The 55205-nt window shown below is 70.3% G+C and carries 59 protein-coding genes and 1 riboswitch (1 of these 60 running past the window's edge); of the genes, 29 read left to right on the top strand and 30 right to left on the bottom strand.

Annotated elements, in window-relative coordinates; translation table 11 throughout:
* Window positions 1-129, top strand: the end of a protein-coding gene (locus AB0I51_RS04305; protein ID WP_362971271.1) for an RICIN domain-containing protein. 384 nt of this gene lie to the left of the window's left edge; only the last 129 of its 513 coding nucleotides appear in the window; the start codon falls outside the window, past its left edge; it ends in the stop codon at window positions 127-129.
* Window positions 130-145: 16 nt separating this feature from the next.
* On the opposite strand, the gene AB0I51_RS04300 is transcribed toward AB0I51_RS04305, so the two are convergent.
* The gene (locus tag AB0I51_RS04300; RefSeq protein WP_362971269.1) at window positions 146-916 is read right to left on the bottom strand and encodes a class I SAM-dependent methyltransferase; all 771 of its coding nucleotides are present in this window, start codon (window positions 914-916) and stop codon (window positions 146-148) included.
* 45 nt (window positions 917-961) lie between these two features.
* On the opposite strand from AB0I51_RS04300, the gene AB0I51_RS04295 reads away from it, so the two are divergent.
* The 4 genes from AB0I51_RS04295 to AB0I51_RS04280 all read left to right on the top strand — a co-directional run bounded on the left by AB0I51_RS04295 (window position 962) and on the right by AB0I51_RS04280 (window position 3698).
* Window positions 962-1867, top strand: a complete 906-nt coding sequence (locus AB0I51_RS04295) for a hypothetical protein (RefSeq protein WP_362971267.1) — start codon at window positions 962-964, stop codon at window positions 1865-1867.
* A gap of 109 nt (window positions 1868-1976) precedes the next feature.
* Window positions 1977-2651, top strand: coding sequence for a hypothetical protein (locus tag AB0I51_RS04290; protein ID WP_362971265.1), 675 nt, complete (start codon window positions 1977-1979; stop codon window positions 2649-2651).
* A 65-nt stretch (window positions 2652-2716) separates the two neighbouring features.
* Window positions 2717-3283 carry a hypothetical protein gene (locus AB0I51_RS04285; protein ID WP_362971263.1) on the top strand — a complete coding sequence of 189 codons (567 nt, stop codon included), beginning with the start codon at window positions 2717-2719 and terminating at the stop codon, window positions 3281-3283.
* Window positions 3284-3311: 28 nt separating this feature from the next.
* On the top strand, window positions 3312-3698 hold the full coding sequence (locus tag AB0I51_RS04280; protein ID WP_362971261.1) for a hypothetical protein: 387 nt from the start codon (window positions 3312-3314) through the stop codon (window positions 3696-3698).
* On the opposite strand, the gene AB0I51_RS04275 is transcribed toward AB0I51_RS04280, so the two are convergent.
* The gene (locus tag AB0I51_RS04275; protein ID WP_362971259.1) at window positions 3685-4602 is read right to left on the bottom strand and encodes a metallophosphoesterase; all 918 of its coding nucleotides are present in this window, start codon (window positions 4600-4602) and stop codon (window positions 3685-3687) included. The two genes, AB0I51_RS04280 and AB0I51_RS04275, sit on opposite strands and share 14 nt — an antisense overlap.
* A gap of 47 nt (window positions 4603-4649) precedes the next feature.
* Window positions 4650-5246 carry a GNAT family N-acetyltransferase gene (locus tag AB0I51_RS04270; protein ID WP_362971257.1) on the bottom strand — a complete coding sequence of 199 codons (597 nt, stop codon included), beginning with the start codon at window positions 5244-5246 and terminating at the stop codon, window positions 4650-4652.
* A gap of 40 nt (window positions 5247-5286) precedes the next feature.
* Here AB0I51_RS04270 and AB0I51_RS04265 point away from each other — a divergent pair, with 40 nt between their 5' ends.
* Entirely contained in the window at window positions 5287-5679 is a 393-nt protein-coding gene (locus tag AB0I51_RS04265; RefSeq protein ID WP_362971255.1) for a hypothetical protein, read from the top strand.
* Between the two features lie 171 nt (window positions 5680-5850).
* Here AB0I51_RS04265 and AB0I51_RS04260 read toward each other — a convergent pair whose 3' ends face one another.
* From AB0I51_RS04260 to thrC, 5 genes are all read right to left on the bottom strand, one after another.
* Entirely contained in the window at window positions 5851-6981 is a 1131-nt protein-coding gene (locus AB0I51_RS04260) for an NADH:flavin oxidoreductase (RefSeq protein ID WP_362971253.1), read from the bottom strand.
* Between the two features lie 214 nt (window positions 6982-7195).
* The gene (groL, locus tag AB0I51_RS04255) at window positions 7196-8818 is read right to left on the bottom strand and encodes a chaperonin GroEL (RefSeq protein WP_019072480.1); all 1623 of its coding nucleotides are present in this window, start codon (window positions 8816-8818) and stop codon (window positions 7196-7198) included.
* A gap of 340 nt (window positions 8819-9158) precedes the next feature.
* Window positions 9159-9365 (bottom strand): cold-shock protein, encoded by a 207-nt coding sequence (locus AB0I51_RS04250; RefSeq protein WP_007493268.1) that lies wholly within the window; start codon window positions 9363-9365, stop codon window positions 9159-9161.
* Between the two features lie 431 nt (window positions 9366-9796).
* Window positions 9797-10072, bottom strand: coding sequence for a MoaD/ThiS family protein (locus AB0I51_RS04245; protein ID WP_019072479.1), 276 nt, complete (start codon window positions 10070-10072; stop codon window positions 9797-9799).
* A gap of 92 nt (window positions 10073-10164) precedes the next feature.
* Window positions 10165-11496, bottom strand: a complete 1332-nt coding sequence (gene thrC, locus AB0I51_RS04240) for a threonine synthase (RefSeq protein WP_362971250.1) — start codon at window positions 11494-11496, stop codon at window positions 10165-10167.
* 17 nt (window positions 11497-11513) lie between these two features.
* Window positions 11514-11670: riboswitch (SAM riboswitch) on the bottom strand.
* 182 nt (window positions 11671-11852) lie between these two features.
* Here thrC and AB0I51_RS04235 point away from each other — a divergent pair.
* Together AB0I51_RS04235 and AB0I51_RS04230 are read left to right on the top strand one after the other, a co-directional pair.
* Window positions 11853-12797 carry a glucosyl-3-phosphoglycerate synthase gene (locus tag AB0I51_RS04235; protein WP_362971248.1) on the top strand — a complete coding sequence of 315 codons (945 nt, stop codon included), beginning with the start codon at window positions 11853-11855 and terminating at the stop codon, window positions 12795-12797.
* A 97-nt stretch (window positions 12798-12894) separates the two neighbouring features.
* On the top strand, window positions 12895-14394 hold the full coding sequence (locus AB0I51_RS04230) for a trehalose-6-phosphate synthase (protein WP_362971246.1): 1500 nt from the start codon (window positions 12895-12897) through the stop codon (window positions 14392-14394).
* Window positions 14395-14626: 232 nt separating this feature from the next.
* Here the strand turns inward: AB0I51_RS04230 and otsB are convergent, their stop codons facing one another.
* The 3 genes from otsB to AB0I51_RS04215 all read right to left on the bottom strand — a co-directional run bounded on the left by otsB (window position 14627) and on the right by AB0I51_RS04215 (window position 17083).
* The gene (otsB, locus tag AB0I51_RS04225; RefSeq protein WP_362971244.1) at window positions 14627-15481 is read right to left on the bottom strand and encodes a trehalose-phosphatase; all 855 of its coding nucleotides are present in this window, start codon (window positions 15479-15481) and stop codon (window positions 14627-14629) included.
* A gap of 73 nt (window positions 15482-15554) precedes the next feature.
* On the bottom strand, window positions 15555-15806 hold the full coding sequence (locus AB0I51_RS04220) for a DUF3263 domain-containing protein (RefSeq protein WP_362971242.1): 252 nt from the start codon (window positions 15804-15806) through the stop codon (window positions 15555-15557).
* A gap of 53 nt (window positions 15807-15859) precedes the next feature.
* A complete protein-coding gene (locus AB0I51_RS04215) occupies window positions 15860-17083 on the bottom strand; it encodes an extracellular solute-binding protein (protein WP_362971240.1) in 1224 nt (407 codons plus the stop codon).
* A gap of 144 nt (window positions 17084-17227) precedes the next feature.
* Between AB0I51_RS04215 and AB0I51_RS04210 the strand changes: the two genes are divergently transcribed.
* From AB0I51_RS04210 to AB0I51_RS04200, 3 genes are all read left to right on the top strand, one after another.
* Window positions 17228-18172: an ROK family protein gene (locus tag AB0I51_RS04210; protein WP_362971238.1), complete on the top strand. Its 945-nt coding sequence runs from the start codon at window positions 17228-17230 to the stop codon at window positions 18170-18172.
* Window positions 18172-19383 carry an N-acetylglucosamine-6-phosphate deacetylase gene (nagA, locus tag AB0I51_RS04205; protein ID WP_362971236.1) on the top strand — a complete coding sequence of 404 codons (1212 nt, stop codon included), beginning with the start codon at window positions 18172-18174 and terminating at the stop codon, window positions 19381-19383. Before AB0I51_RS04210 ends, nagA begins: the two co-directional genes overlap by 1 nt.
* A gap of 125 nt (window positions 19384-19508) precedes the next feature.
* A complete protein-coding gene (locus AB0I51_RS04200) occupies window positions 19509-20438 on the top strand; it encodes a 1-phosphofructokinase family hexose kinase (protein ID WP_362971234.1) in 930 nt (309 codons plus the stop codon).
* 1 nt (window position 20439) lies between these two features.
* Here the strand turns inward: AB0I51_RS04200 and AB0I51_RS04195 are convergent, their stop codons facing one another.
* Window positions 20440-21396, bottom strand: a complete 957-nt coding sequence (locus tag AB0I51_RS04195; protein WP_362971232.1) for a carbohydrate-binding protein — start codon at window positions 21394-21396, stop codon at window positions 20440-20442.
* Between the two features lie 141 nt (window positions 21397-21537).
* A complete protein-coding gene (gene cdgB, locus AB0I51_RS04190) occupies window positions 21538-23196 on the bottom strand; it encodes a diguanylate cyclase CdgB (RefSeq protein ID WP_362971230.1) in 1659 nt (552 codons plus the stop codon).
* Between the two features lie 305 nt (window positions 23197-23501).
* On the opposite strand from cdgB, the gene AB0I51_RS04185 reads away from it, so the two are divergent.
* Entirely contained in the window at window positions 23502-24074 is a 573-nt protein-coding gene (locus AB0I51_RS04185; RefSeq protein WP_362971228.1) for a flavin reductase family protein, read from the top strand.
* A 48-nt stretch (window positions 24075-24122) separates the two neighbouring features.
* Window positions 24123-24602 carry a GNAT family N-acetyltransferase gene (locus AB0I51_RS04180; RefSeq protein ID WP_362971226.1) on the top strand — a complete coding sequence of 160 codons (480 nt, stop codon included), beginning with the start codon at window positions 24123-24125 and terminating at the stop codon, window positions 24600-24602.
* Window positions 24603-24609: 7 nt separating this feature from the next.
* Here AB0I51_RS04180 and AB0I51_RS04175 read toward each other — a convergent pair whose 3' ends face one another.
* Both AB0I51_RS04175 and arfB read right to left on the bottom strand, forming a co-directional pair.
* Window positions 24610-25485, bottom strand: coding sequence for a sigma-70 family RNA polymerase sigma factor (locus AB0I51_RS04175; RefSeq protein ID WP_362971224.1), 876 nt, complete (start codon window positions 25483-25485; stop codon window positions 24610-24612).
* 78 nt (window positions 25486-25563) lie between these two features.
* Entirely contained in the window at window positions 25564-26001 is a 438-nt protein-coding gene (gene arfB / locus AB0I51_RS04170; RefSeq protein ID WP_200717072.1) for an alternative ribosome rescue aminoacyl-tRNA hydrolase ArfB, read from the bottom strand.
* A 200-nt stretch (window positions 26002-26201) separates the two neighbouring features.
* Between arfB and AB0I51_RS04165 the strand changes: the two genes are divergently transcribed.
* Both AB0I51_RS04165 and AB0I51_RS04160 read left to right on the top strand, forming a co-directional pair.
* Window positions 26202-26777, top strand: coding sequence for a TerD family protein (locus tag AB0I51_RS04165; protein WP_019072463.1), 576 nt, complete (start codon window positions 26202-26204; stop codon window positions 26775-26777).
* Window positions 26778-26945: 168 nt separating this feature from the next.
* Complete coding sequence (locus tag AB0I51_RS04160; RefSeq protein WP_362971221.1) at window positions 26946-28208, top strand: DUF1266 domain-containing protein; 1263 nt, start codon at window positions 26946-26948, stop codon at window positions 28206-28208.
* A 736-nt stretch (window positions 28209-28944) separates the two neighbouring features.
* Here AB0I51_RS04160 and AB0I51_RS04155 read toward each other — a convergent pair.
* Window positions 28945-29313, bottom strand: a complete 369-nt coding sequence (locus AB0I51_RS04155) for a hypothetical protein (protein WP_362971219.1) — start codon at window positions 29311-29313, stop codon at window positions 28945-28947.
* Between the two features lie 83 nt (window positions 29314-29396).
* Here AB0I51_RS04155 and AB0I51_RS04150 point away from each other — a divergent pair, with 83 nt between their 5' ends.
* Complete coding sequence (locus AB0I51_RS04150; RefSeq protein WP_362971217.1) at window positions 29397-30344, top strand: bifunctional GNAT family N-acetyltransferase/NUDIX hydrolase; 948 nt, start codon at window positions 29397-29399, stop codon at window positions 30342-30344.
* Window positions 30345-30381: 37 nt separating this feature from the next.
* Here AB0I51_RS04150 and AB0I51_RS04145 read toward each other — a convergent pair whose 3' ends face one another.
* Both AB0I51_RS04145 and AB0I51_RS04140 read right to left on the bottom strand, forming a co-directional pair.
* Window positions 30382-30510: a hypothetical protein gene (locus AB0I51_RS04145; RefSeq protein ID WP_362971215.1), complete on the bottom strand. Its 129-nt coding sequence runs from the start codon at window positions 30508-30510 to the stop codon at window positions 30382-30384.
* A gap of 97 nt (window positions 30511-30607) precedes the next feature.
* Window positions 30608-31126, bottom strand: a complete 519-nt coding sequence (locus AB0I51_RS04140; protein ID WP_362971213.1) for a nitroreductase family protein — start codon at window positions 31124-31126, stop codon at window positions 30608-30610.
* Window positions 31127-31135: 9 nt separating this feature from the next.
* On the opposite strand from AB0I51_RS04140, the gene AB0I51_RS04135 reads away from it, so the two are divergent.
* On the top strand, window positions 31136-31600 hold the full coding sequence (locus tag AB0I51_RS04135) for a MarR family transcriptional regulator (protein WP_362971211.1): 465 nt from the start codon (window positions 31136-31138) through the stop codon (window positions 31598-31600).
* Between the two features lie 18 nt (window positions 31601-31618).
* Here the strand turns inward: AB0I51_RS04135 and AB0I51_RS04130 are convergent, their stop codons facing one another.
* Window positions 31619-33040, bottom strand: a complete 1422-nt coding sequence (locus AB0I51_RS04130; protein WP_362971209.1) for a M1 family metallopeptidase — start codon at window positions 33038-33040, stop codon at window positions 31619-31621.
* Between the two features lie 94 nt (window positions 33041-33134).
* On the opposite strand from AB0I51_RS04130, the gene AB0I51_RS04125 reads away from it, so the two are divergent.
* Window positions 33135-33539, top strand: a complete 405-nt coding sequence (locus AB0I51_RS04125; RefSeq protein WP_362971207.1) for a hypothetical protein — start codon at window positions 33135-33137, stop codon at window positions 33537-33539.
* 136 nt (window positions 33540-33675) lie between these two features.
* Window positions 33676-34176 carry a hypothetical protein gene (locus tag AB0I51_RS04120; protein ID WP_362971205.1) on the top strand — a complete coding sequence of 167 codons (501 nt, stop codon included), beginning with the start codon at window positions 33676-33678 and terminating at the stop codon, window positions 34174-34176.
* A 55-nt stretch (window positions 34177-34231) separates the two neighbouring features.
* On the opposite strand, the gene AB0I51_RS04115 is transcribed toward AB0I51_RS04120, so the two are convergent.
* The gene (locus tag AB0I51_RS04115) at window positions 34232-34912 is read right to left on the bottom strand and encodes a pentapeptide repeat-containing protein (protein WP_362971203.1); all 681 of its coding nucleotides are present in this window, start codon (window positions 34910-34912) and stop codon (window positions 34232-34234) included.
* 83 nt (window positions 34913-34995) lie between these two features.
* Here AB0I51_RS04115 and AB0I51_RS04110 point away from each other — a divergent pair, with 83 nt between their 5' ends.
* Both AB0I51_RS04110 and AB0I51_RS04105 read left to right on the top strand, forming a co-directional pair.
* Window positions 34996-35961, top strand: coding sequence for a zinc-binding dehydrogenase (locus AB0I51_RS04110; RefSeq protein ID WP_362971201.1), 966 nt, complete (start codon window positions 34996-34998; stop codon window positions 35959-35961).
* A 59-nt stretch (window positions 35962-36020) separates the two neighbouring features.
* Complete coding sequence (locus AB0I51_RS04105) at window positions 36021-37526, top strand: MFS transporter (RefSeq protein ID WP_362971199.1); 1506 nt, start codon at window positions 36021-36023, stop codon at window positions 37524-37526.
* Between the two features lie 175 nt (window positions 37527-37701).
* Here the strand turns inward: AB0I51_RS04105 and AB0I51_RS04100 are convergent, their stop codons facing one another.
* The gene (locus AB0I51_RS04100; protein WP_362971197.1) at window positions 37702-39108 is read right to left on the bottom strand and encodes an FAD-binding oxidoreductase; all 1407 of its coding nucleotides are present in this window, start codon (window positions 39106-39108) and stop codon (window positions 37702-37704) included.
* 9 nt (window positions 39109-39117) lie between these two features.
* A complete protein-coding gene (locus AB0I51_RS04095; RefSeq protein ID WP_362971881.1) occupies window positions 39118-39771 on the bottom strand; it encodes a rhomboid-like protein in 654 nt (217 codons plus the stop codon).
* A gap of 34 nt (window positions 39772-39805) precedes the next feature.
* On the opposite strand from AB0I51_RS04095, the gene AB0I51_RS04090 reads away from it, so the two are divergent.
* The 4 genes from AB0I51_RS04090 to AB0I51_RS04075 all read left to right on the top strand — a co-directional run bounded on the left by AB0I51_RS04090 (window position 39806) and on the right by AB0I51_RS04075 (window position 43613).
* The gene (locus AB0I51_RS04090) at window positions 39806-40702 is read left to right on the top strand and encodes an aminoglycoside phosphotransferase family protein (protein ID WP_362971195.1); all 897 of its coding nucleotides are present in this window, start codon (window positions 39806-39808) and stop codon (window positions 40700-40702) included.
* Between the two features lie 152 nt (window positions 40703-40854).
* Window positions 40855-42105 carry an MFS transporter gene (locus AB0I51_RS04085; protein ID WP_362971193.1) on the top strand — a complete coding sequence of 417 codons (1251 nt, stop codon included), beginning with the start codon at window positions 40855-40857 and terminating at the stop codon, window positions 42103-42105.
* Window positions 42102-42593 carry a GNAT family N-acetyltransferase gene (locus AB0I51_RS04080; RefSeq protein ID WP_362971191.1) on the top strand — a complete coding sequence of 164 codons (492 nt, stop codon included), beginning with the start codon at window positions 42102-42104 and terminating at the stop codon, window positions 42591-42593. Before AB0I51_RS04085 ends, AB0I51_RS04080 begins: the two co-directional genes overlap by 4 nt.
* A gap of 57 nt (window positions 42594-42650) precedes the next feature.
* A complete protein-coding gene (locus AB0I51_RS04075) occupies window positions 42651-43613 on the top strand; it encodes a DUF4037 domain-containing protein (protein WP_362971189.1) in 963 nt (320 codons plus the stop codon).
* A 123-nt stretch (window positions 43614-43736) separates the two neighbouring features.
* Here the strand turns inward: AB0I51_RS04075 and AB0I51_RS04070 are convergent, their stop codons facing one another.
* Window positions 43737-44357, bottom strand: coding sequence for a DUF5994 family protein (locus AB0I51_RS04070; RefSeq protein ID WP_362971187.1), 621 nt, complete (start codon window positions 44355-44357; stop codon window positions 43737-43739).
* Between the two features lie 200 nt (window positions 44358-44557).
* Between AB0I51_RS04070 and AB0I51_RS04065 the strand changes: the two genes are divergently transcribed.
* Both AB0I51_RS04065 and AB0I51_RS04060 read left to right on the top strand, forming a co-directional pair.
* The gene (locus AB0I51_RS04065; protein WP_362971185.1) at window positions 44558-45559 is read left to right on the top strand and encodes an acyl-CoA desaturase; all 1002 of its coding nucleotides are present in this window, start codon (window positions 44558-44560) and stop codon (window positions 45557-45559) included.
* Between the two features lie 42 nt (window positions 45560-45601).
* The gene (locus AB0I51_RS04060) at window positions 45602-46015 is read left to right on the top strand and encodes a DUF5994 family protein (protein ID WP_362971183.1); all 414 of its coding nucleotides are present in this window, start codon (window positions 45602-45604) and stop codon (window positions 46013-46015) included.
* Here AB0I51_RS04060 and AB0I51_RS04055 read toward each other — a convergent pair.
* The 3 genes from AB0I51_RS04055 to AB0I51_RS04045 form a co-directional block, all read right to left on the bottom strand.
* Complete coding sequence (locus AB0I51_RS04055; protein WP_362971181.1) at window positions 45991-46758, bottom strand: GAF and ANTAR domain-containing protein; 768 nt, start codon at window positions 46756-46758, stop codon at window positions 45991-45993. The genes AB0I51_RS04060 and AB0I51_RS04055 overlap by 25 nt on opposite strands.
* A complete protein-coding gene (locus AB0I51_RS04050) occupies window positions 46755-47516 on the bottom strand; it encodes an ANTAR domain-containing protein (protein WP_362971179.1) in 762 nt (253 codons plus the stop codon). The genes AB0I51_RS04055 and AB0I51_RS04050 overlap by 4 nt, the downstream gene beginning before the upstream one ends.
* Before the next feature lie 64 nt (window positions 47517-47580).
* Window positions 47581-47949, bottom strand: coding sequence for an STAS domain-containing protein (locus tag AB0I51_RS04045; RefSeq protein WP_362971177.1), 369 nt, complete (start codon window positions 47947-47949; stop codon window positions 47581-47583).
* A 326-nt stretch (window positions 47950-48275) separates the two neighbouring features.
* Between AB0I51_RS04045 and AB0I51_RS04040 the strand changes: the two genes are divergently transcribed.
* Window positions 48276-48554, top strand: a complete 279-nt coding sequence (locus tag AB0I51_RS04040) for a hypothetical protein (RefSeq protein WP_362971175.1) — start codon at window positions 48276-48278, stop codon at window positions 48552-48554.
* 37 nt (window positions 48555-48591) lie between these two features.
* Here AB0I51_RS04040 and AB0I51_RS04035 read toward each other — a convergent pair whose 3' ends face one another.
* The 4 genes from AB0I51_RS04035 to AB0I51_RS04020 form a co-directional block, all read right to left on the bottom strand.
* Window positions 48592-49308 carry a GAF and ANTAR domain-containing protein gene (locus tag AB0I51_RS04035; protein WP_362971173.1) on the bottom strand — a complete coding sequence of 239 codons (717 nt, stop codon included), beginning with the start codon at window positions 49306-49308 and terminating at the stop codon, window positions 48592-48594.
* A gap of 79 nt (window positions 49309-49387) precedes the next feature.
* Window positions 49388-50134, bottom strand: coding sequence for a GAF and ANTAR domain-containing protein (locus AB0I51_RS04030; protein WP_362971171.1), 747 nt, complete (start codon window positions 50132-50134; stop codon window positions 49388-49390).
* A gap of 132 nt (window positions 50135-50266) precedes the next feature.
* Window positions 50267-50710, bottom strand: a complete 444-nt coding sequence (locus AB0I51_RS04025; protein WP_362971169.1) for an STAS domain-containing protein — start codon at window positions 50708-50710, stop codon at window positions 50267-50269.
* Between the two features lie 836 nt (window positions 50711-51546).
* Window positions 51547-53223 carry a hypothetical protein gene (locus AB0I51_RS04020; RefSeq protein ID WP_362971167.1) on the bottom strand — a complete coding sequence of 559 codons (1677 nt, stop codon included), beginning with the start codon at window positions 53221-53223 and terminating at the stop codon, window positions 51547-51549.
* Window positions 53224-53839: 616 nt separating this feature from the next.
* Here AB0I51_RS04020 and AB0I51_RS04015 point away from each other — a divergent pair.
* Entirely contained in the window at window positions 53840-55066 is a 1227-nt protein-coding gene (locus tag AB0I51_RS04015) for a PP2C family protein-serine/threonine phosphatase (protein WP_362971165.1), read from the top strand.
* The last annotated feature ends 139 nt before the right edge of the window (window positions 55067-55205 follow it).

Raw genomic sequence — 55205 nt, 5'->3', positions numbered from 1 at the left:
TGGTACGACGTCTGGCAGAACGTGTCGAGCGGATATTGCCTCTCCACGCCCAGCGTCGGAAACGGCACCCTCATCCAGACGACACCCTGCGACCCCTCCGACCTGTACGACCGCTGGCATCAGCAGTAACCCACCGAACCCTGCCTCAACGACCGGCTCCCGAACGACGGGAGCCGGTCCCGGCCGCCCGCCACACCAGCGTGTACCGCCAGAACAACCGCCGCCGCAGCCGGACCCCGGGCAGGAGTCCTACGGCCTCGCGGCGGATCTCGGCGAAGGTCTGCTCCGGCGACCGGGTGACGGCGGTCATGGACACCGGGCGGGAGGCGGCGAGCCACCCCCGGTTCTTCAGCCACCCCACGATCAGATTCAGCGGGATGGAGACGAGGCCGAGCAGACGGTCGACGAAACCCTCCTCGCGGGCGCAGCCGACGACCACGAGGGTTCCGCCCGGGGCGAGTTGGTCGCGGAAGCGGGTGAGTGTCTCGGCGAACGGAAGGTGATGGAGAGCCGCGACGCAGGTGATGACGTCGTAGGGGCCGGCGGGGAGGCCGGCTGAAACATCGGCGACGGCGAAGATCGCGGGGACGCCGGGCAGGGTCAACTCCCTTGCCCGGGCGATGATTTCGGGGTCCGAGTCGATGCCGTCCGCCGCCGCCGTCGCCCGACCGGCCAGCAACCGCACCAGGTCACCGCTCCCGCAACCGACGTCCAGCGCTCGCCCGAACCTGCGGGGCAACTGCCGTAGCAGCCAAGGGTGGTAGTGGGCGTTGTGGCTCCAGGGGTGGGCCGAGTTGAAGGCGTGGAGGGCCTGGAGCAGGCGGGGTGAGAGGCCGTGGGTGAACGTGGGGTCCCCCTTCCGCGTCGGAGGTGTGGACAGGCGCAGGCACCAGAAGTCGAAGAGCCTCCACGCCATGTTCTCAGCAGGGAATCCGTCGTCGGCAACGCCCAAGGGGACTCCATGAACACGAACCCGAACCACCTCGTCGGGCTGGTGCTCGCACCGCTCCTGGGTGCCTGCCTCCTTGCCGGTTGCGGCGACGACCGGGGTGCGGGCGACGGGCGTACGGACAGTCAGTCGCTCCGAGCGCAGGAGAAGCGCGCTCGTGAAGTGGCCGACGCCTGGCACGGATCCGCGGCCGCCGCTGCCTGGAGCCGGGGCTACCACCCGATGGCCGACGCGACGCAGCCCCCGGAATCGGGCTGGCACAGCGAGGCGGACAAGCAGGCCTACGAGACCGGGAACATCGTCCGCCGCGGCAAGCTGCCGACCACCACGATCACGCGGGGGAAGGTGGAGTGGAGGAGCGGGAGCACCATGAACCGTCCACTGGTGGAGCCGAACACGGCGTATCAGTCGTTCGCCCGCTACAACAGTGCGGGACCCCGGCTCACCGTGACGGGAGTGAAGCTCGGCGAGACGACGATCACCACGAGCCGGGGAACCGCAACCGTTCCCGCCTGGCTGTTCACTCTCGACGGCTACGACACTCCGCTCAGGCAGGTGGCCATCACCCCGTCGAAGCTTCCCGAACCGCCCATCCGACAGGCCCAGCAAGGATCCGCCGGCGGCCTCCGGAATGTCGCCGGGCTGACCGGGACGGCGGCGGACGCCCGCTCCCTCACGGTGCGGGCGACTCACGGAGCCTGCGACGACGGCCCCGTCGTCAACGTGCTGGAGACGGACGAGAGCATCGTGCTGTACGCCTCTGTCACGGGGGAGCGAAGCGGCGCCTGCACCGCCCAAATCATCGAACAGAACGTGCGGGTGGAGTTGCGGCAACCGCTCGCCGACCGCGTCGTCCTGGACGCCCTCACCGCCCGGCCGGCACCGTACGGAGACGGTCCGCGTTCGTCGGCAGCCTGACGAACTGAGTCCTTCCGCCCGTCCCTCATGGGTACCCGTACTCATGCCGGGGCGCGGCCCTCGGTCCACCGTGGTGACACCAACCCGGACCGACCCGAAGGACGCCTCGATGCCGCATCCCTCCCGCCCGCGCCGGCTCCTCGCACTCGCCACGGACAACTGGCCGGCCCGGGCCTACCTGGGCGTCGTGGGCTCCTCCGTCGTGGTGATGTTCCTCTCCCCGGAGAGTCCCGTCGCCACTGCCCCCTTGGTACTCACCGCACCCCTCTCCCTGCTGGGCGTCGTCCTCCCCTTCGGTCCCGGCACCGAAGGCGGCGGGACGGCACAGGGGCTGGCCGTCGGCTCCTGGACGGTGTGGGTCGTGCTGAGCGCGCTGGTGAACGCGGCCGTGATCGGCGCCCTGGCGACGAGGAAATCCGCAGCGCCCTCCACAACGCCCCCTGCGACGCGTGCCGCCCGCCTCCGCACCCTGCTAGCGCCCGCCGTCGACAACTGGCCCGCGCGGGTCTACCTCGCCGCGGTCACCGCCTCGGTGGTGTTCTTCCTTTGCGCCGCGTACGTCCTGCCGGACCCTGGTTTCGCCGGGGTCTGGCCGCTCATCACGACCGCGCCGCTCAGCTTCGTCCCCCTCGCGGTGTCGATACCGGCCGAACTCCCCGATCTCTCCTGGCTTAGCCCGCCGCTCTTCGCCGCCGCCTGCGCCCTGTGCGGGCTGGTCAACGCCGTACTGCTCGGCCGCCTCGCCCACCGCCTCCGGGCACGCGAAGCACACCCGGCCGTCTGAGCCGAGGACCGTGGGGTCCACCGCGCCACCGCCCCGCGGCAAAGCCGACTATCGTCGGCAGGACCATGAACCACGCCCAGCAGACCGCCCTAGGTCGCGCCCTCCGCCTCCTCGGCGAGCACGGTGAGGCGCTGACGTCCGACACCCCCGACGCCCGGCTGCACGAGGTCAAGGCGGATCTCAAGCGCGCCCTCGACCTGCTGGACGACACCGTCAGCGGCGGCGCGCCGACCACCCGCTGCCCGGAGCACCCAAACGGCCCGGTCGACGCCGACGCCCCCGACCTGTGCCTGCTCTGCGAGACCCGGCGCCGCGCGGCCCGCCGCTCCGAGATCAACGGCCCCGACGTGCGCAGGCCGGCCGACACCACGCCGTCCCGCTACGGCGTGCGCGAGGACCGCCCGCAGGCGCAGCAGCGCTGGCTGCCGGAGCTGTGGAACGGCCAGGCCTGGCAGCTCTGCGGCACCCCGCGCCGCGACCGGCACGAGGCCGAGCTGTATCTCGCGGCCCAGCGCCGCGGCTCGCGCGCCGCGATGGCGTACCGGCTCGTGCACGAGTTCACGGACTACGAGGTGCTGCGCGTCTGGGGCACGCCGGTGCACGTCGACATCGAACCGCTGGGGAACCTCTGACACGGGCCCGTTGGCGTGGAGCGCGGACGTGGTGGGCGGGCTCAAGTGGTGGCAGCGGGTGGTGCTCGCCGTGTGCCTGTGCGCGCTCGCGCTGCCGCTGTGGTTCGCCGCGAGAAACGTCCACCGGTTCGTCGACGGTGACCGGACGATCACCGAGGGGTACGTCCACTGCGAGTCGGACGACCGCTGCAAGGGCACCTGGCGGCTGCCCGACGGAGAGCAAGGGCGGGGAGAGACAGCAGGGTTGGCCTTCGAGTACGACGAGGAGCAGGTGACGGGCATACGGATCTACGCCGGCCGGGACTGGGCCGTGACCGAACGCTCCGACCTGGCCTTCCACGCGGCCTCCGAGTTCGCCGGCGCCGCGATCGGCGCGGCGCTGATCGTCTCGGTCGCCTGGTTCAAGTCCCGCTAGTCCGTCGGCCGTCCTCCCGTTCCCGTTCCCGTTCCCGTTCGATGACCAACCGGGTCTGCTCCGCGTCCAGTTGGTACACCGTCTCGTGCGCCCGTGGATCGCGCGCGTGGAAGGTGTGGAACATCGGCCCGGTCTCTCCGCCCAGTTCCACCCGCGAGGCCGAGGCACCGCGCACCGCCCGCTCGGTGCCGTACGCGGTCGTCAGGTCGATCCGGTTGACGACACCCGGCGTGACCCACACCGGCGTCGCCTCCAGGAAGCCGAAGAGCTGGAGGTGGAAGTGCCCGGTGAGGACGACCCGTACGTCACTCCCCCGGATCGCGTCCGCCAGCTCCCCGGGATTCCGCAATCCGAAGGCCTGTTGGGTCGGCACGTCGAGGGCGATCGGCGGATGGTGGAAGGCGAGGACGGTGCCGTTCCCGAACGGCGTGCTCAACTCCTCCTTCAGCCAGTCCAGTTGGGCCCCGCTCAGCCGCCCGTACACCTTCCCCGGCACCAGGGAGTCGAGCGTGATGAACCGGTACCCGCCCACATCACTCACGGCCGCGCACGCGAACTCCACTGGAAACACGGCGGACACGATCCGATCGGTGCCGTCCGCCGCCAGGTGCCCGCTCCCCAACACCTTCCCGAACGCCTCGCGTTCGTCGTGGTTCCCGGTCGTGTAGAAGACCGGCACCCCGCCCATCCGCCGCGCGAACCCGCCCACCAACTCCCGTACGGCCGTGTACGCCTCCACCGCCCCGTCGTTGGCGAGGTCCCCGGTGACCACGATCGCGTCCACCCCGCGCTGGTGGCGGAGTTCGGCGAGCATCAGCCGCAGCGAGTCGGTCGCGCCGACGCCGTGCCGGTTGGGGGCGTCGGTGCGCTCCAGGTGGGTGTCGGACAGGTGGAGAATCCTCATGTTCCGGCACGCTAGCCCGAGTTGGGACCCTCACCAATAGCCACGGCTCAACGGGTGGCCGGACGCCACATGGTCGTAACGACCTGGCCATCGGGGGTGACGATCTCGTCCCGGGCCTGGAAGCCGACGCTCTCGTACCGCCTGTTGTTGGCCAGGTTGGTCGACTCCAGATACACGGGAGCCCCGAGCGCGTCGACGCGGGCAAGCCCGTCGGCCAACAGCCCCATGCCCAGCCCCTTGCCCCGGTGGTCGGCGTGCGTGCCCAGGATGGTGAGGTAGAAGAACGGCTGGGCGGGATGAGCCGCCTCGAACTGCTTCCCAACGACCGTGATCGCGCGAGCGGTCCCCTCGTCCGTCACCGCGGCCAACCGCCCCTCCAGCCCAGCGGCTTCTTCCTCGGTCAACTCGACACCGCCCGGCGGGATGAAGACCGCCGCGGCCTCCGCCTCCGATGTCACCAGCGTCCAGGGGTAGCGCAGCGCGGAGCCGGCGTAGACCCGCCACATCACGGCCGCCTGCTCGGCCCGCCGCCGCTCGTCCGGGAACGCGGGCCCCCAGACCGGGTCATGGAGGAAGGCACTGGTGAAGGTGGCGACGACGGCATCGAGATCGGCGACCGTGGCCACCCGGCTGACGGAAGTCATACGATCACCGTACGCATGCCCACAGGGCTGAGAAGACATCATGGGATTCCTGAACGACCCGGACACCGCCGCCATATGCGCCACACTGCTGGTGGCGGTGGGTCTGCCGGCGCTGGTGTACGCGGGGATCGCCCGGCTCACCGGACGCGGGCGCAAGGGGGGTCCGCCCTGGCAGCCGACGGACGACCCGGTCAACGCCCTCTGCGCCGTTGCGGCCGTCGCCGGGTATGCGCTCGCCTCGGCCGCCGTGACCGGGAGCTGGGGCCCGACGTTCGGATTCCTGCCGACAGCCTTCATCGGCGGCTGCTTCTCCAGCGCGTTCGCCTACACCTTCGGCGGGGGCACGGGCAGGCAACTCCTCGTGCAACCCGCGCTCCTGTTGCTGATGCCGTACGCACTCGCCCTCGGGTTCTTCGGCCGCGTCGCGGCCTGAGCCGCCGAGGGCCCCGGCCGCCAAAATCAGCCCGTCCGGCGTCTGAGGACGAGGCCGTCCAGGCCGAAGCGGGGGTCTGGGGGCGGCAGCCCCCAGGGACGGGCGGGGGCGGCGGGGGCGGCGGGGGCGAAAAACCCTCCGGCGCACCCCCACCGACCGCACAGCACAAGCTCAGCTCAGGGACTTCAGCGCCGCCGCGTCATAAGGCGCCAGCTCCTCCACCCGGCCGGCCAGCACCTTCGCCGCCCACTCCGGGTCCTGGAGCAGCGCGCGGCCCACGGCCACCATGTCGAACTCGTCGCGCTCCAGGCTGTCGAGGAGATCGTCGATGCCCTTGAGCGGGGCGCCCTCGCCTCGGAAGCCCTTGAGGAAGTCCCCGTCGAGGCCGACCGAGCCGACGGTGATGGTCTGCTTGCCGGTGAGCTTCTTCGTCCAACCCGCGAGGTTGAGGTCGGAGCCTGTCTCCTCGAACTCGGGGAGCCAGTAACGGCGCGTGGAGGCGTGGAACACGTCGACACCGGCCGCAGCGATCGGGGTCAGGATCGCCTCCAGCTCCTCCGGGCTCTCCGCGAGCCGCGCACCGTAGACGTCCTGCTTCCACTGCGAGTACCGGAAGATGATCGGGAATTCGGGGGACACGGTCTCGCGGACCGCAGCCACGATCTCCGCCGCGAACTTGGTGCGGGCGACCGGGTCACCGCCGTAGGCGTCCGTACGGCGGTTGGTGCCGGCGTACAGGAACTGGTCGAGGAGGTAGCCGTGGGCGCCGTGGAGTTCGACGCCGTCGAAGCCGATGCGCTCGGCGGCGGCAGCGGCCTCGGCGAAGGCGCCGATGACGTCGTCCAGGTCCCGTTGCGTCATGGCCGTACCGGTGACCTCGTCGCTGCCGATGCGCAGCCCGGACGGGCCGACCGCGGGGGCGTCGGCGTAGGGCGGCTGGCCCTGCTCGCGGACCATGCCGATGTGCCACAGCTGCGGCACGATCGTGCCGCCCGCCGCGTGGACGCCCTCGGCGACCTTCGCCCAGCCCGCGAGCTGCTCCGCGCCGTGGAAGCGCGGCACGCGGTCGCTCTGCCCGGCCGACTCGTGACCGACGTACGTGCCCTCGGTGACGATGAGACCGACGCCCGCGGCGGCCCGGCGGGAGTAGTACCCGACCACGTCCTCACCGGGGATGCCGCCCGGCGAGAACTGCCGGGTCATCGGCGCCATGACGATCCGGTTGGGGACGGTCAGGCCGTTGAGGACGATCGGGCGGGCGAGGACTTCGGCCGCTCGGGAGGCGGGGGCGGTCGTAGACACGTGTGGGGGCTCCTCGGACTACCAGGCACTGGGTACCGGACGGTATGTGCGTATGCATCGATCATGCGTCAACAACAACCCCCGGGCCAAGCCCGTCATTCCGACCGTCCCACCCTTCGGCCTGTGATCCCGGACACGCCCGAGGGCGGTACCCCCCGCCAGAAGCAGGAAGTACCGCCCTCGGTAAGACCGTTGATCAACCGGAAGGGGTCGATCAGAAGTCCATGTCACCGCCCGGCATGCCGCCGCCGGCCGGCGCGGACGCCTTCTCCGGCTTGTCGGCGATGACGGCCTCGGTGGTGAGGAAGAGCGCGGCGATGGAGGCGGCGTTCTGCAGGGCAGAGCGCGTGACCTTCGCCGGGTCGATGATGCCTTCCTTGACCAGGTCGACGTACTCACCGGTCGCGGCGTTGAGGCCGTGACCCGGGGTGAGGTTGCGGACCTTCTCCACCACGACGCCGCCTTCGAGGCCGGCGTTGACGGCGATCTGCTTCAGCGGGGCCTCGAGGGCCAGCTTCACGATCGCGGCACCGGTGGCCTCGTCACCTTCGAGCTCGAGCTTCTCGAAGACGTGGCCCGCCTGGATGAGCGCGACGCCACCACCGGCGACGATGCCCTCCTCGACGGCCGCCTTCGCGTTGCGAACGGCGTCCTCGATGCGGTGCTTGCGCTCCTTGAGCTCGACCTCGGTGGCCGCGCCCGCCTTGATGACGGCGACGCCGCCGGCGAGCTTGGCGAGGCGCTCCTGGAGCTTCTCGCGGTCGTAGTCCGAGTCGCTGTTCTCGATCTCGGCGCGGATCTGGTTGACCCGGCCGGCGACCTGGTCGGCGGAGCCGGAGCCGTCGACGATGGTGGTCTCGTCCTTGGTGATGACGACCTTGCGGGCGCGGCCGAGGAGGTCCACGGTCGCGTTCTCCAGCTTGAGGCCGACCTCCTCGGAGATGACCTCGCCGCCCGTGAGGATGGCGATGTCGCCGAGCATGGCCTTGCGGCGGTCGCCGAAGCCCGGAGCCTTGACAGCGACGGACTTGAAGGTGCCGCGGATCTTGTTGACGACCAGCGTGGACAGGGCCTCGCCCTCGACGTCCTCGGCGATGATCAGCAGCGGCTTGCCCGACTGCATGACCTTCTCCAGGAGCGGGAGCAGGTCCTTGACGTTGGCGATCTTCGAGTTGGCGATCAGGATGTACGGGTCGTCGAGGACGGCCTCCATACGCTCCATGTCGGTGGCGAAGTACGCCGAGATGTAGCCCTTGTCGAAGCGCATGCCCTCGGTGAGCTCAAGCTCCAGACCGAAGGTCTGCGACTCCTCGACGGTGATGACGCCTTCCTTGCCGACCTTGTCCATCGCCTCGGCGATGAGCTCGCCGATCTGGGTGTCGGCGGCGGAGATGGAGGCCGTGGAAGCGATCTGCTCCTTGGTCTCCACGTCCTTGGCCTGCTCCAGCAGGGCACCGGAGACGGCCTCGACGGCCTTCTCGATACCGCGCTTGAGGGCCATCGGGTTGGCGCCCGCGGCTACGTTGCGCAGACCCTCCTTGACGAGGGCCTGGGCGAGGACGGTCGCGGTGGTCGTACCGTCACCGGCGACGTCGTCCGTCTTCTTGGCGACTTCCTTGACCAGCTCGGCGCCGATCTTTTCGTACGGGTCCTCGAGCTCGATCTCCTTGGCGATGGAAACACCATCGTTGGTGATCGTGGGGGCGCCCCACTTCTTCTCGAGGACGACGTTGCGGCCCTTGGGGCCAAGGGTGACCTTGACGGCGTCGGCGAGCTGGTTCATCCCGCGCTCGAGACCGCGCCGTGCCTCCTCGTCGAACGCGATGATCTTGGCCATGTGAAGTGGTCCTCCCGGACTGGGGTGGATTGCTCCGGACCGCGCTGGCGCCCGCGACGGACGGCCTGCCTGCCCCGTGGTTCCTTGCACCACCTGGCCTGCGGGCCTCACCGACCCGGTCCTTCGTTATCACTCTCACCTTCAGAGTGCTAACGCCAATGATTAGCACTCGGCATGGTCGAGTGCAAGCGGCTACCAGGTTCTGACCCCCTGGCACGGGCCCGGCCGCGACCCGGCTCCGAGCATGCCGAAGGGCCCGTACCCCAGGAGGTGACCCCCCAGGAGTACGAGCCCTTCGGTGAGGAACGAAGAACGTCGCTGCTGTTCGTCGGCGCGTGCTTCAGCCGGTCGCGAGCCGGACCATGTCCGCCTGCGGCCCCTTCTGACCCTGCGAGATCTCGAAATCGACCCGCTGACCCTCTTCCAGGGTGCGGTAGCCGTCCATCTGAATCGCGCTGTAGTGGACGAAAACATCCGCACCACCGTCGACCGCGATGAAGCCGTACCCCTTCTCCGCGTTGAACCATTTGACGGTGCCCTGAGCCATGCCTAACTCCCCTATTACTGGCCCTTGCACGGATCCACACTTCGCGGATCCGGGTCAGACCTCACCCCCCACAGGATTGGGGGCGTGCGCCGGAACGCGTCGACCGCGGCCGAATGTATCCGTCCAACTGCCGTCTGCAACAGGTCAATCCGACGAGAATTCCGGGCAGGACCGGTCGGGAATTTACGGAGAATTCGTCCGACTTCAGGGCAAGTCGGGCCCGATAAAGGGAACATAAGGTGCATAAGACCTGCACACTTTGGCTACTTCTCATCGCACACGGAGCCGGTACTCATATGCGTTCGGCATGCGGAGTGGAGCGCGTTCCCCAACTGTACCCCGCTCAATCATAGAGAATTGCCCCCTCCGCTTCTCTCACGGAGGGGGCAATTCGATGAACTCTTGGTAATCGATGTTACCTAGGGTAACGATCAGCCGCCGGCGACGGCCGGAATGATCGAGACTCCGGCCCCGTCCGGGGTGGCCGTCTCCAGCCCCTGCTCGAAGCGGACGTCGTCGTCGTTGACGTACACATTGACGAACCGGCGCAGCTTGCCCTGGTCGTCGAGCACACGCGCGGAGATCCCGGTGTGGTTCTTCTCCAGGTCGCTGATGACCTCGGCGAGGGTGGCGCCCTCGGCGGCGACCTCTGCCTTGCCGCCGGTGTAGGTGCGCAGGATGGTGGGGATGCGAACGGTCACGCTCATGACTTTCAACCTCCGGTCAGGTGGGGGCCTTTAGGGGCGCGGGGAACTGCGCGACCAGCCCCCACCGGACCCGCAGGCGAAAAACAACGAAGCTAGGACGCGAGCCCAGCTTCCCTGAACGACTCGAGGCTCGGCCGGATGGTCGCGGTGAGCCCGGTACCGGCAACCGCGTCCAGCGTCTTCAGACCGTCCCCGGTGTTCAGCACGACGGTGGTCAGCGTCGGGTCCAGCAGTCCGTTCTCGATCAGCTTCTTCGCCACACCGACGGTCACCCCGCCCGCGGTCTCCGCGAAGATGCCCTCGGTCCGCGCGAGCAGCTTGATCGCGTCGACGACCTGCTCGTCGTTGACGTCCTCCACCGCCCCACCGGTACGCCGGGCGATGTCGAGAACATAGGGACCGTCCGCCGGGTTCCCGATCGCCAGCGACTTGGCGATGGTGTTCGGCTTCTGCGGGCGTACGACGTCGTGCCCGGCCTTGTAGGCCACGGACACCGGCGAGCAGCCCTCCGCCTGGGCGCCGAAGATCTTGTACGGCCTGTCCTCGACGAGCCCGAGCTTGATCAGCTCCTGCAGACCCTTGTCGATCTTCGTGAGCTGCGAGCCGGAGGCGATCGGCACGACCAGCTGGTCGGGAAGCCGCCAGCCGAGCTGCTCGCAGATCTCGTACGCCAGGGTCTTGGAGCCCTCCGCGTAGTACGGCCGCAGGTTGACGTTGACGAAGCCCCAGCCCTCGCCGGCCGGGTCGCCGATCAGCTCGGAGCAGAAGCGGTTCACGTCGTCGTAGTTGCCCTCGATGCCGACCAGCTCGCCGCCGTAGATCGCGGCCATGACGATCTTGCCCTCTTCCAGGTCGTGCGGGATGAACACGCAGGAGCGGAAGCCGGCGCGGGCGGCGGCGGCGCCGACGGCGCCCGCGAGGTTGCCGGTGGAGGAGCAGGACAGGGTGGTGAAGTCGAACGCGCGGGCGGCCTCGATGGCCTGGGCCACGACACGGTCCTTGAAGGAGTGCGTCGGGTTGCCGGAGTCGTCCTTCACGAACAACTTGCCCGCGTCGACGCCCAGTTCGCGGGCGAGGTTGTCGGCCTGGACGAGCTTGGTCCAGCCGGGGTTGATGTTCGGCTTGGTCGCCACATCGGCGGGGACGGGCAGGAGGGGCGCGTAACGCCAGATGTTCGCGGGGCCCGCTTCGATCTGCTTGCGGAGCTCTTCGGTGTCGTAGGCCGAGAAGTCGTAGGCGATCTCCAGCGGGCCGAAACACTCCTCGCAGGCGAAGACCGGGCCGAGCGGGACGCGGTGGCCGCACTCACGGCAGGACAGCGCGGCGGCGGGGCCGAGATCAACGGTGTCCGTGGGGTTCGGGTCCGCGGCGGTCGTGTCCGTCTTCGCGGGGTTCGTGGTGCTTGCAACAGTCTGCGCAGCCATGGAGGCGAGGCCCTTTCTCCTCATCTTCCTCACGACGCATCTCGCCGTGAGACGGATTTGGCACCTTCCCGAGCCGGGAGCCTCACCACGTCAGCGTGTACCTGCGTGACAAGACCGGCTGGAGGGTTGCCGGGGCTTCATCGGGCCGTATCCCTCTGCCCCTCTGGATGAGCGGTGTTCAGTTGTGTATGCGATTGTCCCGCCGACGGCCCCCGACATGCGATGGTCATCAGCGTTGTTCAAGACTGTAACCGAAGGCCAGGACAGTTGAGTGAGCCGTCCGAACCGCGAGATGGATCACATACTCACTGTCTGTGACCAGCCCTCGCCGAGAGAACGCAGAGGAGCCGCGCAACGTGCTGAAGGAAGTCGAGCACTGGCTGAGCACCCGCTCCTGGTCCCTGACCGATCGGCCGCTCCACAAGATCCTGGCCGCGAAGCACCGCACGGGCCAGTCGGTCTCCGTCGTGCTGCCCGCGCTGAACGAGGAAGCGACGGTCGGTGACATCGTCGCGATCATCCGCCACGACCTCATGCAGCAGGTCCCGCTCGTCGACGAGATCGTCGTCGTCGACTCCGGGTCCACCGACCGCACCTCCGAGGTGGCCGCCGCGGCGGGCGCCCGGGTCGTGCACCGGGACGACATCCTGCCCCGCATCCCCGCCGTGCCCGGCAAGGGCGAGGTGCTGTGGCGCTCGCTGCTGGTCACCAGCAGCGACATCGTCTGCTTCATCGACGCGGACCTGAAGGAGTTCTCCTCCGACTTCGTCACCGGAATCGTGGGCCCGCTGCTCACCGACCCCGGCGTCGACCTCGTCAAGGCGATGTACGACCGCCCGCTGGGCGGCGCCGCCGGCCAGGGCGGACGCGTCACCGAACTGATGGCCCGCCCGCTGCTCAACATGCACTGGCCTCAACTGGCCGGATTCGTGCAGCCGTTGGGAGGCGAGTACGCGGCCCGCCGCTCCCTGCTGGAGCAGCTCCCGTTCCCCGTCGGCTACGGCGTCGAGCTGGGCATGCTCGTCGACGCGCTGCACCTGGTGGGCCTGGACGCCCTCGCGCAGGTCGACGTGGGTGTGCGCAAGCACCGGCACCAGGACGGGCAGGCGCTGGGCCGCATGGCAGCGCAGATCTACCGCACGGCACAGCTGAGGCTGGCCCGCGGGCATCTCATCCGGCCGTCCCTCACACAGTTCGAGCGGGGGCCGGAGGGTTTCGAGCCGCGCACGTACTCCGTGGACACCGAGGAACGGCCGCCGATGGCGGACATCACCGAGTACCAGTCGCGCAAGGTGGCCTAGCCGGCGGCACGGCCCGGGGGCCGTATACGGACTCGGACGGTCCGCCGCGGGGCGTCCGTACGTTTGAGGGTTTCCGGGCCGGGCTAGGTTGTGCCGTATGGCTTCTACGTCGTCCACCTCGTCCACCTCGTCCACGTCGTCCACGTCCGGTGCAGCTCAGGTGCTCGTCGCGTCCAATCGCGGTCCGGTCTCGTACGAGGTGGGCGACGACGGTTCGCTGCATGCCCGGCGCGGCGGCGGCGGGCTGGTGTCCGGGCTGTCGGCGATCGGTCCGGACGCGGGGGCGCTGTGGGTGTGCTCGGCGCTGTCCGACGGCGACCGGGAGGCGGTCCGGCGGGGCGTCGGCGAGGACGGCGTGCGCATGCTCGCCATCCCGGCCGACGTGCACGCCGACGCGTACAACGGGATCGCCAACTCCGTGCTGTGGTTCGTCCACCACATGCTGTACCAGACCCCGCTGGAGCCGGTCTTCGACGCGGAGTTCCGGCGCCAGTGGGCGTCGTACGAGACGTACAACCGGGCGTTCGCCGAGGCGCTGGCCGAAGAGGCGGCCGAGGGCGCGGCGGTGCTGGTGCAGGACTACCACCTGTGTCTGGTGCCAGGGATGCTGAGGGAGTTGAGGCCGGACCTGCGGATCGGGCACTTCTCGCACACGCCGTGGGCGCCGGTGGAGTACTTCTCGATGCTTCCGGACGACATCCAGGTGCGGCTGATGGAAGGCATGCTCGGGGCGGACCGGGTGGGGTTCCTGACCTGGCGGTGGGCGACGGCGTTCGAGAACTGCGTGCAGGGGCTCGACCCGTACAGGTGGCTCCCCAAGTGGCCGTCCGGCGCGCCCCGGTCGATCGAGCACCTGGAGAAGGAGCGGATCACCCGCAGGACGCTCATCGGTGTCCACGGGCTGGGCGCCGACGCCGAGTTCCTGCACACCCGCTCGCACCAGGCGGACGTCGAGGAGCGGATGGTCGCGCTGCGCGAGGAGATCGGCGAGGGCCGCAAGGCCATCGTCCGGGTGGACCGGACCGAGCTGTCGAAGAACATCGTGCGCGGGCTGCTGGCGTACCGGCAGCTGCTCGACGACCACCCCGAGTGGCACGAGCGGGTCGTGCACGTGGCCTTCGCCTACCCGTCCCGGCAGGACCTCGCCGTGTACCGGGACTACACGGCCGAGGTGCAACGGGTCGCCGACGAGATCAACTCCCTTTACGGCAAGCCCGGTTGGACCCCGGTCGTCCTCCACGTCAAGGACGACTTCGCCCGCTCGCTGGCCGCGTACCGCCTCGCCGACGTGGCCCTCGTCAACCCCATCCGCGACGGCATGAACCTCGTCGCCAAGGAGGTTCCGGTCGTCTCCGACGAGGGCTGCGCGCTGGTCCTCTCCCGGGAGGCGGGCGCGTTCCAGGAACTGGGCAAGGACGCGATCGCCGTCAACCCGTACGACGTGATCGGCACGGCCGACGCCCTCCACGAGGCGCTCACCATGCCCGTCGGGGAACGCGCCGAGCGGACAAAGAGCCTGGCCGCCGCGGCTACGGCGCTTCCCCCGGCCCAGTGGTTCCTGGACCAGCTGAACGCGCTGCGGGATCAGGCGAGTTGAGCGGCGAGCACCGGAATACCGGCAGGGCTGCGGTCCCGCCGCCCTCCGGGCGCCACACCGTTGCGGCAAGCCCGCCTCGTCACCCCGACGCGGGGCACACGACCCCACACCCCGCCCCACTTCCTCCACCGACACCGGCCCCGTCAGTCCAGCCGAACGCGCTGCGCGAGCGGCGGAGCGGCCGACCGGAGGCACTCGGCAGCCGCGCATAACCGCCGACACCCCCGCGAAATCAGCCGAGTCGAGCCGCCAGCGCCGACAGCAGGGCCACGACCCCAGCCGCTCCGTCCACCACCAGGTCCGCGCGTTCGCGCAGTTCTGTCACCTCGTCGTTGCCGCTGCACACGAGGAGGCCGGGGAGGCCGTCGGAGCGGAGTTTCTCCACGGCGGCGAAGGCGGGGAGATCGCCGAGGTCGTCGCCGGCGTAGAGGACGGACTCGGCGCCCGTCTCGCGGAGGTAGTCGGCGAGGGCGACGCCCTTGTCCATGCCGGGCGGGCGCAACTCCAGGACCAGGCGGCCGGGTTCGACGATCAGGCCGTGGCGGGCAGCGAGGTCGGTGAGGGGGGCGCGGAGGGCCTCGAAGGCTGCCTGGGGGTCCGTGGCGCGGCGGGTGTGGACGGCGACGGCGCGGCCCTTCTCCTCGATCCAGGTGCCCTGCCAGGCGCCGATCCGGTCGAGGAAGCCCGGGAGTTCGGCGCGGACCGCCGCGACGCCCGGGTGCGGGGCGGGGGCGCTGACGGTGCTGCTCACCGCGTCCCAGCGTTCCGTGCCGTAGTGGCCGAGGACGACCAGGTGTTCCAGGCCCGGTACGCCCGCGAAGCCGCCGTTGCGGACCGCCACGCCCGCCGGGCGGCCGGTGATCACGGCGACGGAGGCGACCTTCGGGGCCAGCACGGCCAGCGCGGGCACCGCGCCCGGGTGCGCACGGGCCTGCTCGGGGTCGGCGACGATCGGTGCGAGCGTGCCGTCGAAGTCGAGCCCGATCACCGCGGCGGCGGGTTTCGCCAGGATCGCTTCGAGGCCTTCGCGCCCGGCACGGGTCACGGGGGTCGGCAGTACGTCGGTGGAGTCCTGAGGGCTGCCCATGTGTCGACCCTATCCGGGCGGGGCCGTACGCACCCCTCGCTCATCGGGGCACGGCCAGGACCCGCGCCTCTCCTCACCGCTCCGAACGCCGCGTCTCACGGACCCGTCTCAGCCTGTTCACCGTCACCGGGTCGTGGGCGAGCGCCCGCTCGTCGTCCAGCAGGGCGTTGAGCAGCTGGTAGTAGCGCACGGGGGCCAGGCCCAGCTCCTCGCGTATCGCGCGCTCCTTCGCGCCGGGGCCCGGAAAGCCGCGGCGCTCCAGCGCGAGGATGTCCTGTTCCCTCCGGTTCAGCGGGGAGAGCCGCGAGGGCCGGTCCTTGTCCATGCCCTGCACCGTAACCCCCGCCACTGACAGCGGCCCCGGCCCACCCCGGCCTCCTACTTGCCGCTCTCCGCCAGCGTCGCCGCCGCCTGCAGCTGCCCCAGCACCGCGCCCGGGCTGCCGTTCGCGGCGACCGCCCGCCCTATGCGCTTCTTGATGTCGGCGCTGACCGTGGCCCAGGAGGTGTTGCCGACCGGGTAGAGCGTGGACAGCGGGAGCTCCTCCAGGAAGGGCCGGAGGGCGCGGTCCTCCTTCGCGGCCTCCATGACCTTGGACGCGGAGTTGGTCACGGGCAGCAGGTCGTACTCCCGGGAGAAGGCGAGGACGTTCTTCTCGCTGTAGACGTAGTCGAGGAAGTCGCCGATCTGGTCGCGGTGGCCGTTCTGCTTGAAGGCGGCCATCCAGTCGGCGACGCCCATCGTGGTCTTGGCCTTGCCGGTGCGCCCCGGCATCGCGACCGTGCCGAACTTGACGCCCTTCTTGGCCGCCTGCTGGATGAGTGTCGGGTGTCCGTTGAGCATGCCTACGTCACCGTTCGCGAAGGCGGCGAACGCGTCCGCGCGGTTGAGCTGGGCGGGTGCGACGGGCCCGGTCAGGCCCTTGCCGACGAGGTTGTCGCGCAGCCAGGTGAAGGTGGAGATGTTCTCCGCGGAGTCCAGGGTGTAGGTGCTGCCGAGGTCGTCGGTGTAGCCGCCGCCCCCGCCGAGCAGCCACTGCATGGTCTCGGCCTGCGCCTCCTCGGAGCCGAGGGGCAGCGCGAACGGGTACTTCACGCCCCGCTCCTTCAGCGCCTCCGCGTCCGCTGCCAGCTCGCTCCAGTCCTTGGGCGGGGTCAGACCGGCCCGGGCGAAGAGGGTCTTGTTGTAGAAGAGGACGCGCGTGGAGGCGGCGAAGGGCATGCCGTACTGGACGTGGTTCACCTGCCCCGCGTCCGCGAGCGGCTCCAGGAAGTCGGCCTCCACGGGGATGGAGAGCAGGTCGGCGGTGGAGTACAGCCTGCCCTCGTCGGCGTAGTCGGCGTACGCACCGATCTGCGCCATGTCCGGGGCCTTCCCGGCGTCGACCATGGCGTCGACCTCGTTCCACGAGTACACGCCGACGTCGACCTTCACTCCGGGGTGGTTGGCCTCGTACGCCTTGACGAGCGTGTCCCAGTACTTCCGCGAACTGTTGGACGCGGAGTCGCCGTAGTCGGCGGCGACGAGTCTCAGAGTGACATCACCGGAGTCCCCGCCGAGGCCGCAGCCGCCGAGGACCGCCGTCATGCCGAGTACGGACATCGCCGCGATCATTCCTGTCCTGCGCCGCTGCACTGCTGACTCCCCAAAGCTTTGCTGTCGTGACGTTCGCTCCGCGAACCCATAAGGTCTACACCACGTAAGTGGACTAGACCTCTCGCGGGTAGACGGGCCACACTGTCCCCCGTGAGACATGTCATCGCCCTCGACGTGGGCGGCACCGGGATGAAGGCCGCCCTGGTGGGGGCCCACGGCGAGCTGCTGCACCGGGCCCGCCGGGCGACCGGCCGCGAGCGCGGACCGGACGCGGTCGTCGAGCACATCCTCGGCTTCGCCGCCGAGCTGCGCGCGTACGGCGAGGAGCATTACGGCGAGCCCGCGTCCGCCGCCGGCGTCGCCGTCCCCGGCATCGTCGACGCCGAACGAGGCGTCGCCGCCTACTCGGCCAACCTCGGCTGGCGGGACGTACCCCTGCGCGACCTCCTCGCCGGCCGCCTCGGCGGTGTCCCCGTCGCCCTCGGCCACGACGTCCGCACCGGCGGCCTCGCCGAGGGCCGGATCGGCGCGGGCAAGGGCGCCGACCGCTTCCTGTTCGTGCCGCTGGGCACCGGCATAGCGGGCGCCATCGGCATCGACGGCCGGGTGGAGGCGGGCGCGCACGGCTTCGCGGGCGAGATCGGCCACATCGTCGTACGGCCGGGCGGCGCCCCCTGCCCTTGCGGCCAGACCGGCTGTCTGGAGCGGTACGCGTCCGCGGCGGCGGTGACGGAGGCGTGGGCCACCGCTTCGGGCGACCCGGAGGTGGACGCGGCGGACTGCGCGAAGGCGGTCGCTTCCGGGGACCCTCGCGCGGAGAAGGTCTGGCAGGAAGCCGTCGACGCCCTCGCCGACGGCCTGGTCACCGCCCTCACTCTGCTGGACCCCCGCACGATCATCATCGGTGGCGGCCTGGCCGAGGCGGGGGAAACGTTGTTCGCACCACTGCGGGAGGCGGTCGAGGGCCGGATCACCTTCCAGAAGCTCCCCACGATCGTCCCCGCGGCCCTGGGGGACACAGCCGGATGCCTCGGTGCCGGCCTCCTGGCCTGGGATCTCCTACAAACCACTGACCGCACGGAGGTAACGCCCTAATGGCAACTCCCTCAGGGGCGCGGGGAACTGCGCGACCAGCCACGACGAACCCGCACCCCGCAACGGCGAATGCACCCCTGATCCTGTCCGGCGCGAACGTGGTCCTCCCCACAGGCACCGTCCAGAACGGCCGAGTGATCGTCGACGGCACCCGCATCAACGGTGCCGCCCCCGACAACGCCCAGGTACTCGACGTCACCGGCCACTGGCTGGTGCCCGGCTTCGTCGACATCCACAACCACGGCGGCGGCGGAGCCTCCTTCACCTCCGGCACCGTCGAGGACGTCCTCAAGGGCATCCACACCCACCGCCTGCACGGCACCACAACCCTCGTCGCCTCGACCGTCACCGGCGAGATGGACCTCCTGGTCCAGCGCGCCGGCCTTCTCTCCGAACTCGCCGAGCAGGGCGACCTCGCCGGCATCCACTTCGAGGGCCCGTTCATCTCCCCCTGCCGCAAGGGCGCGCACTCCGAAGCGCTGCTGCGCGAGCCGGACCCGGCGGACGTGCGCAAGCTGGTCGACGCGGCGCGCGGCAGCGCCAAGATGGTCACCCTCGCGACCGAACTGCCGGGCGGGCTCGACTCCGTACGGCTGCTCGTCGAACTCGGCGTCATCGCGGCGATCGGGCACACGGACGCGTCGTACGAGCAGACGGTGGAGGCGATCGACGCGGGCGCGACGGTCGCCACGCATCTGTACAACGCGATGCCGCAGCTCGGTCACCGCGAGCCCGGACCGATCGTGGCGCTTCTCGAAGACGAGCGCATCACCGTCGAGTTGATCAACGACGGTACGCATCTGCACCCCGCGTCACTGGAGTTGGCGTTCCATCACGCACGCGCGGACCGGGTGGCGCTGATCACGGACGCGATGGACGCGGCGGGCTTCGGTGACGGCCGTTACATGCTCGGCCCGTTGGAGGTCGAGGTGAGTGAGGGGGTGGCGCGGCTGGTGGAGGGCGGTTCGATCGCGGGCTCGACGCTGACCCTGGACCGGGCCTTCAAGCGTTCGGTGACGGTCGACCGGCTGCCGGTCGAGGACGTGGTCGCCGCGATCTCGGCCAACCCGGCCAGGCTGCTGGGGAGTTACGACGAGATCGGCTCGCTGGAGCCCGGCAAGTACGCCGACCTGGTGCTGCTGGACTCCGAATTCGATCTCAAGGGCGTGATGCGGCGCGGCACTTGGGTGGTGGAGCCCCAACTGGGGTGATATGCGCCACTGCTGAGGGCGGCGGTTGTCCCGGGGGACTGGGAGGACCGCCTCCCGTTTGACATCATCGAGCCTCCGGAACACAGAGCAAGCGCATTCATGCGGTCTTCGGGGGAGGTCGCCCGGTGATTCTCACGGTCACACTGAACACCGCGCTCGACATCACCTATCGGGTACGGGAGTTGCGGCCGCACGGCACACACCGCGTCTCCGAGGTGACCGAGCGGCCCGGCGGCAAGGGGCTGAACGTGGCCCGGGTGCTGTCCGCCCTCGGCCACGAGGTGACGGTGACCGGGTTCACGGGCGGCGCCACCGGACGGGTCGTACAGGAACAACTCGCTGGTACACCGGGCGTGTTGGACGCGCTGGTCCCGGTCTCCGGGGCCACCCGGCGCACGACGGCCGTCGTGGACGAGCTGACCGGTGACACGACTCAACTCAACGAGCCCGGTCCGACGGTCACTTCGGCGGAGTGGTCGGCGTTCCAGGAGGCGTACGAGGCCCTGCTCGGCGGGGTGTCGGCGGTGGCCCTGTGCGGGAGTCTGCCGCCCGGGGTACCGGTGGGCGCGTACGCGGGCCTGGTCCGCACGGCACGGGCGGCCGGCGTCCCCGTCCTCCTCGACACCAGCGGCGAACCCCTCCGCCGCGGAGTCGCCGCCCGCCCCGACATCGTCAAGCCCAACACCGACGAACTGGCCGAACTCACCGGCTCCCACGACCCGTTGCGGGCCACCCAGGACGCGCGGCGCCGGGGCGCCCGGACAGTGGTCGTCTCGCTGGGTGCGCGGGGTCTGCTCGCGGCGACCCCGGAGGGCACCTGGCACGCGACGCCTCCGGCACGGGTGCACGGCAACCCGACCGGCGCGGGCGACTCGGCGGTCGCGGGCCTGCTGTCGGGACTGGCCGAGCGCCTGCCCTGGCCGGCCCGGCTGACCCGCGCGGTCGCCCTGTCGGCGGCGACCGTACTGGCCCCGGTGGCGGGCGAGTTCGACGGGGCGGCCTACGAGGAGCTGCTGGGGCGGATCGCAGTGACGGGGGACGCCAGCGCGGCCTAGGTCAGCCGTTCACCAGGTACAGCTGGTCGAAGTTGACGTCGCACTGGTCGCCCTGCTCGCAGGAGATCTTGATGGTGTTGGTGCCCTTGTTCAGCTGGACGGACGCCCAGGTCTCCGTCCAGCCCTTCTCGTAGTTGCCCTCGGGGGCCTTCGCGAAGTTGCTCAGGTTGAGTGGGCGGGACTGGGCCGTGCCGTTGATCGTGAGGGTGGCGGTGGCGTCCTTGCCGGGTACGCCGTAGTTGACGTAAAGGCGGTAGCCGCCGCTCTTCGCGATGCCGCTCACGTTCCAGGTCAGGGTCGCGCCGACCGCGTTGAAGCCCGTCACATAGACACCGCCGTCGGCTTTGGCGCCGTCGATGTCCGATGCCGTGGTGGCGCCGCCACCCAGCAGAAGGGCCTTGGCGTCGATCTTCGGCAGTTCCGCCGCGTCCGACGCACTGCTGCTCGGCGACGGACTCGAAGAGGCGCTCTGCGAAGCCGACGGCGTGCTGCCCGCCTGGTCGCCCGTCTTGGTGTCGCCGTTGCCGTTCATCATCGCCACGCTGATGCCGATGACCACCGCGGCGACCACCGCGATCGCGCCGATCAGCAGGCCCTTGGTGTTGGGGCCGCGGCCCCGGCCGCCGCCGCGGCCGCCGCCGTAGGACGGGGGCTGCTGGGTGGGCGGGGCGCCGAAGGACTCGGGGGCCTGGTAGGCGGCGTTCGGCTGGGCGCCGTAGGCCTGCTGCTGCGGGACGGTCTGGCCGTACGGCTGCTGGTACTGCGCGGTGGGGGCGGCGGCCTGCTGGCCGCCGTACTGGCGCTCACCGACCGGGCGCACTCGGTTGACCGAACCCGGGTAGCCGTAGCCACCGCCGCCGGACGGCGGCTGGGCGCCGTTGGCCTGGCCGTCGGCGTACAGGTAGCCGAACGGGTCGTCGTCCTCGGGCGTGCTCGCTCCGTTGTTGCCGGGCGTCATCCCTAGGTACTCCTCAACAGGTGCGGGTGCGGGTACGTCAGCTTCAGATGCGTCTTCGATACGTCTGGAGAACTGCGAGCCTACCCGCTCCGCGTGGTCCAAACGGGTGACTCGGACCGCATCACAACGCTGACCTGGAGATCATCCCGCGCGTCTGTGCTGTTTGGGACGAGATCGTTTCTCGATGTACATCCGTTCGTCGGCGGACTTCAACACCTCGTCCGCCGTCATGCCGCAGTGGGCCCACCCGATGCCGAAACTGGCCCCGACCCGCATGGCCCGGCCGTCGACCCGGATGGGCTGGATGATCTCGTTGCGCAGGCGTACGGCGAGGTCGGCGGCGTCGGCCTTGCCGAGGCCGTCGGCGAGGACGACGAACTCGTCGCCGCCGAGCCGGGCCACCGTGTCGCCGTCGCGCACGGCCCGGCCGAGCCGCCGGGCGACCTCGATGAGGACCGCGTCGCCCGCGTTGTGCCCGAACCGGTCGTTGATCGACTTGAAGCCGTCGAGGTCGCAGAAGAGGACCGCGAGCCCCTTGGTGCCGTCGTCGCGCTCGCCCTCGGGGGCGATGGTGTGGACGTGGTGGTCGTAGGCGTCGAGGAGGCCGGCGCCCGGGGGGTAGTCGAAGCCGTGGCCGTTCGCGTCGTAGGCCGGGTGTCCGTACGCGGCGTCGAGGGACTCGACCTCGCCGGGGAACGTGGAGGTCGGGCGCTGGCAGAGGCGGGCGGAGAGGCGGGTGCGCAGCTCGGCCGAGTTCGGCAGGCCGGTGAGCGCGTCGTGCGCGGCGCGGTGGGCGAGCTGCAGCTCGCGGCGCTTGCGGTCCTCTATGTCCTCGACGTGGGAGAGGAGGAAGCGCGGTCCGTCGGCGGCGTCGGCGACGACGGAGTTGCGGAGCGAGACCCAGACGTAGGTGCCGTCCCGGCGGCCCAGGCGGAGTTCCGCGCGTCCGCCCTCCGCCGAGGTTCTCAGCAGGGTGCCTATGTCCTCGGGGTGGACGAGGTCCGAGAAGGAGTAGCGGCGCATAGCGGAGGCGGGGCGGCCCAGGAGGCGGCACAGGGCGTCGTTGCTGCGGAGTATTCGGCCGTGCTGGTCGCCGCCCATCTCGGCTATCGCCATGCCGGAGGGGGCGTACTCGAAGGCCTGCCGGAAGCTCTCCTCGCTTGCGCGCAGGGCCTGTTGCTCACGTTCGAGTCTGACAAGTGCGCGTTGCATATTCGCACGTAGACGCGCGTTGCTGATCGCGATGGCGGCCTGGAACGCGTACATCTGGAGCGCTTCCCGTCCCCATGCGCCCGGCCTGCGGCCGTTGCGCGGCCGGTCCACGGACAGGACGCCGATCAGTTCGCCGCACGAGCCGCCGGAGACGCCGGGCGTGTACATCGGCGCGAAGAGGCGGTCTGAGGGGTGCCACTCGTCCTCGAAGCGGGGGGCGGGGCCGTCGGTGTACCACTGCGGCACGTCGTCCTCGTCGAGGACCCAGCCCTCGGTGTGCGGTATGAACCGCAGGTCGCCCCAGCTCTCGCCCATGCCGAGGCGGCGCTCCCAGGAGGCACGGGAGCCGACCCGGCCGGTGATGAGCGCCTCGGCGGCGGAATTGCCGGAGAAGGCGGCGACGACCAGGTCGCCGTCGGGGCGTACGAGGTTGACGCATGCCAGCTCGTACCCGAGGCCCTTGACCACGCCGTCGGCGACGGTCTGCAGGGTGTCCGCCAGGCTGCGGGCGGTGTTCATGTCCGCCATGACCGTGTGCAGTTGCCGCAGGTTCTCAAGACGGACGTAGGGTTCCGACTCGGTCTCCATACTCGCCCTCCCCCCGAGACCTCGCAGCGAATCAAGGGTCTTCTTCCCCGCCACTGAATCACAGCGCGCTGCCCACTCGGTACACAGGGTCAACAATTACTACCCCTTGTGACTCAAGTCACAGCGGAAGATGAACAATTGAGTGGAGTTTCTGCGTTTTACCTGTGCGTTTACTGAACGCAAACTTTGTGGGTGTGTGGACATGATGCACGACGATGTTCCGTCGCGTGGGTCATTGGACCTAGGACCCTGTTGCGACCGAAGTCCGATGCGGTGCGCGGCACTCGGAGATTAGCGTTCCCGGCGTGCTGAACACCGCGTCGATCACCGAGTCCGCTCCCTCCGGGCATGCTGTGGGGGTGAGCAACGACGAGTTCCGCGCCGCCCTCGCCCGGCTGGCCGCGGGCGTGGTCCTGGTGACCGCGCACGAGGAGCCGTACGACCCGGACGACCCGCAGGCGCCGGTCGGCGAGGACGTCGGCATGACCGCGACCGCCTTCATGTCGGTCTCCCTGGACCCGCCGCTGGTCCTGGTCAGCCTCCGCAACGGCTCCCGCATGGACGACCTCCTCGACGAACAGCCCCTGTGGGCCGTCTCCGTCCTCTCCGAGAGCCAGCGCCACATCGCCGGCCGCTTCGCCATGAAGGGCCGCATCAGCGACCGCCTCCTCTTCGACGACATCCCCTACGTCCACGGCGCGGCCTCCGGCGCCCCCCTGGTGCGCGGCGCCCTCGCCACCCTCGAATGCCGCACGGAACAGCGGATTGCGGCCGGGGACCACACGCTGGTCATCGGCCGCGTACTGACGGCGGAGGCGACGAGCACGGACGGCGGTCCGCTGGCCTATTTCCGGGGCAGGTACCGGCAGTTGGGGTGAGCGTGAATTCGGTCGCCCACCGGTGAGCGGTCCGCCTACCGTGCACGCATGACGACGATCACCACCGGGCCGGGGCCCCGCCTCGAAGAGATCACCCCGGCCAACTTCGAAGCCGCCGTGGGCATTCGGGTCCGCCCCGACCAGGAATTCGCGGTCTCCCCCGTCTTGAAATCCCTCGCCGAGGCCTACGTCCACCCCGGCACCGCCTGGCCCCGCCTGATCGTCGACGAGGACCGCCCCGTCGGCTTCCTCATGGCCTTCTTCGACATCGACTGGAACCTGGACGGCTCCGTCGTCCGTTCCGGCCTGTGGCGCCTTAACATCGCGGCGGACCAACAGGGCCGCGGCTACGGCCGGTTCGCCGTGGAGTCCGTCGCCGCCGAGATCCGCCGCCGGGGCGGCAAGGAGTTCTACGTCACCTGGCACGAGGGCGCGTCGGGACCGGCGAACTTCTATCTGGGGCTGGGTTTCCGGCCCAACGGCGAGCTGAGCGAGGGCGAGACGGTCGGCGTGCTGGAACTGCCGTAGCCGAGCCTCAGACCAGCTGTACGTCGAGCAGCGCCACCTGCTCCGCCTCCGTCACGATGTCGATCGCGGCGATACGGTCGCCGACGAAGGTGAAGGCGAGGGTGCGTACCGGGCGGCCGTCGACGAGCAGGGCGATACCGGTGACACCGTCCACCAGGGCGGGCCACGCGAGGCCGGCGAAGTGCGAGAAGCTCGTCGCGCCGGACGCCACCGCGGCGGCACCCGCGGTCACCGTGTCCCCGGAGCGTGCGACCACGTCCGGGTCGAGCACCTTCACCAGCGCCTCGAAGTCCCCCTCCCGCACGGCGGCGAGAAAGGCGTCGGCGACCACCCGCTGCCGGGCCGGATTCCCGTCCGGCGCGGGCGCCCCCCGCACCCGCCGCCGGGCCCGGCTCGCCAACTGCCGTGCCGCCGTGGGCGTGCGGCCGACGATGGACGCGATCTCCTCGAACGGCACCGCGAACAGGTCGTGCAGCACGAACGCGAGCCGCTCCGCGGGCGTCAGGGTCTCCAGCACGACCAGAAGCGCGGCCCCGACCGAGTCGGCGAGGAGCGCGTCCTGTTCGGGGCCGGGCGCGGCGGCCTGAACCGGTGCGCCGAGGTCGAGGGGTTCCTCGGCGCGGGAGGTGCGGGAGCGGAGCATGTCGAGGCAGACCCGGCCGACGACGGTGGTGAGCCAGCCCGCGAGGTTCTCCACCTTTTCCGAGTCGGTCCGGCTCAGCCGGACCCAGGCCTCCTGCACGGCGTCGTCGGCCTCGGCGGACGAGCCGAGCATGCGGTGCGCGACCGCGTGCAGGCGCGGGCGGTGGGATTCGAACCGGGCGGCAAGAAATTCACTGTCCTGTCGCCGGGGGAATTGTCGGGGGAATTCGAAGTCGCCCACAGTGGAACACTCCTCGTCGCGGTCAGTCGTCACTGCTACGACGGAGCACGGGCCGAGGATGTGACAACCGGCGGCGGACTATCCCCAGTCCCGCCCGGTCCGCCCCCGCTTGGTGTCGGAGCGCGCCTTCTTCTCGCGCAGCCGGCGTTCGTTGATGCCCCGGGGAATCCGGGTGGGCCTGCGCGGCTTCGGCGGCGGCGCGGTGGCCTCGGCGAGCAGCGCGGCGAGGCGTACGGCGGCGGTCTCGCGGTTGCGCCACTGGGAGCGGTGCTCGGAGGACCGTACGGTCACGACGCCGTCGACGAGCCGGGAGGCGAGGCGCTCCAGCGCGCGGGCCTTCCACACCTCGGGCAGGGCCTCGGTCTTCGCCAGGTCGAAGCGCAGCTCCACCTGGGAGTCGCTGGTGTTGACGTGCTGCCCGCCCGGCCCCGACGACCGCGAGAAACGCCACATGAGCTCGGCCTCGGGCAGGGAGACGGAGCCGCGGATGAGATAAGGACCGGACATGTCCCCCATGGTCGCCTGTCTGTCCGGTCCACGTCACGCCAATTACCCCGGACGTTCCGGAAGACGTGGGTGGAGAAGAGAGTGAAGAGGCGGGTAAAGAAAGTAAAGCCACCTGGAACCTTCGATACCCCTCTTGGCGTTCATACAGGTACCGGTAGCTTCGTCCTCAGTACGAAGCCCGCACCGCAACGAGGGAAGGACTCCCAACAATGGCTGTAAGCCTGTCCAAGGGTGGCAACGTCTCGCTCACCAAGGAGGCCCCGGGCCTGACCGCCGTCACCGTAGGCCTCGGCTGGGACGTCCGCACCACCACCGGCACGGACTTCGACCTCGACGCCTCGGCGATCGCGGTCAACCCCGAGGGCAAGGTCTACTCGGAGGGCCACTTCATCTTCTTCAACAACAAGTCGACCCCCGACCAGACCATCGTCCACACCGGCGACAACCGCACGGGCGAGGGCGCGGGCGACGACGAGGCGATCAACGTCAACCTGGCCGGCCTCCCGGCCGACATCGACAAGATCGTCTTCCCGGTCTCGATCTACGACGCGGAGACCCGCTCGCAGAACTTCGGCCAGGTCCGCAACGCGTACATCCGCATCGTGAACCAGGCGGGCGGCGCGGAGATCGCCCGCTACGACCTCTCCGAGGACGCGGCGACGGAGACGGCAATGGTCTTCGGCGAGCTGTACCGCAACGGCGCGGAGTGGAAGTTCCGCGCGGTGGGCCAGGGTTACGCCTCGGGCCTGGTCGGCATCGCCCAGGACTTCGGTGTGAACGTCTGACGGACGACCCGCCCGCAGCGCACTGTGCGAGGCCCCTGACCGCGTGACCGCGGCCGGGGGCCTCGGGCAACGGGGAATGGCTTTTCCGGGGGTCCACAGGGGCGTCTCAGACCCGTGTGGGAGTGTGCCGGGGTCAGCAGCGGCTGGACCCTGGAAGGACAGAGCACCATGTCGTTCGGACCGCCCTCCGCCGGTTTCGGGCCTCCCCCGCCCGCCGGTCCGCCCGCCTGGACCCCGCCGACCGAGACCGAGCGGGCCCTCGCCGAGGCCAGGGCGCGCGGCGACCGGTCCGCGTACTACGACGTACTCGCCCGGAGCCACCTCTACTACGAGATGTCCCGCGAGGCCTACGACGCCCAACCCGACCGTGTGCACCGGGTGTTCATCCGCGACGTCCGACGCAGGACCAGGCACTGGGAACTGTTCACCGACGGCATGCTGCCCGCGCCCCGCCCCGACATGGTGTACGCGCGTGCCTCACTCCGCTGGATAGCCGACGCCTGGAACCCGCAGTGCCCGCCCACCGTCGTCGTCGACCCCGGCACCCCCTGCGAACTCGTCCTGCCCTACGGCCCTCCGGGCACGACGGACTGGTCACGCGCGGCCGAACACATCGGCACCCCCGACACCGGGATGCGGCTGCGCGCACTGCACGTCGGCGGCGCGCTGCACGGCCCCGTCGCCCACGGCCTCGCCTGCGGAGCCCTCCTCTGCGTCAGCAACGGCTCCCTCTGGAACGCCCCGGCCTGGCACGGCAGCGGCTACGACGGGGAACGCCGGCGGCTGCGCGAGTGGTGGGGCATCACCACCCGCGCCCAGTGGCAGCACCACCTGCGCAACCTGCTGGCCCGCGAAGCGTCCAGCTCCGTATGGGAGTTCGCGCTGAGTCTGCGCCGCACCATCGCCCGTGACTTCGGCGGCCACGTCGACACCGGCTACTGGCGGCAGGCCGTCGCCACCGTCATCCGCGCCGACTCCGAGGGCTCCACGGTCATCACCGAGGACGGCGTCACCAAGACAGACCCGCGCCCCGCCTCCGAGACCGAGGCCCGCATCGAGGGCGTACAACGCCTCATCGGCCGCATCACCCGCTACGAGGCCCGCATGCGGGCCGACGGCATCCTCGACGAGAACCGCCATGTCAACTCCATCGAGGCCTGGGACCTGGGCCGCGCCTCGAAGATGGCCCGCTGGGGACTCGGCGCCCGCTTCTGCACCCTCGCGGAGACCGAGTCGGCCCTGGTCCGCGCGGGCCGCGCCGCCACCCTCGCCCACCGCTCCTGGCCTGACTTCTCGGCCGGCTACATCCTCGGCCGCTGCCTCCACTTCGACGAGGAGGAGTTCGGCCCCTGGTACCAGGACATGGTCACCGCGCATCGGATCCTGACGTCGGATCCGGGGAGTCCTTGGCTGAACATTCCGTTCCGGTAGTGGGCGGGTTGGTCAGCACAGGCCGGCCGCGGCTGTGCCCCTCGCGCACCCTCGGGCCAGGCCAGGGCGAGAGGGGTGGGCGGGAGGTCCGACACCGGTACGGCGGTCACCTCGGGGGAGATCCGTTCGGCGGCGCCCGAGCCCACGACGGTGACCAGGCGCCCGAGCGCGACCCGGTCGACGATCTCGTCGAGCCCCACCGGAGGGCACTCGGCCGCGAAGTGCGCGTCCCGCCCGAGTTCGGCGACCGTCACCGCGGTCACCGCACTGGCCGGGGCCGGTCCACTCACCGTCCGTGTCGGCGCGGTCTTCCCCCGTGACCAGGGCGAGACACAGGCACGAGGGCCGCGCGAGGCGAGCGATCCCCCGCTCCGCCTCGGAGGCGAACCGGGGCGCCTGCCGGGCGAGTTGCTCCCCGAGCCGGGCCCCGGTCCGGATCCACCGCCTCCGCACCCCCGACTCCCTGGCCATACGCCTCGAAGTCGCCCTGCGCCACGACCGCTTACGCGTCCCGGCCTACGACGACGCCCCCGACGCCGACCCCACCAGTCCGCCCGGCGACGCGTACGACGAGAACGGGCGAGGCCTGCTCCTGCTCATCGGCCTCGCCCGGAACCGGGGCGTGCGGCGCGGCGCCACCGCGCACGGCACCCCGGCAAACAGATCTGGTCCGAGCTCGGCGAGGCAGCCGACGGCCGGCGTGCCTCATCAGGGGTCGGCCCATGCGGTCACGGCATCAGCCGACCGAATCCACCGAGGTCTCGAAGCCCGCGCTGTCGCAGTAGGACACCGCACGCCCCTCAGCCCCGGTGTCACCGGCGATCGCGTTGACGGTGTCGTCGAGGATGCGGGTGCCACCGTGTTCCAGGCCTGCTTTGTCCAGCTTCCTCGAAGCGTGGATGGCCGCTTCCCCTGCCACTTCGGTGTCGGCCGTCCTGGCGCGTACCTCATGCTGCCAGGATCCCAGCTTGTCGCAGTACTCCTCTTGCCGCGCCTTGTCCTGCGCCGAATGGTCCGACGAACAACCGCTCATCAGGACAGCCGCGACAACGACGGCCGCCGCTCGTACGGCGGCGCCACCCCCGCACCCGTACTGCATGGACATGCCTTCCCCGAAGCCGCCGACACAGAGTATGGATCACCCAGGTGTCACCTCGCACCGGATCCGCGCAGCACTAGCGTGCCCCCATGTTCCTCGAATCGCTCACGCCGACCGAGGCCGGTGCCCTCCCCGGTGAGCTGCTCACCGAGCTCGCCGCCCTCTACGCCTCCAACCACGCGTTCCACGCCCTCAGCGGCGACTTCCCGGACCCGGAGAACATCCGGCCCGAGCAGGTGGCGACCGCGCTGGCCGACGAACTGGCCGACCCGGAGGTGGAGGTGCTGCTCGCGCGCAGTGCGGGACGGCTCGTCGGGATCGCCATCACCCTCGGAGCGCATCCCGATCCGGACGACGAAGACCCCTGGATCGGCCTGCTGATGGTGGACGCCGCACAGCAACGGCAAGGACACGGACGGCAGTTGGCATCCCTGGTCGAGGACCGCTTCCGCACGGCCGGCCGAACCGCCGTACGTCTGGCCGTCCTTGACAACAATCCCGACGGCCTCGCCTTCTGGACCGCCCTCGGCTACGACGTCATCGACCACCGCCAGGATCGCCGACTCGGCCGCCCCTGCGCTGTGTTGCGCAAGCAGCTCCGCAAGGTCCGCCACTCCGCCCGCGTCGCGGTACTGGACCCCGCCGGCTCCGTCTTCCTCTTCCGCTACAACGACGCCGAAACCGGCGGCACCTTCTGGGCCCTCCCCGGCGGCGGCCTCGAAGCCGACGAGACCCCACGCGAGGCCGCCCTGCGCGAACTCCAGGAGGAGACCGGCTGGACCGACCTGAAGCCCGGCCCCCTGCTCAGCACCAGGAAGGTCGACCTCACCTTCGCCGGCACTCCGACCCACCAGCACGAACGCATCTACGTCACCCACGGCCCGCACCGCGAACCCACCGGCGCCCACCTCACCACCACCCACGCCCAGGAGGGCATCCGCACCGGGCGGTGGTGGACCCGGGAGGAACTGCGGACTACGACGGAGACCGTGTGGCCCTCCGAACTCGGCCGCCTCCTCGACGAGTTGGAGGGTTGACCCGCCTCATGCCCGACAGCCGGTACCGGCCCGGCAGCTACCGGCGGACGGCGACGACGAACAGCCGGTCGGCGGTCTTCCGGCCGACTCCGGGCCCGATCTCGATGTCGTGGAAGCCCGCCGAGGACAGACGTCGCCGTAGCTCCGCCTCGCTCCAGGGACGCATCGTGAAGTCGTAGGCCGACCTTTGCCGTTCGGTCGGCCGTGGGTATGGGTGCCGCGGACAGCCGGAAACGCCCCACGTCCCCCGGCACCCGCCGATGTCAGCGGCCGTACGTCTCCCTGAAGCAGGTCAGCGAGCGGTCCCGGCGCCCCGAATGGCGGCGGGACTCGGCCGGGTGGCCGAGCGGGACGAGGAGGGCGATGTGCAGGTCGTCCCGGCCGTCGATGCCGACGGCCTTCTTGACCGCGTCCTCGTCCCAGCCGTTCATCGGGCTGGTGGCCAGGCCCGCGGCCTCGGCGGCGACCATGAGGAAGGAGGCGGCGATCATGGCGTCCTTCACCGCGTACTCCCGCTCCAGACCGCGCTCCCGCAGGTCCTCGTGGAAGAGGCGCGCGTCCTCGGGCGAGGCGGCGGCGAACCGCTCGGACCACGCACCACTCACCACGACGACGGACCTGGCCCGGAGATTGAAGCTGGACGGAGCCTCCAGAGCCAGCTCGACCAGCTCGCGCAGCAGCGGGGCCGGCACCGGATCGAGCCGGTAGTGGCGGATGCTGCGGCGGGACCGGATGACCCGGGACACCGTGGCGTGATCCGTCGCGAGCGACTCCACAGACATGAGAACTTCATGGGCCAGCGGGCCGCCCGGCGCACCGACCTGGACCTCGACGCCATGGGCGCCATCGGCCGCGTCCTGCGGCTTTCACGGCTGGTCAACACCCGGCTGAAGGAGTACTTCGCCCAGTACGACATGGAGACCTGGGAGTTCGACGTCCTCGCCACCCTGCGCCGCAGCGACCGGCCGCCGACGGCGAAGGCGCTGGCCTCCAGCGTCATGATCGGCTCGGCAGCCCTCACCAACCGCGTCGACCGGCTCGTCGCCCACGGCCCCGTCACCCGCGACTTCGTACCCGGCGACCGCCGCAGCCTGCACATCGCGCTCACCGACGCCGGGCGCGACCTCGTCGACCGCGTGGTGGAGGGCCACGTACAGAACCAGATCCAGACCCTCTCGGCCCTGGAGACCACAGACCGCGACGAACTGACCCGGATGCTGCGCACCCTGCTGATCTCCCTGGGGGACACCCGCTGAGCGACCCGGGCCGACCGGTCAGGCGTGCGCCGGCTTCCGGTCCCCGTACAACCAGTCCCGCCAGATCCCCCCGAAGTCCTTCCCCGGCGCCATCCGCTCCACGTAAGCCGTGAAGTCGGCGGTGTCCGCGTTGCCGTGACGGTGGGCGGCGGCCCAGCCCTGCACGATGTCGTAGAACCGGGCGTCGCCGACCGTCCGGCGGATCTTGTGGAGCACCATCGCGCCACGCTCGTAGACGGGACTGTCGGAGATGTGCGCGGCGGAGCTGGGACGGGCCGGCGGAAAGGCCCAGACCGCCTCGCTCTCGGACGGGTCGTCGAAGTAGGTCCCGTCATAGAGCGCGTCGAAGGTCTCCTGAGCCGTGTCGCCGCCGTGGTCCTCGGACCAGAGCCATTCCGCGTACGTCGCGAAGCCCTCGTTGAGCCACATGTCGCGCCACGTCTTCGGGGTGACGGAGTCGCCGTACCACTGGTGGGCGAGTTCGTGGACGAGGGTGGCGGTGTCCGGGGCGCCGGGAAAGAAGGGCCGGTTCTGCGTCTCCAACGCATACCCCGCATCCCCACGCCGGTCGACGATCGCACCGGTCGAGGAGAAGGGGTACGGACCGAAGTTGTACTCCTCCCACTCCATGATCTCCGGCAGTCGGGCGAGTACCTTCCTGCTCGCTGCCGTCTCCTCCGGGTCGACCGCCGTGTACACGGGGAGGCCGTTCGCCGCCGTCGTGCGGGTGATGTCGTAGTGGCCGATCGCGACCGTGGCGAGATAGGTCGCCATGGGCTGGGCGGTGCGCCAGCGGTAAGTCGTCCGCGTACCGGCGGTGTTCGTGGTCTCGGCTCTCAACTCCCCGTTGGAGACGGCCTGCAGACCTTTGGGCACGGTGATCGCGATGTCGTAGGTCGCCTTGTCGGAGGGGTGGTCGTTGCCGGGGAACCACGCCATCGAACCGACCGGTTCGCCCAGCGCCAGCGCACCGTCCGCCGTACGCAGCCAGCCCTCCTCCGAACCGTCCGGATCGGTGATCGCCCGGGGCGCGCCGGAGTAGCGGACGATCGTCTCGAAGGTCCTGCCCTTGGGAAGACCGGAGCCCGGGCGAACGGTCAGTTCCTGTCCGCTGCGGGTCCAGCGGGCGTTCCGTCCGCCCACCGTCAGCGACTCGACCGTCATGCCCTTGAAGTCCAGGTCGAAGGAGGAGAGGTCGGCGGTGGCCCGGGCCGTGATCGTCGCCGTACCGGTCAGGGCGTGGGAGTCGGGGGTGTAGGCGAGGGTCAGGGCGTAGTGGCTGACGTCGTAGCCGCCGTTGCCCGCGTTCGGGAAGTACGGATCACGCAGACCCGCGCTGCCGGCGGTGCCCCGCACGCCGTCTGTTCCGCTGCACGCCGTCAGGACAAGGGCCAGCGCGCAGGCGGCGGCCGCCGGGACAAGGAGTGCGGATCGGGACACGTTCGGGATCCTATGAGCACGCCGGTTCCCGGAAGCCGACGCCGGACGGAAAACCCGTGCGGACCCAAGGCCGTCACCTGCCATTCTGCTTGCCATGTCTGCACGGAATCGAAGACTGCCCAGGCACCGTGCCTGGCCACTGACCACCACCGACATCAATGAGTGCCTCGGCCCTTGCCCGGCCCGGGTCGCGGAGTTGCGGTTCCTCACCGGGCAGGACAGCGGCAGCATCGTCCTGGGAGCGGCATGGGTCGCTCCCCACCCCCGCAACCACGGCCGCGGCATCCACCCGGACACGGTCGGCTTCCGTATAGACTTCCACCCGGTCCACGCCGCCGAGCGTGCCGCCACCCGCGCCGTCCTCCGCGCACATGCCCTCCCCCAACTCCGTGCCTGGATCGCACAGTCGACCGACGCCGACGAGACCTGGCACCTGACGCCTCACCAGCGCTACTGGCGGCTCACCGACGGCCGGCTCACCCACCACGACGAGGCGTGAACCGAGTCCGGACGCCGGACGGCACGGAACCCGGCGGTGCCCCGCGCCCGGGCGGTGCCCCGCCCCCTCCGGCAACCGATCGACCGCCGCCCTCCCCACCCGCAAACGCCCTCACCCGCGTGACACCATCACCTACGTGCTCGACATCGGCTACGCCCTCTCCAACCGTTTCCCGGACCCCCCGCAGACCGACTACCGGCGCGCCGACGTCCACGCGCTGCGGTACGACCTGTTCTGCGGTGACGTGTATCTCGCCGACACCAAGGCGGACCGGGAGGTGGCCACGGCCTGGGGCTGGGTGCCGGTGCTCGACTTCGCGTGGGCGCTGTGCGACATCGTGGAGCGGATCGACCAGGACCCGGCGGGTTCGCGGGCGTCCCGCCCGCAGCGGGCGGAGCTGGACTTCACCGAGTCCACGGACCGGATGCTCTTCGAGCGCCGCTTCGGCTGGGTGGACGTGGAGGCCGACTGGATGCGGCGCGACGAGGAGCCGCTGACCTTCTCGCACACCGAACTCCGCCGCGAGGCACGGGACTTCCTGCACGACCTGATCGCCGACCTGGTCGACATGCATGAGGCCCTCGGCGAGAACCCGGCGATCTGGACCCTCCAGGCGAAGTTCCCCCGGGTGCAGTGAGCCTCCGGGGACTACGCCCCAGCCCCCCATCGGCCTGAACGGGCCTGGCCCGCCCTCAGCCCTCCACCCGAATCCCCATCTGGACCGCCAACACCGGCGCCAGATCCAGCAGTTGCCCCATGCTGATCACGGCCCCCGACAGCCGGTCGATTCCCCGCGCGATCTCCAGCTCTGCCGCCCCGCGCAGATCCACGTCCGTGAACGTCACCCCCGTGAAGTCCACCCCCTTCAACACGCAGTCCACGAACTCGACCCGCTCCAGCCGGGCATCGAGGAAGTCCGGCTCCACGAGCACACAGCCTTCAAAGACGACATCCCGGAGCCGCGCCTTGCGCAGATTCAGATAGTCGATCTTCCCGCCCCGGATCACCACCCGCTCCAGCACGGCACCGTGCAGCTGCACCCCGCCCATCCGGGCGTCGATGACCTCGACATCACGCAGGGTCGACTCCGCGAGGTCGGTGCCGACACCCCGTATGCCGGTGAGGACCGAGTCCAGTACCCGGGCGTGGTGCAGCCGTGTCTCGTCCAGCGCGCAACCCGTCAGCGCGCAGTCCATGAACCGGGCGCCCCCGCCGTCCTGCCCCGCGAAGTCCTCGTCCTTGATCTCCAGCCCGTCGTAGTCCCCGTCGGGCTCCAACTCCCGCCCCCCATAAGGCTCCAGAGCCGGCAACCGCACCTCCGGCCGCCGCGCCCTCTTCACTCCACCCGTCCCGCCGGTCGCTCTCCTCGCCATGCCCCCATCCTGCACCCCACCACTGACAACGAGGCCGCCGGACACTTGACCTCAAGCATGCTTGAGGTCGAAGAGTGACCCCCATGCATGCCATACGACTCCACGCCTTCGGCCCTGCCGACAACCTCACCTACAAATCCGTCGACGCCCCCTCCCCCACCCCCGGCCAGGTCCGTATCGCCGTAGCCGCAGCCGGAGTCCACCTCCTGGACACCGTCCTACGGAGAGGCGAGCGGGGCCCGCTGCCCGAACTCCCGCCCCTCCCCACGGTCCCCGGCCGCGAGGTCGCCGGTGTCGTCGAGTCGCTCGGGGAGGGGGTCGCCGACCTGTGGCTCGGAAAACGGGTGGTGGCCCACCTCGGATTCGCACCCGGCGGCTACGCCGAGTCGGCCGTGGTCGATGTCGACCGGGTGCACGAGATCCCCGCGAACCTGGACTTCGCACAGGCCGTCGCCATGATCGGAACAGGCCGTACGGTGATGGGAATCGTGCAGTTCAGCAATCTGAGCACTGACTCCGTGGCCGTCGTCCCGGCCGCCGCCGGAGGACTGGGCACCCTCCTCGTCCAGTACGCCAAACACGCCGGAGCCACCGTGATCGGCCTCGCGGGCGGCCCCGAGAAGACAGCCCTCGCACGGGCGAACGGCGCCGACCTGGCCGTCGACTACACGGCGCCGGAGTGGGCGGAAAAGGTAAGGGCCTGGCTTGCCGGCCGCCACGCGACCGTCGTGTTCGACGGGGTGGGCGGAACCGTCGCCCGAGATTCGACCGGCCTACTCGGCTCCGACGGCCGGCACATCGTCTTCGGCTGGTCGAGCGGAGAACCGTACGAAGCCGAAGGACTGTCCGAACGAGTGCTGGGCCCGGCGATGATGCGGAAGGCCGGCGGCCCGACCCCCGTCCGCACCCTCGAACTGAGGGCCCTCACCGAGGCCGCAGCGGGCCGCCTCGTACCAGCCGTACAGCGTTTTCCACTGTCCGCCGCAGCACAGGCGCACCAGGCGCTGGAGACCCGGCGGACGACCGGAAAGGTGGTGCTGGAGCCATGAGCACATCCAAGCCCTCACCCGCAGATGCAATACGTACCGATTCATGGTCTTCTGAGCAGATGAGCGTCACCCAAACAGGTGAATCAACGGCTGCGGAGCCCGACCCCCGGCGCTGGTGGGGCCTGGTGATCATCGCTCTCGCCCAGCTGATGGTCGTCCTGGACGCGACGATCGTGAACATCGCTCTCCCCTCCGCACAGCACGACCTGGGCATGTCCGACGGCAACCGCCAATGGGTCATCACCGCCTACACCCTCGCCTTCGGCGGCCTGCTCCTCCTCGGCGGCCGGATCGCCGACCTGGTGGGCCGCAAGCGGACCTTCGTCATCGGCCTGATCGGCTTCGCCGGAGCCTCCGCACTGGGCGGCGCGGCCACCTCCTCCGGCATGCTCTTCGGCGCCCGAGCCCTCCAGGGCGCCTTCGCCGCCTTACTGGCCCCCTCCGCCCTCTCCCTCCTCACCACCACCTTCACCGACCCGAAGGAACGCGGAAAGGCCTTCGGGATCTACGGCGCACTGGCGGGCAGCGGTTCGGCGATCGGCTTCATAGCGGGCGGCCTGCTCACCGAATACCTGAACTGGCGCTGGTGCCTCTACGTCAACATCCCCATCGCGGTCATCGCGGTCTTCGGCGCCCTCGCCCTCCTCCACGACCGCCCCGGCCACGCGGGCGCCCGCCTGGACGTACCCGGCGCACTGCTCGGCTGCGGCGGACTGGTCGCGATCGTCTACGGCTTCAGCGAGGCAGAACCGCGAGGCTGGACGGACCCACTGGTACTGGCCCTGTTCGCCGCGGGCGCCGTACTGCTCACGACCTTCGTCTGGTGGCAGACGAGGGCACCCCGCCCCCTCCTCCCCCTCCACATCGTGAAGGACCGCAACCGGGCCGGCTGCTTCCTCACCATGGGCCTGGCCGTCATCGGCATGTTCGGCGTGTTCCTCTTCATGACCTACTACCTCCAGGTCATCCTCGACTACTCCCCCGTAAAGACCGGCATGGCCTTCCTCCCCCTCACGGTCGCGATCATCATCGGCTCCACACAGATCTCGGCCCGCCTGATGCAGCACGTACCACCACGCACGCTGATGGTGCCGGGCGCGGTCCTCGCCGCAGCAGGCATGTCCTTCTTCACCCGCCTGACCGTCGACTCGGACTACGCGACCGAACTCCTCCCCGGCCTGATCCTGATGGGCCTCGGCATGGGCCTGATCTTCATGCCGGTCTTCGCCACCGCCACCGCCGGCGTAGCCCCCCAGGACTCGGGCGTGACCTCCGCAACGGTCAACACCTCACAACAGGTGGGCGGTTCGATCGGCACGGCCCTGCTCAACACGATCGCCACCACCAGCAGCACGGCCTACATCGCCGCCCACCTCCACGACCCGGCCCAGAAGGCCCTGATCACCAGCCAGGGCATCGTCCACGGCTACACGGTCGCCATCTGGTGGGCCGTGGCCGTCATGCTCCTGGCAGGCCTGGTGGCGGGCCTGATGGTGACAACACGGGCACCGAAGCACAACGCGACGGCACAGGCACCGGTGAACGAGTCGGAGTCGGTGAACTGATCAGCCGCATACGGCGCGAAGGCGCCGTGTCGGGGGGGTGTCCGCCCGCAGCGGTTGGCGCGTCAACACCCCCACGATCTTGAGCGACCGATTCCGCCGTTCCGAGGACGGACACCCCCGACACGGCACCGGCCCACACCAACCGCAGGGCGACCCACCCACACACCCGCACGCCTCAGTGGCGCCCGGCCACCCGGTCGGCAATCCGCGCCAACCGTGACGACTCCGCGCCATACCCACTCAGTTCACGCCGGTCCGCCGCACGATAGGTCGCGTACATCCCCTGCACCCCCAGCCAACGGAACGGCTCCGGCTCCCACTTGCGCACCTTGTGGCCGACCCACGGAAGGCCGGTGAGCTCAGTGGCCCCAGCCTCCCCGGAATCCAGCCGGACCAGATCCCGCAACGTCCGAGCCGCAAGGTTGGTCGTAGCAACCCCCGAGCCGACATAACCGCCGGCCCACCCCAGCCCCGTAGACCGATCCAGCGTCACCGTCGCACACCAGTCCCGAGGCACCCCGAGCACCCCCGACCAGGCATGCTCCACCCGCAGCCCGGCGAGCGACGGAAAAAAGCGAACAAGAATCTCCCGCAGCGCCTCGACGGTCGCGGCCTGCGTCCGCCCGTCGTTGTCGGTCTTCGACCCGAACCGATAGGGCACCCCACGCCCACCCAACGCGATCCGCCCATCAGCGGTCCGCTGCGCATACATGTACGCATGGGCCATATCGCCCAGCGTCTCCAGCCCACCCCACCCCACCGAAGCCCACTGCTCTTCGCTGAGCGGCTCGGTGGCGATCATCGAGGAGTTCATCGGCAGCCAGGTCCGCCGCTGCCCCTTGAGACTCGCGGTGAAGCCCTCCGTGCACCGCAGAACATAAGGCGCACGCACACTGCCGTACGGCGTGACAGCACACCGGGGCCGAATCTCGGACACCGGGGTCGACTCATGGATGACAACCCCCAACGCCTCGGCCGCCCCCGCAAGCCCCTTCACCAGCTTGACCGGATGCAACCGGGCCCCGTGCGGCGTCCACGTGGACCCGACCGCGTCCGCAACGCGAATCCGCTCGGCGGTCTCACGGGCGCCGTACAACTCCCGGTCCTTCTCGCCGTACGACAACTCGTGCTCGTGAAAAGCCCTCAGCCGAGCCAACTGCGCAGGAGTACAAGCGACTTCGAGCACGCCACCTCGATGGATGTCGGCCTGGATCCGCTCCTCCTCCGCGACCTTCACGACCTCGGCAACGGTGTCGTTCATGGCCTTCTGCAACCGTACGGCCGCTTCCTGGCCGTGGAGTCTCGCGTACCGGTCCCGCCCCGCGATCCCGTTGTACAGCCACCCGCCGTTCCGCCCCGAGGCGCCGTAGCCGCAGAACTTCTGCTCCAGGACCGTGACCCGAAGAGAAGGATCGGCCTTCTTCAAGTAATAGGCGGTCCACAGCCCCGTGTAACCACCGCCGACGATCACGACGTCGGCGGAGGCGTCACCGGCGAGGGGCTCCCGTCGCACGGGAAGCCCGTCGTCCGCGTACCAGAAAGAGACGCCACCGTTCACGACACCGCTTGCCGAGCTGCTCATATCCGGACGCTAACCCCTGAAGGCGGCCACTGTCTCCTTCGGATTCCATGCTTTTCCACAGCCTCTGACCAGCGGATAACACGCCAGACCGATCGCCATGGAGGTGAAATGCCCAAGATCGGTGAAAGTCCGATGGGTAGCCAGGGGCACCCCGTAAACCGCCCCCACAACCACCAGATACACATACCGCCAAGGCACGGCGATCCGATACACCAGCACCCCCACCACCCCCGCCAGCGCGTAACTCACCCCGATATCAAGGGTGTCGAGAGACGACTGCGGCGCCATCCCATTCTTCACCGCCCACAACAGCGCCCCTTCGCTGATCAACGAGGCAAGCACATGCGCGGCCACACACACCATCAGCCACCGCGCCGTCCCCAGCCACCGCTCCGCCTGCGCGTGGAACACCGTGTACAGCACGGCGTACGGCAGCCAGCGCCCCCCGTCGATCCACATCGCGCTCGCGAACAACACCCGCACCGGGTTGTTGGACAACTCGTGGATGTTGGTGGACCGCTGCCGCAGGAACTCCTGCTCGAACTCCGGCGACATGTGGTGCATCGCGACCGTGGTGACGAAGAGAATCCCCAGCCAGACGTAGGTGCCGGGAGCGCTGCGGACATACGCCCACACCCTGTGGAGGCCCCGGACAATTCGCATGAGCCGATTCACGCACGCAAGTATCGTCCAAGGCGTGATCGACATTCCGGCCGGACTGGCCGCCTCCCAGGAGAGATTCAACGGCGAGGCCGGACGAGCCTTCGTCGCCGCGCTCCCCCACCGGGTGGCCGACTTCCTCTCCCGCTGGTCGCTACGGCTGGACGGCCCGTCCCGCTACGGCATGTGCGCCCTGGTCCTGCCCGTACTGCGCGCAGACGGCACCCGGGCCGCGCTGAAACTCCAGTACCTGGACGACGAGACGACCGGCGAACCGATCGCACTGCGCACCTGGGCCGGTGAGGGCGCCGTACGACTTCTGGACTACGACACGGAAACCGGCACCCTGCTCCTGGAGCGCCTGAACCCGACCCGCACCCTCACCCACGCACCCGACACCCGCGCCGCGACCCTCGTCATCGCCCGTCTCCTGGCCCGCCTGACGACGGTATCCGCACCACCGGAGCTGCACCGACGCCTCGGCGAAGTGGCCGCGGCCATGCTGGAACGGACGCCCGCCGCCCTCCCCCGCCTCCCGGACCCTTCCGACCGACACCTGATCGAGGACTGCGCGTCCGCGGTACGCGAAGTGGCGACCGAGCCGGGTGACCGGCTGCTGCACTGGGACCTGCACTACGACAACGTCCTCGCCCCCGAAAGCGAGGCTCGCGGCCCCTGGCTGGCGATCGACCCCAAACCGCTGGCGGGCGACCCGGGTTTCGAACTCTTCCCGGCGTTGGACAACCGTTTCGACCCCGACGAAATCCGTTGGCGCTTCGACGCGATGACCGACGTGATCGGTGTCGACCGCGCACGGGCGCGGGCCTGGACACTGGGCCGGGTACTCCAGAACACACTGTGGTCGGTCGAGGCGGGCCGCCCGCCAGCACCGGACCACCTGGAGATCGCACGCCGACTGCGCGCCTCACGCTGACCGCCACACCAGCCAGTACAACCACCGTTTGTCGCTTCACGGCGCGTCGGTTGTTTGACCGCCAGGGGCACCCCTCGCTTGGATCCCTGAGGTCAACGCGGGTTTGTTCGGCATGTTCGGCATGTTCGGCATGTTCGGCAGAGGGAGTGCGGGTGGGCAGACGACCGCTGGGCCGAAGTTTCGCCTGGCTGTGGGCAGCGTTCGCGGTCAGTTCGTACGGCACCGGCCTCGGCTTCGGCGCCTTCTCCCTGCTCGCGATCATCGTGCTGCACTCCGGCCCCACCCAGGTGGCGGTGCTGGCCGCCTCGGGCCGGGCGGTCGGCTCGCTGATCGCGGTGCCGCTCGGCCCATGGGTGGAGTTCCGCCGTAAACGGCCGGTGATGATCGCGATGGACCTGACCCGTTTCGCGGCCCTGCTGAGCGTCCCCGTCGCCTACGCGCTCGGCGTGCTCACCTTCGTCCAGCTCCTCCTCGTCTCCATCACCGTCGCCGCCGCGAACATCGCGTTCAACGCGGCGAGCGGCGCGTACCTGAAATCCCTCGTCCCGCCCGAGGACCTGCTCGTGGCGAACGCCCGCTTCGAGTCCACGACCTGGACCTCCACCATGCTCGGGCCCCCGCTCGGCGGAGCCGCGATCGGGCTGCTCGGCCCGGTGACGACCGTGGTGGCCGATGCCGTGAGCTATCTGCTCTCGGCCCTCGGCATCCGCGCCATCGGCGGAACGGAACCGCGCCCCGCCCCCAACGGCGCACCCCGACTGCGCCCGGGCGACCTGCTGGAGGGCTGGCGCTACATCCTCGCCCACCCCACCCTGCGCCCGCTGCTCCTCAACGCGATGACGGTCAACGGCCTGATCATGGCCTCCGAGCCCCTGCTCGCCGTACTCATGCTGGGCCGTCTCGGATTCGCGCCCTGGCAGTTCGCACTCGCGCTCGCGGCCTCCTCCGGCGCCGGCGGCTTCGTCGGCTCACGCCTCGCGCGCCCGCTCGCGGCCCGGTTCGGCGAGCGGCGGGTGCTGCGCATCGCCGGGATACTGCGCGCATGCTGGCCGGTGGGGCTGGCGTTCGTCGGCCCCGGAGTCCGCGGCATGCTCCTCGTCACCGCGCTCCAACTCGGCATGGTCACCTGCATCGGCGTCTTCAACCCCTTGCTGGCCACCGCCCGCCTCACGCAGACCGCCTCCGACCGGGTGGCCCGCACACTCACCGCGTGGTCGGTCAGCACCGGCGCCGCGATCGCGACGACGACGGCCGCATGGGGGCTGGTGGCGGCGATCACGACCCCCCGCACGGCGATCGCGCTGGCCGGAGTCCTCCTCCTGGCCACCCCCCTCCTCCTCCCCCGCCGCGAGCCCGCCGACCGAAGCACGGACCCGAGCCCGTCTTCTACTCTCTCCGCATGATCCGCACCGCGACCCCCACCGACATTCCCGTCATCCACGCCCTGATCCGCGAACTCGCCACCTACGAAAAGGAACCCCAGGAGGCGAGGGCCACCCCGGAACAGCTCCACGAGGCCCTCTTCGGCGAACACCCCGGCGCCTACGCCCACATCGCGACCGACGACACCACCGGCGAACCGGTCGGCTTCGCCCTGTGGTTCCTCAACTTCTCGACCTGGCGCGGAGTCCACGGCATCTACCTGGAGGACCTCTACGTCCGCCCCACCGCCCGCGGCACCGGCCACGGCAAGGCCCTCCTCACCGAACTCGCCCGCATCTGCGCGGCCCGCGGCTACGAACGCCTGGAGTGGTCCGTCCTCAACTGGAACACCCCGTCGATCGGCTTCTACGAGTCACTGGGCGCCCGCCCCCAGGACGAATGGACGGTGTACCGGCTGACGGACGAGGCGCTGAGCGCGCTGGCCGGGAGCCGGGGAACGGCGGCGTAAATTCGCGCACACGATCATGCCCGGACTGGGCAGGGTCCCCGCATGAGCTTCACGAATATGCCAAATTTCTTACCGGGCCTCGAACTCTCCCGCCGTTTCTACACAGAAACCGTCCGCCCGCTCCTCGAAGAGGCCGCCCCCGGCCTCCCCCACTCGGCCACCCGCATCGGCGGCGGTTCCGAGGTCCTCGGCTACGACACCCCGCGCTCACGGGACCACACCTGGGGCCCGCGCCTCCAACTCTTCCTCCGCACCCGGGACATCCCCCGGCACGCGGGCCGTATCAGACACCACCTCGCCGAACACCTCCCGAGAACCTTCCACGGCCACCCCACCCACCGCTGCGTCGAAGTCACCCACACCACGGCCTGGTTCACCGACACCCTCGGCTTCGACCCGACGCACAACATGACCCCCGCCGACTGGCTGAGCACCCCCACCCACCTCCTCACGGAGGTCACGGCGGGCGCGGTGTTCCACGACGGCCTCCACCAACTCGGCCCCCTGCGCCACGCCCTGCGCTGGTACCCCCACGACATCTGGCTGCACGTCCTGGCCCGCCAGTGGCAGCACATCACCGAACGCGAAGCCTTCGTCGGCCGCTGCGGCGAGGTGGGCGACGAACTGGGCTCCGCCATGAACGCGGCCCATCTGACCCGCCACCTGATGCGCCTGTGCCTCCTCATGGACCGCCGCTACCCGCCGTACGACAAATGGCTGGGCACCGCCTTCGCCCGCACGACGGCCGGCCACCGCCTCGCCCCGGTCCTCACCGCCGCCCTGGCCGCCACCGACTGGCAGACGCGCGAGAAACACCTCACCTACGCCTACGAAGCCGTGGCAGGTATCCACAACCAACTGGACCTGACCGACCGCGTCGACCCGACCACCCGCCCACACCGCTCCGGCCCGTACCGCGTCCTCCCCGCCGAACGCTTCACCACCGCCCTGCTCGCCCGCATCGCGGACCCGGTGTTGAGGGAACCACCCGACTACAGGCACCCCGGCCGGCGCGGCTGATCACAGGGAGGAGGAGAAGGCACAGCAGCGGCGCCGGGCGGACTCGCCCGGCGCCGCGGGAGTACAGGATGTCGGGCCGGCCGAGCAGGGAGAGCGTGGCCGCGGCCCCGACCCCGGCTCGACTCAGCCGTAGACGGGGAAGGCCTTCACGACGGTCGCGGCGGCGCCGTTCCCGCCCTCGTCCCGGCCCTCGTCCGCGGCGATGAGCGCGCTCGCGGTCAGCGGCGGGCCGTCACTGCCGGACGCTGCGGCCACCAGCCGGGCCGCCGACTCCGCCCCGGTCTCCGGCGGGACGATCAGCAGGTCGCGGCGACCGTTGCCGTAGGAGAGCAGCAGCAGCTTGTGCGGGTCGAACTCCGTGAACCAGCCGGCCTTGACGACGTGGCCGGCCACGGGAACCTTGCGGGGGATGTCCGGCCAGTACGTCGGATTGACGGCGACGCGGGTGATGCGCCCCCACAAGGGGTCCAACACGGCGGTCAGCGAGGGCAGTTCGCTCAGCAGGTCCCGGGAGCGGGGCCACCAGGCACCGTCCAGGAGGCCGGGGGCGGCACCGTCGCTCTTCAGGGCGAGCCGGGCGGCCGGGCCCTCGACGGGCCGGGGGTGCGGGAGGGTGGGTTGCACGGTCGCCGACATGATGCGGACCCGTCTCCGGGCGGCCTCTGCGGCAGCACGGGTTTCGTCTCTCGCCGAGGACGACCCGGTGCGGAAGCCGGTGTGCGAAGTGCCCTCGGTACTGTCCACGGTACCCCGCGCCCCGCACCGGCGCGGTGGTCCTACGCTCCGGTCAGGGCCGTTCCGGACCGTGCGGGAGTACGCTGAAGCAACCGAGGGCTCCTGACGTGCCGGTGTCCGGTCCGGCGTCCTGTCCTCGCGTTCCCTTCCCAGGGGCAGCCCGTGACCCCGGCCGCGCCATTCGCACCGACGGCCGAGGAGTCCCCGCGATGTCGACCCTTTCCACCCCGTCCACGACGGGTGTCCCGGCGGACACCGCTCCGCCGCCCCCGCCCTACGACGGCGCCTCCCCCTTCCCGGAAGACGGCCCGCCGCCCGTGCGCGACGGCGCCGCGCGGATATACGTGAGCATCACGGCGGCGATCGTCGTCCTGCCGTTCGTGGCGCTGGGCCTGGCCGGCTGGCTGCTGTGGGGGCGGCTCGTCCATCCCGTCGACATCGTGCTCGCGGTCGTCCTCTACACGATCACGGGTCTCGGCGTCACGGTCGGTTTCCACCGCGGGCTCACCCACGGCTCGTACCGGGCCGACCGTCCCCTGCGCATCGCGCTCGCGGTGGCCGGGTCGATGAGCTTCCAGGGCGACGTCATCGGCTGGGTCGCCACCCACCGCCGCCACCACGCCTTCACCGACCGGCCCGGCGACCCGCACTCGCCGTACCGCTACGGCACCCATCTGTGGGGCCAGCTGCACGGACTGCTGGACGCCCACGTCGGCTGGCTGTTCCGCAACGAGCAGACCCCGCCGGAGCGTTACGCCCCCGACCTCCTCGCCGACCCCGACATCCGGGCCGTCTCCCGCGCCTTCCCGTGGCTGTGCCTGTTCACCCTCGCGCTGCCGTTCGGGCTCGGCTGGGCGATCGGCGGCAGCTGGCTGTACGGCGTAACGGGCCTGCTGTGGGCGGGACTTGTGCGCATCGCACTGCTCCACCACGTCACCTGGAGCGTCAACTCGCTGTGCCACATGATCGGTGAGCGGCCGTTCCGCACCCGCCGCCACGACCGCGCCACCAACCTGTGGCCGCTGGCCCTGCTCTCCTTCGGCGAGAGCTGGCACAACCTCCACCACGCCGACCCCACCAGCGCCCGGCACGGCGTCGACCGCGGTCAGATCGACCCGTCGGCCGCCGTCATCCGCCTCTTCGAAAGCGCCGGCTGGGTCCACGACGTCCGCTGGCCGACCCCGGACCGGATCACCGCCCGCCGTGCCTGACGCCGAACCGCTCGTCCACGTACGGCAGTTGTCAGGAGCCTCATGACCACCGTGCTGCAGCCCCCGCTCCCCTCCCATCCGGTCCTGCGCCTGCGCCTGGCCCCCCACGGGAACCTGCCGCGGGCCATCGACGGCGCGTGGTGGCCCCGTTCGTACGACCTGTCGGCCGAACTCCCGGCACTACTCGCCGGGTTGCCGCCTCAGTGGGGCCGCATCACCAGTGCCACGGTCAACGGGGCGGCGTGGTCCGCCGTACCCGGCCGGCTGCTCGTCTCCCACCAGGTCGTACGGCTGCACGGGACCCAGGTGGAATCCGCCCCGCACACCATCGTCCTGCTCGCGCCCGGCCGGGGCCGCTGGGATCTGCTGGTCGTGCCGCCGGACACGACCGAGCAGGCGGCCGAAGCGCTCATGGCGGCCGCCGTGGCCGGTCAACCGGCGTGGTCGCCGGACTGAGCCGTCGCGGGTGCCGGGATGGCCCTGGTGTCGAAGCCGCCGGAGACGATCTGCGCGGCGAGGTCCGAGAGACGCAGGTGACGGGCGCGGGCGTAGCTGCGGAACGCGGCGAAGGCGTCGTCGACGGAGGTGTTCCAGCGCTCCGCCAGGAAGCCCTTGACCTGTTCGATCAGGATGCGGCTGGTCAGCGCGTTCTCCAGCTGACTGTTCTCGACATGGGACTGCTCCAGGGTGCGCTGCTGCAGGATCGCGATGGTGGCCACGTCGGCGAGGGCCTGGGCGAGCGCGATGTCGTCGTCGCCGAGCCGGTGGGTGGTCGTCTGGAAGAGGTTGAGCGCGCCGACGACACGGTTGCGCAGTCGCAGCGGGATGGCGTGCGTGGTCACGTACCCGGTCGCGCGGGCCTGCTGGGCGAAGCGCGGCCAGGCCGCGGTCGTCTCCGGCCGGGTCAGGTCGATGTTGGTGCGGGCGGCGCCGGTGCGGTAGCACTCGACGCACGGGCCCTGGTCGTGCTGGAGCGCGAAGAGTTCCAGCAGACGGGTGTGCTCGTCCGAGGCGGCGATGATCTGCAGCTCGCCGTACGGGTCCACGAGCAGGATCCCGGCCGCCGACACGTCCAGCAGCTCCACGCAGCGCGCGGAGAGGCGGTGCAGCAGGTCGATGACGTCGAAGTCCTCGACCAGTGAGTCCGCGACCTCCACGAAGATCTCGGCCAGACGTCGTTCGCGGGCCATGGCTATCATCCCTTTCCACCGTCGGGCGAGTACGGCCCACTTACATCGTCGTCGAAGTCGTCGTTGAAGCGCAGCCTGCGGGCAACCACATCCGCCGCGATCTCGCCGAGCGGCCGCTCACTGCCGTACGCGTGGGCCCGCAGGCGCAGCAGGGCCTCCTGTATGGACACGTCCAGCTGGGCGCTGATCATCCCCGTGGCCTGGTGCACGACCGCGCGGCGCAGCACGGAGGGAGACTCCAGGGCCGCGCCGACCGCAGGACCCTCCCCGTCCGCGTCCCCGCCCCCGTCGCGTCGGTCACGCTTCAGGAGAGCGCCGGTCAGTACCGCGGTCAGTGCGGCGGCGTCGGTGTACTGCTGCCGGCTCAGCCGCCGTTCACTGTCGCACAGGAGGGTCAGTACGCCGACCCGGATGACCCCGATACCCAGCGGGAAGCAGCACACGCCGTGCACGCCCAGCTCGCGCGCGGCCGGCAGCAGCGCGGGCCAGCGCTCGGCGCGCACCCGCGCCAGGTCCGGCTCCAGCACCGGCGAACCGGTGCGGACCACGTCCGGCCCCGGGCCCTCCCCCAGCGTGAACTGGAGTTCCTCGAACCGGGCGCTCAGATCCGGGTGGTACCACAGCGGCTCGGCCGCCCGCTCGGCACCGACCAGCAGCGACAGCGCGACGCCCGCGGCGCCCAGCGCCCGCGCACACGCCCGGGCGGGGTCTCCGGCCTCGCCCAGTCGCAGCGAGCGCAGGACCTCGGCCATGCCGTCACTGATCACCCGTCTCCGTCCCGCGCGGGCCGGGGCACTTCGGGGTGAGGCGTCGCCCGGCCTGCCCCGAACACTACGGGGCCCGGTCCGCCGTCGCACGGTCCGCGGGTACGTCGTGCCAGGCGTCCTGGGTGCTCGCGTACCGCGGGAACCAGTCCCCCAGACCGGCTGCCCGGAACACGAGACTCGCGCCCGGCAGATGGTGCACGACCCGCAGCCATCCGAGCCGCTCATGACAGTCCTTCCGCGCCGCGCACAGCGGGTCCAGGACGCTGCCGTCCATGAAGGTGACACCGCTCAGATCCACGATGAGGAGCAGCCGCCCGCCACCGTGCCGGGCGTCCACCAGATCACGCGCGAAGGCCGGCACGGACATCAGGTCCAGCTCGCCGCCGGCCGTGACCACACGCAACTCGTCGAACAGGTCGGAATGCGGGCCCATACGACCCAACTCCTCTGCCACCGGGGGGCTTTCGCCTTGCGCAGGGCCTCTGTTGCGCGGAAACGGACGGCACGGAGAGGGCCGGGGACACGGGCGGACCGTACGACGAGAGTACTGCCGTACGGGAGTCGGCCCGCAGCCCTCGCTCCAGGTAGGCGTGAGAGTGATCGAAGGTGTCGTCCCCGGTCGGTTCCTGACGGATTCGAGGGCGAAGGTGCAAAGGTCTGACGTCACACGGTATCCGCAGCCCCGGGACAGGACTACGCTGTGAAGTCAGGCCCCAGTCCCCGGTATCGATGCTGAGTCCAGCTCCCGGGAGACCCGTCGTGTTCGTCCTGCTCCTCGTACTCGTCCTGGTCCTGTTCGGTTTCGGCTTCCTCCATCCCCTCTGGTGGGTGGCCGCGGCTGTGCTGGTCTACAGCGCCACCCGCCTCGGCCGGGACCGTGGCGGAGGCAGGTGGCGTGACGGCGGTTCAGATCTCGGGGACTACCGGGACTACCAGGAGCGCCGGAGCCGTCGGGAACGCTGGGACCGCCGCTACAGCCGTCAGCACCGGGCACGCTGGCGGCGCGAGGACCGCCGGGACCACGAACGCCGAGGGTGACGTGCGGAGTTGCCCGATTGCCCCGGACGGGCGTGGGTCAGGCCCCCAGAGCGGCAAGGGATTCGGAGCCGTCGACGAAGGCGCGGGCCACGTCGGACAGCCGCCGGTTGTGGGCGCGGGCGTAACCGCGCAGGGCGCTGAACGCCTGCTCCATGTCGATGCCCTGGCGTTCGGCGAGCTTTCCCTTGGCCTGCTCGATCAGCACCCGGCTGTTCAGGGCCGTCTGCAGCTGCTCGTTGAGGACCGTGCTGCGCACGCTGGAGCGCTGCTGGAGCAGGCTGATCGTGGCCACGTCGGCCAGGGCCTGGGCGACGGGCGTGCCGACCGGGTCGAAGGGGCCGGGTGCGACGCGGAAGAGGTTCAGAGCGCCCACAGTCTCCTCCCGTAAGCGCATGGGCAGGGCCTGTACGGCCCCGAATCCGCTGCGGTGGGCCGCCGTGACGAAACGCGGCCAACGGTCGATCTCCCGGGTCAGGTCGTGGATGACCACGGGTGCGCCGGTGTGGAAGCAGTCGAGGCAGGGCCCTTCGTCGTTCTGGAGCTGGAACAGCTCCAGCAGCCGCACCTGTTCGTCGGAGGCGGCCATGACGCGGAGTTTGCCGTCCCGGTCGGCAAGCAGCACGCCGGCGGCGCTCGCGTCGAGCATGCTCACGCAGCGATCGGTCAGCAGGCGCAGAAAGTCGATGAGGTCGAAGTCGGCGACCAGATTGTCGGCCAGCTCGACGAAGGTCTTGGCCAGGAGCTGTTGATCCATCGTGGGCACCCTCGATTGGGACTGGTCCCGGCCCGAAGGGGCGGGACGGACGGCACGTTTCCCGGACGTCACCCATGCGTCAGGTTTTCTCGTCGGTCTGGTCCGGCTCCGTGTCCGGTGAGAAACGGAGCCGCCGGGCCACCACGTCGGCGGCCACGTCGGCCAGCCGGCGTCCCTGCGCGAAGGCATGGCCACGAAGCCGGACGAAGGCTTCTTCGATGCCGACGCCGAGCTGGACGGTCAGGACGCCACTGGCCTGGTCTATCTCCGCCCGGTACGCGCCCAGGTCCTCGACGGGACCGTCGCGCGGACCGCCCGTCTCGTTGATGCGCGCGTCGAGCAGTACCAGGGTCGCGAGATCGGCGAACGCCAGCGCGTCCGCCAGTTCCTCCGCGTCCAGCCGGACCGGAACCTGGGCGTACAGGTCCAGAACTCCCAGGCTGATCGCGCCCATCTGCAGCGGGAGCGCGAACACCGCGCGTGCCCCGGCTTCCAGCGCCGCGTCCGCGAACACCGTCCAGCGGTCCTGGAGCTCACGGGTCAGCAGATCGGGTGTCAGGACGGCCGAGCCGTGCCGGAAGGCATCCACACACGGCCCCTCGCCCAAGGTGAGCTGGAGTTCTTCCAGTTGCTCACTGATGTCGTCGGTGCTGCACAGCGGATGGCTCGGCGCAGCCGGGGACATCGCCGACAGTCCGGCACCGCCGACCGGCAGCGCGGCCACGGCCGCGGTGCAGACGTCCACCACACCGACCCGGACACCGCGCCGGGCCGCCTGCTCGGCCACCAACACCTGGATGCGCTCCGACCGGCGTTCAGACCCCACCCGGGCCACCGCCCGCGGGCATCGCGACAGGGTCCACCGACGCGGCACCGGAAGATGCCCGGTGGCCGGTCGGCAGCCCCTCCCGCACCCGCCGGCCGGGGCCCTGCTCCTGCGGGCGCGGGTGGTCGGCCGTCATCGCATATCTCCAGAAACTCCAGAAACTCCAGAAAGCACGGACAGCAGCCGGACCGAGTGGTGCGCCGGACCCGGAACTGGCGCGGGCGGGGTGTCCGCGAGAGGAGGTGGCGGACGGCCGGACGAAGGGCCGAGGAGCAGTGACCCGTCGCCGACGACGTCGAGAATCCGGAGCAGCGTGCTCGGCGGATGGTGCAGTCGCAGGGTCCCGCCGAGCACTTCGGTCTGCTGTGCCGCACGGAGGAGCACGTTGAGGCCGCTGCAGTCGCAGAAGGTGACGTGGGCGAGGTCGACGTCGACCTCGCGCATACCGTCGTGCAGGCACTGCTCCAGCGACACACGCACCATGGGCGCGGATTCGAGGTCGATCTCACCGGCCAGGGTGATGAGCGCCTTTGTCGTTCGGTCATGACGATGGACGGTGAGCGGTGGCAGGGGCATGGCGCCTCGGTTCAAAAGACCATCCGGCAGCGGGTGCGGTGGTGCCGGAGTCCCGGCTCCCTGGGCGCGCTCCCGGCGGGGGCGTACTTTCGGCGGAGACAGACCAATGGCCGGTCCGACGGCCTGCACGGCAGGACAGAGGATCAACCCGGTTCCCTCCAGGGATGCGCCGGGTGCCAGACGAGGAGTCCGCACCCCGCAGCCATTTGCGTTCAGCAACTGCGTGCCGCCGGGGTCTGGGACGTCTGTACAGCAGACTAGTCCTCAGACCGTCCCCGTGGACGGTTCGAAGCCATCCGATCCCAGGATGCGGACGGTACAAGCAACACCGCGCGCGTACGCCCGAGGCACCACGCGACACGCACGGACCCTGGCCGCGAACCGGAGGCAGCACGAAGGAACGGTTCCCGGTCAGTGGCAGGTCCGGGTGCAGAGCGCGCTCTCAGCACTCCGGCTTCTTGCCGGCAGTGCCCTGCGCGCCCTTGACCTGTACTCACTCACCAGTCGGCCCTGAACATGACCAAGGACCGGCACCCCGGTCTGCGCGCCGTCATCGAACACTGCCTCCCCGACGCCGTCTTCCCCCCTCACTCTGCGCACCAGCATGCCGATCCCTGCCGGGTCCACCACCCCGGTCACTCTCCTCGGCAACGCCCTCCACACCATGAGCCCGGCCGCCCGACGCCGGCGCCAACACGGCTCTCGGCGACGCCGCGGCCCTCACCCAAGCCCTCGCCCAGGCCGCCACCGGCGCACCCCTGATCCCCGAACTGCGCGAGTACGAGGCCGACATGACCGCCCGCGGCTAACCTGCAAAGAACTACATCGGCTGCAGGTCACCGGACGTCGACGTAGTCGGTGACCTGGGTGCTTCTGAGGTAGTGATCTCCGGTCTGGCGGCTGAGAGCGATGGCCCAGGTGCCGTCCTGTTTGGCGGTCTCCATACCGATGAGGTGGCCGTGCCTGTCGGTGCCCAGTTCGGTGACGTAGCGGTATGTGCTGGAGCCACGGGGCTTGAAGTAGAGGGTGGGGGAACCGCCGTAGAGCGGCTTCCAGGTGGTGCCGTTCTTGTACTGGAGGGTGCCGGCGAAACTGAACGCCTGGTTCTTGCGGACCGGGTTCGTTGAGGCGTGGAAGCCGGTGACGCGGGTGGCGTAGCGGTAGAGGTGGACGGGCTTGGTGGTGTTGGTCGCCAGGTCGGGGTTGCCGTCGAAGCGGGCGCGCCAGTAGACGTTGGTGTTCGTCGTGGTGAGGGTGCGGGCGAAGTCCTCCTCGAACAGGGGCTTGTTGTAACGGATCTTGATGGGGACGGTGGTCGCGTTCTTCCAGCCGCTCCTGCCGTCCTTGGAGTACTGCAGGGTGACGGTGGGCTTGGCGGGCCAGTGGGCGCGTGCGTCTTCGTAGTAGACGTAGCCGGAGACCTTGAGGGACGAGGTGTCGGTGAGGTCCGCGCTCATGTCGAGGTGGGTGGTGTAGGCGACGTGAAGGCTGAAGGGCTCGGTGGTGACCTGCTGGAAGGGCATGTAGTCGGTGCCCGCTGTGAGTTGGGCGGTCGGTGCGGCGCTCTCGGAAGAGACGTGCAGCGTGTAGGAGCCCTGGCTGTCGGTGGTGGTCTGGCCTGCCAGAAAGCTGGGGAGGCCGTTCGGGCCGAGTCCGGAGAGGGTGATCGCGGTGTTCGGCAGTGGCTGCCAGCCGGCACTGGTCTGGATCTCGGTGCGGCCGGTGACGGTGCCGGTGGCGCCCTGCTTCAGGTTCAGGGCGTGCGTGCTCGCGGTGAAGCGGACGGGCGCCTGGGTGGTGTGCAGGTGCTGCTTGGGGCTCAACAGGTCGATCGCGCCGGGGTAGTTGGCGGAGGCCTCGGGTGCGGCGGTCAGGTCGATGGACGTCTGGACGGGGACGAAGGCGGCGGTGAAGCGTCCGTCGGCCGTGCTGGTCGCGCTCACCCGGCCGCGCCCGGTCTCGATGTCGACGGGTATGCCGGCGGCGGGGGTCGGGGTGTCCGGGTGGCGGGGGTCCGTGGCGAGGGCGGTGCCGCTGACGGCAACCTGCTGGTGCAGATAGTCCGGCACAGCGGGCGTGGCGGTCAGCTCCGGGATCGTGACCAGGGTCTGGTACCGCAGGGTGTGCGGGGAGAGGGCACCGGTGACGGTGGCGCCGGAGGCGTCCTGAAGGTCGACAGTCACCCGGTAGTCGCCGAGCTCGGCCAGGTGGACCGGCGCCCGCCAGACCCCTGACGTCGCGTCCTGTCCGGTGTACTGGGTGAAGTCCTCGGTCGATCCGGCCTCCGGTCCCCCTGCCGGTGCGTCCAGCGGATAGAAGTGCGCCGTGATGTGCGTGAGCGGGCTGGCGGAGTGCGCGGTCACGAAAATCAGCCCCGGCTCGTACCAGCCGTCCGCGTCGGACAGGACGGGACCGCCGCTGGCGTTGTCCGCGTGGGCCGGGGAGAGGCCCGTGAACAGGGTGGCGGACAGGGCGGTCGCCGTGGCTGCCGCCAGGAAGGCGCTGCGTCTCAAGATGGTTCCCCCCCCAGGGAATCGGCCGACTTCGAGCGTGAGTATGAGAATCGAGAACGAGCCCGGATTCCAAGATCACCCTAAACAAGAAACCTCAGGCCAGAACTCTGACCCGAGGTTTGCCTTGGAGCCCCCTGTCGGATTCGAACCGATGACCTACGCATGGCAAGTCCGGGCAGGATCTTGCCGGCCGGTGACGGTCTCTGCCATCTCATCCGCTCACGCATCGCTCACGCATCACGTGCCGCCGAGCAGGGGCTTCATGGGGACCACCGGAGCGACACCGACAGCCAGGGCGCGGGTCGTGGGAAGAGCGAGTGCTGGACGGGGTCGCGAGGGCCGTGCGCAATCCAGCCCGGTGCATCTCAGTCCCGCGGACGTGACCGGTGCCTCGACCGGTCGGCGGGTGGTTGACCGATAAGGCGCATCCGTTCGGGCACTCTGTGGTGCACTGGCACCTATCTGGCAGCGGGCTCGGCGCCGGCCGCTCGCGTACCCGGGCGCGAGCCCTGAGTACCAGCGAGCAGCGAGGACGCACCGTGACCGCACGCGAGCATGAAGGGCCCGGTGGGCCGGCCATCCCCACCTCGATGAACCGGGTGGCCAGGGCAGGGTGATGACCTTGGCGGGGATACTGGCCGCAGCGGAGACAGCGGCACCCGTGGAGTCGCTCGACGTGGTCGCGCGGATGCTCAAGGAGCACCTCGGGGCGGCGTCGGTGTCGTTCCTCATCACCGACTTCACCGGCGGCTCGGTGGTACGGCTGGGTGCGGCGGGCAGCGTCGATACGGATGAACCCGCCCGGCGCATCACCCTGCGGGGCACCCTCTACGACGACGTGATCCGCACCCAGCGGCCGAGCGTGGAGGACGAGGGCGAGGGCGCACTGGTGCGGATCGTGGCACCGGTGACCAACCGTGGGGACGCCATCGGGCTCCTCGAACTGTTCCTGCCCGCGGCACCCGACGCGCAGACCATGCGGGAGGTCGGCGAGACCGCACACGCCCTGGCGTACATCGTCATCGCGAACCGGCCCTTCACCGACGTGTACCAGTGGGGCCGCCGTACCACTCCGCTGAGCCTGGCCGCGGAGATCCAGCATCGGCTGCTCCCGGCTTCGCTGGCGTGCGAGGCCGCGCAGTTCGCCGTCGCCGGGGCGCTGGAGCCGGCCGACCACGTGGGGGGTGACACCTTCGACTACGTCATCGACCGGGACACCGTCCAGCTCTCCGTCACCGACGCCATGGGCCACGATGTCGACGCCGCGCTGCTGGCCACTCTCCTGGTGGGCGCCCTGCGCCGGGCACGGCGGGCCGGTGCCGACCTCGCCGAACAGGCCCGCCAGGCCGACCAGGCCATGCGGGAGCACGGCCGTCAGAGCTACGTCACCGGTCAGCTTCTCCGCATCAGCCTGATCGACGGCACAACCGAGTTCATCAACGCCGGCCATCCCTGGCCTCTGCGCATGCGGAACGGCAAAGTGCAGGAGGTCACTCCGAAGATCGATATGCCGTTCGGCTTCCACGTCCCTCACACCTACCGGGTCCAGTCGCTGGACCTGCAGCCGGGCGACCGGCTGGTGATGCTGACCGACGGCATGCTGGAGCGCAACGCCAACAGCCTCGATCTGTCGGACCTGATCGTGCGCACCAGCGCGCTGCACCCCCGTGAGGCCGCCCGCACTCTCATCGGGGCGATCGTCGACGCCAACCACGGCCACCTGCAGGACGACGCGACCGTCATGTGCCTGGACTGGCACGGCGTCGACCACTCGGAGCGGGACGCCAACACCGGCGCCGACCTCACCGATGCCTCCGCACCGTCACGGACGAGGCGGGGATGAATTCCGTGCGATGACGCGACCTGCCCCGGCATCCCGCTGCGTCCAGCCGCACAGGAAATGCGCGGTCGAGGCCACGCCGGCCCGGGATTCACTTCAACAGATCGGGGCCGCGAAGCATTGGCCGCGCGGCCAATGCTTC

The sequence above is a fragment of the Streptomyces sp. NPDC050549 genome, assembly GCF_040655035.1.
GTDB lineage: Bacteria > Actinomycetota > Actinomycetes > Streptomycetales > Streptomycetaceae > Streptomyces.
This window is presented reverse-complemented; position numbering and strand designations above follow the sequence as displayed.

Coding starts and splice junctions, on each gene's coding strand:
- AB0I51_RS04300 (WP_362971269.1), bottom strand. CDS start 916: ATGGCGTGGAGGCTCTTCGACTTCTGGTGCCTGCGCCTGTCCACACCT.
- AB0I51_RS04295 (WP_362971267.1), top strand. CDS start 962: ATGAACACGAACCCGAACCACCTCGTCGGGCTGGTGCTCGCACCGCTC.
- AB0I51_RS04290 (WP_362971265.1), top strand. CDS start 1,977: ATGCCGCATCCCTCCCGCCCGCGCCGGCTCCTCGCACTCGCCACGGAC.
- AB0I51_RS04285 (WP_362971263.1), top strand. CDS start 2,717: ATGAACCACGCCCAGCAGACCGCCCTAGGTCGCGCCCTCCGCCTCCTC.
- AB0I51_RS04275 (WP_362971259.1), bottom strand. CDS start 4,602: ATGAGGATTCTCCACCTGTCCGACACCCACCTGGAGCGCACCGACGCC.
- AB0I51_RS04270 (WP_362971257.1), bottom strand. CDS start 5,246: ATGACTTCCGTCAGCCGGGTGGCCACGGTCGCCGATCTCGATGCCGTC.
- AB0I51_RS04265 (WP_362971255.1), top strand. CDS start 5,287: ATGGGATTCCTGAACGACCCGGACACCGCCGCCATATGCGCCACACTG.
- groL (WP_019072480.1), bottom strand. CDS start 8,818: ATGGCCAAGATCATCGCGTTCGACGAGGAGGCACGGCGCGGTCTCGAG.
- AB0I51_RS04250 (WP_007493268.1), bottom strand. CDS start 9,365: ATGGCTCAGGGCACCGTCAAATGGTTCAACGCGGAGAAGGGGTACGGC.
- AB0I51_RS04245 (WP_019072479.1), bottom strand. CDS start 10,072: ATGAGCGTGACCGTTCGCATCCCCACCATCCTGCGCACCTACACCGGC.
- thrC (WP_362971250.1), bottom strand. CDS start 11,496: ATGGCTGCGCAGACTGTTGCAAGCACCACGAACCCCGCGAAGACGGAC.
- AB0I51_RS04230 (WP_362971246.1), top strand. CDS start 12,895: ATGGCTTCTACGTCGTCCACCTCGTCCACCTCGTCCACGTCGTCCACG.
- otsB (WP_362971244.1), bottom strand. CDS start 15,481: ATGGGCAGCCCTCAGGACTCCACCGACGTACTGCCGACCCCCGTGACC.
- AB0I51_RS04220 (WP_362971242.1), bottom strand. CDS start 15,806: ATGGACAAGGACCGGCCCTCGCGGCTCTCCCCGCTGAACCGGAGGGAA.
- AB0I51_RS04215 (WP_362971240.1), bottom strand. CDS start 17,083: ATGTCCGTACTCGGCATGACGGCGGTCCTCGGCGGCTGCGGCCTCGGC.
- nagA (WP_362971236.1), top strand. CDS start 18,172: ATGGCAACTCCCTCAGGGGCGCGGGGAACTGCGCGACCAGCCACGACG.
- AB0I51_RS04195 (WP_362971232.1), bottom strand. CDS start 21,396: ATGACGCCCGGCAACAACGGAGCGAGCACGCCCGAGGACGACGACCCG.
- cdgB (WP_362971230.1), bottom strand. CDS start 23,196: ATGGAGACCGAGTCGGAACCCTACGTCCGTCTTGAGAACCTGCGGCAA.
- AB0I51_RS04180 (WP_362971226.1), top strand. CDS start 24,123: ATGACGACGATCACCACCGGGCCGGGGCCCCGCCTCGAAGAGATCACC.
- arfB (WP_200717072.1), bottom strand. CDS start 26,001: ATGGGGGACATGTCCGGTCCTTATCTCATCCGCGGCTCCGTCTCCCTG.
- AB0I51_RS04165 (WP_019072463.1), top strand. CDS start 26,202: ATGGCTGTAAGCCTGTCCAAGGGTGGCAACGTCTCGCTCACCAAGGAG.
- AB0I51_RS04160 (WP_362971221.1), top strand. CDS start 26,946: ATGTCGTTCGGACCGCCCTCCGCCGGTTTCGGGCCTCCCCCGCCCGCC.
- AB0I51_RS04155 (WP_362971219.1), bottom strand. CDS start 29,313: ATGTCCATGCAGTACGGGTGCGGGGGTGGCGCCGCCGTACGAGCGGCG.
- AB0I51_RS04150 (WP_362971217.1), top strand. CDS start 29,397: ATGTTCCTCGAATCGCTCACGCCGACCGAGGCCGGTGCCCTCCCCGGT.
- AB0I51_RS04145 (WP_362971215.1), bottom strand. CDS start 30,510: ATGCGTCCCTGGAGCGAGGCGGAGCTACGGCGACGTCTGTCCTCGGCG.
- AB0I51_RS04140 (WP_362971213.1), bottom strand. CDS start 31,126: ATGTCTGTGGAGTCGCTCGCGACGGATCACGCCACGGTGTCCCGGGTC.
- AB0I51_RS04135 (WP_362971211.1), top strand. CDS start 31,136: ATGGGCCAGCGGGCCGCCCGGCGCACCGACCTGGACCTCGACGCCATG.
- AB0I51_RS04125 (WP_362971207.1), top strand. CDS start 33,135: ATGTCTGCACGGAATCGAAGACTGCCCAGGCACCGTGCCTGGCCACTG.
- AB0I51_RS04115 (WP_362971203.1), bottom strand. CDS start 34,912: ATGGCGAGGAGAGCGACCGGCGGGACGGGTGGAGTGAAGAGGGCGCGG.
- AB0I51_RS04110 (WP_362971201.1), top strand. CDS start 34,996: ATGCATGCCATACGACTCCACGCCTTCGGCCCTGCCGACAACCTCACC.
- AB0I51_RS04105 (WP_362971199.1), top strand. CDS start 36,021: ATGAGCGTCACCCAAACAGGTGAATCAACGGCTGCGGAGCCCGACCCC.
- AB0I51_RS04100 (WP_362971197.1), bottom strand. CDS start 39,108: ATGAGCAGCTCGGCAAGCGGTGTCGTGAACGGTGGCGTCTCTTTCTGG.
- AB0I51_RS04095 (WP_362971881.1), bottom strand. CDS start 39,771: ATGCGAATTGTCCGGGGCCTCCACAGGGTGTGGGCGTATGTCCGCAGC.
- AB0I51_RS04080 (WP_362971191.1), top strand. CDS start 42,102: ATGATCCGCACCGCGACCCCCACCGACATTCCCGTCATCCACGCCCTG.
- AB0I51_RS04075 (WP_362971189.1), top strand. CDS start 42,651: ATGCCAAATTTCTTACCGGGCCTCGAACTCTCCCGCCGTTTCTACACA.
- AB0I51_RS04065 (WP_362971185.1), top strand. CDS start 44,558: ATGTCGACCCTTTCCACCCCGTCCACGACGGGTGTCCCGGCGGACACC.
- AB0I51_RS04060 (WP_362971183.1), top strand. CDS start 45,602: ATGACCACCGTGCTGCAGCCCCCGCTCCCCTCCCATCCGGTCCTGCGC.
- AB0I51_RS04055 (WP_362971181.1), bottom strand. CDS start 46,758: ATGATAGCCATGGCCCGCGAACGACGTCTGGCCGAGATCTTCGTGGAG.
- AB0I51_RS04045 (WP_362971177.1), bottom strand. CDS start 47,949: ATGGGCCCGCATTCCGACCTGTTCGACGAGTTGCGTGTGGTCACGGCC.
- AB0I51_RS04035 (WP_362971173.1), bottom strand. CDS start 49,308: ATGGATCAACAGCTCCTGGCCAAGACCTTCGTCGAGCTGGCCGACAAT.
- AB0I51_RS04025 (WP_362971169.1), bottom strand. CDS start 50,710: ATGCCCCTGCCACCGCTCACCGTCCATCGTCATGACCGAACGACAAAG.
- AB0I51_RS04015 (WP_362971165.1), top strand. CDS start 53,840: ATGACCTTGGCGGGGATACTGGCCGCAGCGGAGACAGCGGCACCCGTG.